This window comes from Flavobacterium sp. P1_E4 (genome assembly GCF_056405915.1).
The window spans coordinates 57,672-115,342 of the sequence record NZ_JBFUBE010000006.1; the positions used below are offsets into that span (position 1 = coordinate 57,672).

At 33.4% G+C, this 57,671-nt stretch carries 51 protein-coding genes (2 of these 51 cut by a window edge); 8 read left to right on the forward strand and 43 right to left on the reverse strand.

Going from position 1 to position 57,671, the window contains the following annotated elements; translation table 11 throughout:
* From AC1DY0_RS08020 to AC1DY0_RS08160, 29 genes are all read right to left on the reverse strand, one after another.
* Positions 1 to 735: the 5' portion of an ABC transporter ATP-binding protein gene (locus AC1DY0_RS08020; protein WP_477188107.1), read on the reverse strand. The gene continues 504 nt to the left of window position 1, outside the view; only the first 735 of its 1,239 coding nucleotides appear in the window; its start codon is at positions 733 to 735; the stop codon falls past the left edge of the window.
* 323 nt (positions 736 to 1,058) lie between these two features.
* Positions 1,059 to 1,256 (reverse strand): four helix bundle protein, encoded by a 198-nt coding sequence (locus tag AC1DY0_RS08025; RefSeq protein ID WP_477188108.1) that lies wholly within the window; start codon positions 1,254 to 1,256, stop codon positions 1,059 to 1,061.
* 77 nt (positions 1,257 to 1,333) lie between these two features.
* Positions 1,334 to 2,203, reverse strand: coding sequence for an ABC transporter permease (locus tag AC1DY0_RS08030; protein ID WP_477188109.1), 870 nt, complete (start codon positions 2,201 to 2,203; stop codon positions 1,334 to 1,336).
* 175 nt (positions 2,204 to 2,378) lie between these two features.
* Positions 2,379 to 4,328 carry a polysaccharide biosynthesis protein gene (locus AC1DY0_RS08035; protein ID WP_477188110.1) on the reverse strand — a complete coding sequence of 650 codons (1,950 nt, stop codon included), beginning with the start codon at positions 4,326 to 4,328 and terminating at the stop codon, positions 2,379 to 2,381.
* Between the two features lie 211 nt (positions 4,329 to 4,539).
* Positions 4,540 to 5,133, reverse strand: coding sequence for a sugar transferase (locus tag AC1DY0_RS08040; RefSeq protein WP_477188111.1), 594 nt, complete (start codon positions 5,131 to 5,133; stop codon positions 4,540 to 4,542).
* Between the two features lie 48 nt (positions 5,134 to 5,181).
* Complete coding sequence (locus tag AC1DY0_RS08045; protein WP_477188112.1) at positions 5,182 to 6,135, reverse strand: MraY family glycosyltransferase; 954 nt, start codon at positions 6,133 to 6,135, stop codon at positions 5,182 to 5,184.
* Between the two features lie 81 nt (positions 6,136 to 6,216).
* Positions 6,217 to 7,086, reverse strand: coding sequence for a glucose-1-phosphate thymidylyltransferase RfbA (gene rfbA, locus AC1DY0_RS08050; RefSeq protein WP_477188113.1), 870 nt, complete (start codon positions 7,084 to 7,086; stop codon positions 6,217 to 6,219).
* A 99-nt stretch (positions 7,087 to 7,185) separates the two neighbouring features.
* Positions 7,186 to 8,040 (reverse strand): dTDP-4-dehydrorhamnose reductase, encoded by an 855-nt coding sequence (gene rfbD / locus AC1DY0_RS08055; RefSeq protein WP_477188114.1) that lies wholly within the window; start codon positions 8,038 to 8,040, stop codon positions 7,186 to 7,188.
* Positions 8,040 to 8,588 (reverse strand): dTDP-4-dehydrorhamnose 3,5-epimerase, encoded by a 549-nt coding sequence (rfbC, locus tag AC1DY0_RS08060; protein WP_477188115.1) that lies wholly within the window; start codon positions 8,586 to 8,588, stop codon positions 8,040 to 8,042. Before rfbC ends, rfbD begins: the two co-directional genes overlap by 1 nt.
* Before the next feature lie 87 nt (positions 8,589 to 8,675).
* Positions 8,676 to 9,134 (reverse strand): cupin domain-containing protein, encoded by a 459-nt coding sequence (locus tag AC1DY0_RS08065; protein WP_477188116.1) that lies wholly within the window; start codon positions 9,132 to 9,134, stop codon positions 8,676 to 8,678.
* 19 nt (positions 9,135 to 9,153) lie between these two features.
* Positions 9,154 to 10,047 carry an NAD-dependent epimerase/dehydratase family protein gene (locus tag AC1DY0_RS08070; protein ID WP_477188117.1) on the reverse strand — a complete coding sequence of 298 codons (894 nt, stop codon included), beginning with the start codon at positions 10,045 to 10,047 and terminating at the stop codon, positions 9,154 to 9,156.
* A 2-nt stretch (positions 10,048 to 10,049) separates the two neighbouring features.
* The gene (locus AC1DY0_RS08075) at positions 10,050 to 11,177 is read right to left on the reverse strand and encodes a glycosyltransferase family 4 protein (RefSeq protein WP_477188118.1); all 1,128 of its coding nucleotides are present in this window, start codon (positions 11,175 to 11,177) and stop codon (positions 10,050 to 10,052) included.
* Between the two features lie 64 nt (positions 11,178 to 11,241).
* Complete coding sequence (locus AC1DY0_RS08080) at positions 11,242 to 12,405, reverse strand: glycoside hydrolase family protein (RefSeq protein WP_477188119.1); 1,164 nt, start codon at positions 12,403 to 12,405, stop codon at positions 11,242 to 11,244.
* Positions 12,402 to 13,784 (reverse strand): phenylacetate--CoA ligase family protein, encoded by a 1,383-nt coding sequence (locus AC1DY0_RS08085; RefSeq protein ID WP_477188120.1) that lies wholly within the window; start codon positions 13,782 to 13,784, stop codon positions 12,402 to 12,404. Before AC1DY0_RS08085 ends, AC1DY0_RS08080 begins: the two co-directional genes overlap by 4 nt.
* Complete coding sequence (locus AC1DY0_RS08090) at positions 13,781 to 14,593, reverse strand: glycosyltransferase family 2 protein (protein WP_477188121.1); 813 nt, start codon at positions 14,591 to 14,593, stop codon at positions 13,781 to 13,783. Before AC1DY0_RS08090 ends, AC1DY0_RS08085 begins: the two co-directional genes overlap by 4 nt.
* Before the next feature lie 10 nt (positions 14,594 to 14,603).
* Complete coding sequence (locus tag AC1DY0_RS08095) at positions 14,604 to 15,695, reverse strand: EpsG family protein (RefSeq protein ID WP_477188122.1); 1,092 nt, start codon at positions 15,693 to 15,695, stop codon at positions 14,604 to 14,606.
* A gap of 3 nt (positions 15,696 to 15,698) precedes the next feature.
* Complete coding sequence (locus AC1DY0_RS08100; protein WP_477188123.1) at positions 15,699 to 16,673, reverse strand: glycosyltransferase; 975 nt, start codon at positions 16,671 to 16,673, stop codon at positions 15,699 to 15,701.
* A gap of 1 nt (position 16,674) precedes the next feature.
* Positions 16,675 to 17,808 carry a polysaccharide pyruvyl transferase family protein gene (locus AC1DY0_RS08105; protein WP_477188124.1) on the reverse strand — a complete coding sequence of 378 codons (1,134 nt, stop codon included), beginning with the start codon at positions 17,806 to 17,808 and terminating at the stop codon, positions 16,675 to 16,677.
* 8 nt (positions 17,809 to 17,816) lie between these two features.
* On the reverse strand, positions 17,817 to 19,331 hold the full coding sequence (locus AC1DY0_RS08110) for a lipopolysaccharide biosynthesis protein (RefSeq protein WP_477188125.1): 1,515 nt from the start codon (positions 19,329 to 19,331) through the stop codon (positions 17,817 to 17,819).
* A 37-nt stretch (positions 19,332 to 19,368) separates the two neighbouring features.
* Positions 19,369 to 20,646: a nucleotide sugar dehydrogenase gene (locus AC1DY0_RS08115; RefSeq protein ID WP_477188126.1), complete on the reverse strand. Its 1,278-nt coding sequence runs from the start codon at positions 20,644 to 20,646 to the stop codon at positions 19,369 to 19,371.
* A gap of 54 nt (positions 20,647 to 20,700) precedes the next feature.
* Positions 20,701 to 21,666, reverse strand: a complete 966-nt coding sequence (locus AC1DY0_RS08120) for an SDR family oxidoreductase (RefSeq protein ID WP_477188127.1) — start codon at positions 21,664 to 21,666, stop codon at positions 20,701 to 20,703.
* A 22-nt stretch (positions 21,667 to 21,688) separates the two neighbouring features.
* Positions 21,689 to 22,117: an adenylyltransferase/cytidyltransferase family protein gene (locus AC1DY0_RS08125; RefSeq protein ID WP_477188128.1), complete on the reverse strand. Its 429-nt coding sequence runs from the start codon at positions 22,115 to 22,117 to the stop codon at positions 21,689 to 21,691.
* An 85-nt stretch (positions 22,118 to 22,202) separates the two neighbouring features.
* Complete coding sequence (locus AC1DY0_RS08130) at positions 22,203 to 23,264, reverse strand: Wzz/FepE/Etk N-terminal domain-containing protein (protein ID WP_477188129.1); 1,062 nt, start codon at positions 23,262 to 23,264, stop codon at positions 22,203 to 22,205.
* A 195-nt stretch (positions 23,265 to 23,459) separates the two neighbouring features.
* Positions 23,460 to 25,886 carry an SLBB domain-containing protein gene (locus tag AC1DY0_RS08135; RefSeq protein ID WP_477188130.1) on the reverse strand — a complete coding sequence of 809 codons (2,427 nt, stop codon included), beginning with the start codon at positions 25,884 to 25,886 and terminating at the stop codon, positions 23,460 to 23,462.
* A 314-nt stretch (positions 25,887 to 26,200) separates the two neighbouring features.
* Positions 26,201 to 26,671: a UpxY family transcription antiterminator gene (locus AC1DY0_RS08140; protein WP_477188131.1), complete on the reverse strand. Its 471-nt coding sequence runs from the start codon at positions 26,669 to 26,671 to the stop codon at positions 26,201 to 26,203.
* A gap of 127 nt (positions 26,672 to 26,798) precedes the next feature.
* The gene (rfbB, locus tag AC1DY0_RS08145; RefSeq protein ID WP_477188132.1) at positions 26,799 to 27,845 is read right to left on the reverse strand and encodes a dTDP-glucose 4,6-dehydratase; all 1,047 of its coding nucleotides are present in this window, start codon (positions 27,843 to 27,845) and stop codon (positions 26,799 to 26,801) included.
* Between the two features lie 103 nt (positions 27,846 to 27,948).
* Positions 27,949 to 29,232 carry a nucleotide sugar dehydrogenase gene (locus AC1DY0_RS08150; protein ID WP_477188133.1) on the reverse strand — a complete coding sequence of 428 codons (1,284 nt, stop codon included), beginning with the start codon at positions 29,230 to 29,232 and terminating at the stop codon, positions 27,949 to 27,951.
* 767 nt (positions 29,233 to 29,999) lie between these two features.
* On the reverse strand, positions 30,000 to 31,586 hold the full coding sequence (locus AC1DY0_RS08155; RefSeq protein ID WP_477188134.1) for a capsule assembly Wzi family protein: 1,587 nt from the start codon (positions 31,584 to 31,586) through the stop codon (positions 30,000 to 30,002).
* 429 nt (positions 31,587 to 32,015) lie between these two features.
* A complete protein-coding gene (locus tag AC1DY0_RS08160) occupies positions 32,016 to 32,237 on the reverse strand; it encodes a helix-turn-helix domain-containing protein (protein ID WP_477188135.1) in 222 nt (73 codons plus the stop codon).
* 584 nt (positions 32,238 to 32,821) lie between these two features.
* Between AC1DY0_RS08160 and AC1DY0_RS08165 the strand changes: the two genes are divergently transcribed.
* The 3 genes from AC1DY0_RS08165 to AC1DY0_RS08175 are packed head-to-tail and all read left to right on the forward strand — an operon-like array spanning position 32,822 to position 39,873.
* Positions 32,822 to 35,845, forward strand: a complete 3,024-nt coding sequence (locus AC1DY0_RS08165; protein WP_477188136.1) for a SusC/RagA family TonB-linked outer membrane protein — start codon at positions 32,822 to 32,824, stop codon at positions 35,843 to 35,845.
* A 15-nt stretch (positions 35,846 to 35,860) separates the two neighbouring features.
* Positions 35,861 to 37,222 (forward strand): RagB/SusD family nutrient uptake outer membrane protein, encoded by a 1,362-nt coding sequence (locus AC1DY0_RS08170; protein WP_477188137.1) that lies wholly within the window; start codon positions 35,861 to 35,863, stop codon positions 37,220 to 37,222.
* A complete protein-coding gene (locus AC1DY0_RS08175) occupies positions 37,222 to 39,873 on the forward strand; it encodes a S9 family peptidase (protein ID WP_477188138.1) in 2,652 nt (883 codons plus the stop codon). The genes AC1DY0_RS08170 and AC1DY0_RS08175 overlap by 1 nt, the downstream gene beginning before the upstream one ends.
* A 48-nt stretch (positions 39,874 to 39,921) precedes the next feature.
* Here AC1DY0_RS08175 and AC1DY0_RS08180 read toward each other — a convergent pair whose 3' ends face one another.
* The 4 genes from AC1DY0_RS08180 to AC1DY0_RS08195 form a co-directional block, all read right to left on the reverse strand.
* A complete protein-coding gene (locus tag AC1DY0_RS08180; RefSeq protein WP_477188139.1) occupies positions 39,922 to 40,200 on the reverse strand; it encodes a hypothetical protein in 279 nt (92 codons plus the stop codon).
* 66 nt (positions 40,201 to 40,266) lie between these two features.
* Positions 40,267 to 41,820 (reverse strand): MauE/DoxX family redox-associated membrane protein, encoded by a 1,554-nt coding sequence (locus AC1DY0_RS08185; protein ID WP_477188140.1) that lies wholly within the window; start codon positions 41,818 to 41,820, stop codon positions 40,267 to 40,269.
* A 112-nt stretch (positions 41,821 to 41,932) separates the two neighbouring features.
* Positions 41,933 to 42,853 carry a helix-turn-helix transcriptional regulator gene (locus AC1DY0_RS08190; RefSeq protein ID WP_477188141.1) on the reverse strand — a complete coding sequence of 307 codons (921 nt, stop codon included), beginning with the start codon at positions 42,851 to 42,853 and terminating at the stop codon, positions 41,933 to 41,935.
* A gap of 53 nt (positions 42,854 to 42,906) precedes the next feature.
* Positions 42,907 to 43,290: a DUF7793 family protein gene (locus AC1DY0_RS08195; RefSeq protein WP_477188142.1), complete on the reverse strand. Its 384-nt coding sequence runs from the start codon at positions 43,288 to 43,290 to the stop codon at positions 42,907 to 42,909.
* A 221-nt stretch (positions 43,291 to 43,511) separates the two neighbouring features.
* Here AC1DY0_RS08195 and AC1DY0_RS08200 point away from each other — a divergent pair, with 221 nt between their 5' ends.
* The 5 genes from AC1DY0_RS08200 to AC1DY0_RS08220 all read left to right on the forward strand — a co-directional run bounded on the left by AC1DY0_RS08200 (position 43,512) and on the right by AC1DY0_RS08220 (position 47,537).
* Positions 43,512 to 43,865 carry a hypothetical protein gene (locus AC1DY0_RS08200; protein ID WP_477188143.1) on the forward strand — a complete coding sequence of 118 codons (354 nt, stop codon included), beginning with the start codon at positions 43,512 to 43,514 and terminating at the stop codon, positions 43,863 to 43,865.
* A 31-nt stretch (positions 43,866 to 43,896) separates the two neighbouring features.
* Complete coding sequence (locus tag AC1DY0_RS08205; RefSeq protein WP_477188144.1) at positions 43,897 to 44,730, forward strand: RteC domain-containing protein; 834 nt, start codon at positions 43,897 to 43,899, stop codon at positions 44,728 to 44,730.
* A 735-nt stretch (positions 44,731 to 45,465) separates the two neighbouring features.
* Positions 45,466 to 45,756, forward strand: a complete 291-nt coding sequence (locus tag AC1DY0_RS08210) for a helix-turn-helix domain-containing protein (RefSeq protein WP_477188145.1) — start codon at positions 45,466 to 45,468, stop codon at positions 45,754 to 45,756.
* 58 nt (positions 45,757 to 45,814) lie between these two features.
* Positions 45,815 to 46,639: a transcriptional regulator gene (locus AC1DY0_RS08215; protein ID WP_477188146.1), complete on the forward strand. Its 825-nt coding sequence runs from the start codon at positions 45,815 to 45,817 to the stop codon at positions 46,637 to 46,639.
* Between the two features lie 301 nt (positions 46,640 to 46,940).
* Positions 46,941 to 47,537 carry an AAA family ATPase gene (locus AC1DY0_RS08220; protein WP_477188147.1) on the forward strand — a complete coding sequence of 199 codons (597 nt, stop codon included), beginning with the start codon at positions 46,941 to 46,943 and terminating at the stop codon, positions 47,535 to 47,537.
* 530 nt (positions 47,538 to 48,067) lie between these two features.
* Here the strand turns inward: AC1DY0_RS08220 and AC1DY0_RS08225 are convergent.
* The 10 genes from AC1DY0_RS08225 to AC1DY0_RS08270 all read right to left on the reverse strand — a co-directional run.
* On the reverse strand, positions 48,068 to 48,244 hold the full coding sequence (locus AC1DY0_RS08225) for a hypothetical protein (protein ID WP_477188148.1): 177 nt from the start codon (positions 48,242 to 48,244) through the stop codon (positions 48,068 to 48,070).
* Positions 48,231 to 48,455: a hypothetical protein gene (locus tag AC1DY0_RS08230; protein WP_477188149.1), complete on the reverse strand. Its 225-nt coding sequence runs from the start codon at positions 48,453 to 48,455 to the stop codon at positions 48,231 to 48,233. The genes AC1DY0_RS08225 and AC1DY0_RS08230 overlap by 14 nt, the downstream gene beginning before the upstream one ends.
* Positions 48,456 to 48,501: 46 nt before the next feature.
* Positions 48,502 to 48,897, reverse strand: coding sequence for a DUF5675 family protein (locus AC1DY0_RS08235; RefSeq protein ID WP_477188150.1), 396 nt, complete (start codon positions 48,895 to 48,897; stop codon positions 48,502 to 48,504).
* The gene (locus AC1DY0_RS08240; protein ID WP_477188151.1) at positions 48,898 to 49,653 is read right to left on the reverse strand and encodes a hypothetical protein; all 756 of its coding nucleotides are present in this window, start codon (positions 49,651 to 49,653) and stop codon (positions 48,898 to 48,900) included.
* 996 nt (positions 49,654 to 50,649) lie between these two features.
* Positions 50,650 to 52,041, reverse strand: a complete 1,392-nt coding sequence (locus AC1DY0_RS08245) for a UDP-glucose 6-dehydrogenase (RefSeq protein ID WP_477188152.1) — start codon at positions 52,039 to 52,041, stop codon at positions 50,650 to 50,652.
* Positions 52,042 to 52,059: 18 nt separating this feature from the next.
* Positions 52,060 to 53,055 (reverse strand): SDR family oxidoreductase, encoded by a 996-nt coding sequence (locus AC1DY0_RS08250; RefSeq protein ID WP_477188153.1) that lies wholly within the window; start codon positions 53,053 to 53,055, stop codon positions 52,060 to 52,062.
* A 28-nt stretch (positions 53,056 to 53,083) separates the two neighbouring features.
* On the reverse strand, positions 53,084 to 55,534 hold the full coding sequence (locus AC1DY0_RS08255; protein ID WP_477188154.1) for a polysaccharide biosynthesis tyrosine autokinase: 2,451 nt from the start codon (positions 55,532 to 55,534) through the stop codon (positions 53,084 to 53,086).
* A gap of 15 nt (positions 55,535 to 55,549) precedes the next feature.
* A complete protein-coding gene (locus AC1DY0_RS08260; protein ID WP_477188155.1) occupies positions 55,550 to 56,341 on the reverse strand; it encodes a polysaccharide biosynthesis/export family protein in 792 nt (263 codons plus the stop codon).
* Between the two features lie 69 nt (positions 56,342 to 56,410).
* On the reverse strand, positions 56,411 to 57,031 hold the full coding sequence (gene recR / locus AC1DY0_RS08265; protein ID WP_477188156.1) for a recombination mediator RecR: 621 nt from the start codon (positions 57,029 to 57,031) through the stop codon (positions 56,411 to 56,413).
* 288 nt (positions 57,032 to 57,319) lie between these two features.
* Positions 57,320 to 57,671 carry the 3' portion of a CoA-binding protein gene (locus AC1DY0_RS08270; protein WP_477188157.1) on the reverse strand. The gene runs 17 nt beyond the window's last position, so only the last 352 of its 369 coding nucleotides appear in the window; its start codon lies off the right edge, out of view; it ends in the stop codon at positions 57,320 to 57,322.

Sequence of the window (57,671 nt, forward strand, 5' to 3'; positions counted from 1 at the left end):
CCCATTTTCCATATAAATTCCAGTTTTGCACAAACTGGCAATAGCTCCCATATTATGGCTCACAAACAAAACCGTCCTACCTCCTTCGCGAGAAATATCTTGCATCTTACCAATCGCTTTCTTCTGGAACTCAGCATCACCCACAGCCAATACCTCATCAATCACCAATATTTCAGGCTCTAAAAAAGCGGCTACCGCAAAAGCCAACCTTACTGTCATTCCACTGCTGTACCGTTTTACAGGCGTATCGATATAACGCTCACAGCCTGAGAAATCAATAATTTCATCCAGCTTTGAGGTAATCTCTTTTTTGGTCATTCCTAGAATAGCGCCGTTCAAAAAGATGTTTTCACGGCCGGTCATTTCCCCATTAAATCCAGTACCTACTTCAAGCAAAGAGGCAATTCTCCCTCTGGACTTTATGCTTCCAGTGGTTGGAGCAGTAACTTTGGAAAGTATTTTTAATAGTGTAGATTTTCCAGCTCCGTTTTTACCTATAATACCTAAAACTTCACCACGCTCCACTTCAAAATTAATATCCTGCAAAGCCCAAACATAGTCACTCGATCCTTTGGTACTGCGGTCATTGGTATCGCCTATTTTTAAATAAGGATTTTCCTTTCCACGCACTTGATGCCACCAACGGTTTAGGTCATGGCTAAGGGTACCAGTGCCAACCTGCCCAAGGCGATATTGCTTGGAAATATTTTCGGCTTTTAATATAATGTCTTTCATAATCCGTGAGTCGTGAGTTGTTAGTCGTGAATAGAGAACAACTTCTTACTATTCACAATTCCGTTTCACTTTTCTCTTTTTTTCTATATAATATTTCCGTTTCTTTATTATTCTATAAACGTGCTAATTACTTCTCAAGATTTACTTTTTACGATGCACTTTTCATTCTTTCCATTCTTCCCATCTAAATAATTTCTAAATCCTAAAAGTAATTTTTTAACATCGTTAAATTGATTCTCAATATTTTCCTCTTTTCTAGTATAATTAATCCTAACCGCTATCGCATACTGTGTATCTTATTCTGAAAGTGAGCCCAAAGCAATTTAAAGAAAATGAATTAATTCTTTATCTCCCTTTCTGGCGGCTCCTTCTGCAATATTGGATGGAATTGAAACTGCTGCCCTTCTCATCTGGCTCGTTAAACCAAATTTTTCAACATCTGGAAATGTTTGAGTCAACTTGTAAATAGTCTCCACCAAATCCATGCTCTTTTTCCAAACGTCTAAGTCTTTATGATTCATAGCTATTATTTTTCAAATATTACTTATCACTATTCCCTCTCTCTATTCACCTCTCTCTATTCACCTCTCACTATTCACTAAACTGTGTCTATAAAACTTTTCTCTGTCTTGTTAAAAATCAATAGTCCCACAAAAAACACTACAACTGTTACCAAAAAGGTATATCCTAATCCTAAAATCGAAACTTGTCCAACATCCAATAGCATAAACCGTGCCGTTTCAATAAGATAGGCCAATGGATTGTATTCCACTAACCAACCATAGGCTGGAAGTTTTTGCTTAATTAACTCCATAGGATACATCACAGCCGATAGATACATCAACAATTGGATCCCAAAACTGATCAAATAACTAAAATCACGATACTTGGTCACCATAGACGATATCAACATCCCTAATCCCAATCCCAAAATCCCCATCAATATCACTAAAACAGGGAAAAACACAACCGATCCGTTCAAACTCAAAGGAGCTCCCTTTATATAATAGAAAAGGTAGAAGGCTACAAAAATTAAAAACTGGATACCAAACTTGATCAAATTGGAAATCACAACGGATAATGGCGTAATTATTCTAGGAAAATAAACTTTTCCAAAAATCGACGCATTGGCTTTAAACGTATCTGAAGTACCATTCAAGCATGCTGTGAAATAATTCCAAATGGTAATCCCAGCCAAATTAAACAAAAATGGAGGTACTGTACCTGTGTTAATTCCGGCAACATTATTAAAGATGATAGTGAAGGTAACTGAAGTAAACAAAGGCTGGATAAGGTACCAAAGCGGTCCCAAAACAGTTTGCTTATAAACTGTAATCACATCGCGTTTTACAAAAAGCATAAGCAAATCACGATATTGCCAAACCTCTTTTAGGTTGAGCGAGAAAAACTTATTTTTTGGCGTTATTTCAAACAACCAATCATTATTTTTGGAATTTTCAGTGTTCATGACATTGGGTCAAAAGTGATAATTGAAATTTACAATTATCATTTATTTAATAAAAGAGGGCAAATGTAATAATTTTAAAAAGAGAATTTACGAATAAAACCGTAGCAATTATAAACAAAAAAGTTTACAAGGAAATCCCTGTAAACCTTTTCTATATCTATCTTTTTTAAACTGTTTATTTATCCAAAATTTCAAAAGTGGAATTCATACTCTTAAACTCTGGAACTATAACTTTCATCTTGGCAACAATATCATCATTGTCAAAGAAATTGGCAATCCCTATCAGTTCATTAATATCAACATGCAAGTTTTCAAATTCATCTTGAATTTCTTCAGCAATCATGATTTTTTCATGGTAAGTAGGTATTGTTTTTGCAGTATCGTTTAACAACTCTTCATATAATTTTTCACCAGGTCGCAAACCTACAACTTCAATTTTTATGTCTCTATCTGGAACAAATCCAGCTAACTTGATCATTTTTTTGGCCAAATCCAAAATTCTAACTGGTTTACCCATGTCAAAAATATAAATCTCTCCTCCATTACCCATTGCACCAGCTTCTAGAACTAACTGACAGGCTTCTGGAATAGTCATAAAATAACGAATAATATCAGGATGGGTAATGGTAACTGGGCCACCGCTCGCAATTTGTTTCGTAAACAAAGGAACTACAGATCCATTTGAACCTAAAACATTACCAAAACGTGTCGTAATAAATTTAGTGGCATTGTACTTATTCTCACTTTGGTTTTTAATTTGCAAAGATTGCACATATTTTTCAGCAATTCTTTTGCTGGCTCCCATAACATTGCTTGGATTAACCGCCTTATCAGTAGAGACCATTACAAATTTTATCACTTCATATTCACAAGACAAATCTGCCAAATGTTTAGTCCCTTCTATATTGGTCAAAATCGCTTGCGATGGATTTTCCTCCATTAAGGGCACATGCTTATAAGCTGCTGCATGATATACTACTTGCGGTCTATATAATTTAAAAACCCTGGTCATTGCTTCCTTATTTCGTACATCAGCAATAACATTGTGAATCTTTGATTTTGAATGATTTTTTTCCAATTCAAGACTCAAATGATGTAAAGGGGTTTCTGCTTGATCCAAAATAATTACTCTCTTAGGATTGAATGTCAAAACCTGCCTAACTATTTCACTACCAATAGACCCTGCAGCGCCAGAAATTAAAACTGTTTTGTCTTTCAATTGTTTTGAAATAGACTTATTGTCCAAAACAATTGGTTTTCTTTCTAATAAATCTTCAATTTGAATATTCTTTACCTTTTGGGAAATCTCCTTTTGATTTTCCCAGTCGGTAATCAAAGGAACCGTATACACTCTATAATTAAATTCCAAACATTGATCCACTATAATCAGTTGCTCTTCTTTTTCCAAACTTTTATCAGCCATAATTACAGCCTCAGCCCCTACAGAACGCATAAGGGAAGGTAATTTTTTCTTTTGGACCAATATTGGCAAATCCAACATCCTTTTGGAAGCATTCTGATTGTTTCTGTCAACGAAACCCACAATTTTAAAACGAGTTGGAGTTTCAAATTTTAAGGCATTCGCAACCGAAATAGCATTTGCATCAGTTCCATATATGATAGTTCGTATTAACTTGTTTGTACTTTTCTCTGAAAGATACAATTCAAAGGTTTGCTTGACAACAACACGGTACAAAAATAACCCACAAAAAGAAAGTACTACATTAATAAATAATGCAGTCGTCAAAAATACTCTCTCATTATACAATAATTCATACGCAAAATTAAAAACCAAAAACACCACCAATACAGACATTTGAGAAAACAGAAGTTTTACCGCATCAATATAGGACGAGTGTCTAATAATTCCTGAATAAGTTCTGAACAACCAAAAAAAGAAAATATTAAATCCGAAAAAACAAAAAATAAAAAACACATCATGAGTCGTATTGATATATTTCAAACCTGTACCCCTAAAAATAAGCAAGGTAAAGAAAAAGGTAACAATCAAAACTGAAAAATCAATCATAACTATTATCCACCTAGGTAAATAACTTAAGTTACGAATGCTTAATCTTAAATTGGCTCTTGAAAAAAATCCAGAATACATGGAATTTTCATTCATATTATACGGTATTTAAATTTCTAAAAAGAAACGAAGTATAAAAACAAAAATACAAATAATAATGTTTGTAGATATGAATTATCACGATTGAATATCATCTTTTTGACAAAATACATAAAAAAGGGCATCAACTACTTATTCTTAAATAAACTAACCTTTTCTATTCAAATAATATTTTTTTTCGTTTGAAAACTAGAAACTAAATATTTATTTACAATCCAGTTTTATGTCTATTAAATAGTAACTTAAAGGTATTTCCTATAATTTTTAAATCCCCACAAAAAGTTTGATTGTAATAATACTCCAAATTCATTCTTACTTTATCGGGGAAAATAATTTTATCATTATAGTCTAAAAAAGAGGCTTGTTTACCCAATAACTCCTCTTCATTGTAATATTTCAAAGATGCCAGACTAGTTAAACCTGGTTTTAATTCAAGTATCTTTCGATTCTCACCTTCCAACAAGTCATAATAGCCTACAATATCTGGTCTTGGTCCCACGATACTCATCTCACCTTTCAAAACATTGATCATTTGTGGCAATTCGTCTAGCTTATAGTTTCTGAGGAATCTTCCAATTTTAGATATTTCAAAAGTTTCTAAATTGGAGGTTATTTGTATAGTCCTCAATTTATATATTTTGAATTTTTTACCGTATTGACCAATACGTTCTTGAGTAAAAATACCATTGGTCCCCGTATCAATAATAGCCATAACCCAAGTTATGATGAATAACCAAAAAAAAATAAAAAGCACACATCCCGAAAATAAGATATCAAAAAGCCGCTTAAAAATTGATCCCAATTGAATAGTATTTTAGGTAAAAGAATATTTTTTTACTTACAAAAAACATTAAACTTTCTCCAAATTAATTTTTTGAACGACTTTGTTTCTTCCCCATAAGTAAATCATAATTTGAAATAACAAAAATGAAACAACGATGGAAAAAGACAATATCCCTTTGTTGTTCAAATAAATCAACACTGCATTTATAAACAACTGAATACTTGAATAAAACAAAGACACTACAATATGGGAATAGCCTAATTCATTGGCTAAATACTGATACAAATGAGATCGATGGGGCTCGAGAATATTTTCTTTCTTTTTGATGCGGGTAAAAATAGTAATAACTGCATCAATACCATAAACAGACAAAAAAAGGAGATACCCTATTTGGCCGGAAATCAAAATCGTTTTGATCATAAAATAGCCCAAAAACAAGGCCATACTGATACTTCCAACATCTCCTGCAAAGGTTTTGGCTTTTTTTCTAACATTAAAAATTCCAAAGGCACAACAAGATAATCCCATTGTGATTAATAAAGGAAGACTCTCTTTATTTATATCTAAAAAAGAAAAGCTAAGGATAGAAACAAATGCATACAACACAGTTATTCCGTTGATACCATCCATAAAATTAAAAGCGTTTACCCAACCTATCAGTAAAACAAAAACAATAGGTAAAACCCAAATTGCTTGGGAAAACAAATTTAAATCATAAAAGACTAACCCAATTGCTATGGCATGTGATGCAAATCTAGGCAACTGTGATAAGGGTTTTATGTCATCTATAAAACTAATAACAGCTACTAAAACTACTGCAAACACTATTGCCAAAGAAACATATCCTAGTAAACCAGCAATTAAAATAGCTATTGGAAAAATAATTCCCCCTCCGCGCAAAGTAATTGAGGTATGCGAAGAACGACTATTGGGTTTATCAATAATATTGTAATGATCAGCAATCTTGAAATAGATTAATTCAATACCGATAAATAAAAGAAATAAAATTATATAAGTCATTTAAAAAATTATGTGTTATTTGTTTTCTGCAGTTTGCTCTCCGTTACCTATATTCTATTCTGACAACTATTAATCAACAAACTATAATTTATGTTTCAAAAGTCCCAACAGATATTCTCCATAACCTGATTTTTTTAAAGGCTCGGCCAAATCTCTCAACTGTTGCTCACTTATAAAACCTTGTCTCCAAGCAATTTCTTCGATACAACCTACTTTCAATCCTTGACGTTCTTCTAAAACTTGTACAAATTGTCCGGCTTGCATCAAGCTATTAAAAGTTCCTGTATCCAACCAAGCTGTACCTCTACTTAAAATCCCGACTTTCAGAGCGCCTTTTTCCAGATACACTTTATTTACATCTGTAATTTCATACTCACCTCTAGCACTTGGTTTAATGTTCTTCGCAATTTCCACAACTGAATTATCATAAAAGTACAATCCAGGAACTGCATAATTTGATTTTGGTTCCAAAGGCTTCTCTTCAATAGAAAGTGCTTTTAAATTTTTATCAAATTCCACCACTCCATATCTTTCTGGATCCGAAACATGATAGGCAAAAACAACTCCCCCATTAGGTTTTGTATTCGACTGCAATAGTTCATTCATATTGGCGCCAAAGAAAATATTGTCTCCTAAAACTAATGCAACTGAATCAGAACCGATAAATTCTTCTCCAATCACAAAAGCCTGTGCTAAACCATTTGGAATAGCTTGCTCGGCATAACTAAATTTACAGCCAATTGCAGCTCCGTCACCTAATAATTTTTTAAAATTTGGCAAATCATGTGGAGTCGAAATAATCAATATTTCGTTAATCCCTGCCATCATCAAGGTTGACAAAGGATAATAAATCATAGGCTTATCATAAACTGGCATCATCTGCTTACTCATCGCAAGTGTCAACGGATGCAATCGGGTACCGGATCCACCAGCTAATATAATTCCTTTCATCTTTTTTAAATATTAAATATGAGAATTGAGAACAAACCTTTTTGAACACTCAAAACTAATTATCAATTTCTATTTTTTTTATAATTAATTAAATTATATCTAGCGTAGCAACTCCATACATCTAACCAAACTCTCTTTATAATCTGGAACTACAACACCAAAAGTTTTTTCTATTTTGGTTTTATCCAATAAAGAATACTGAGGACGTTTTGCTGGTGTAGGATAAGCTGAAGATGGTATTCCGCTAATTGCGCAATTAAAACCACCTATTTCTTGAATTGCCAAAGCAAATTCGTACCAACTGATTTCTCCTTCATTCGAAAAATGATAAATTCCAGCCTGCCAATGATTGTGGGTAATAATAACCATTATGGCTTGAGCCAAATCGGCAGCATAGGTTGGACTTCCTATTTGATCATTGACAACATTCAAACTGTTTCTTTCTTGCATCAAACGAGACATCGTTTTTACAAAATTGGCACCAAAACTAGAATACACCCAGGAAGTCCTGATGATAATAGCAGATGGATTTTCAAGTTGACAGGATAGTTCACCTGATAATTTAGTTTCTCCATACACGTTGATCGGTCCTGTTGGAGCCGATTCTGTTAAGGCTGTTGCAACTTTGCCATCAAAAACATAATCTGTAGAAATGTGAATCAATTTGCAATTGTTATTCTCACTCCATTTTGCCATAACCGCAACCGATTGATTATTGAGTAAATCAGATAATTCAAACTCAGTTTCGGCTCGGTCCACAGCGGTATGCGCCGCACAATTAATTATATATTGCGGATTAATCACAGATAATTCAGAAACTAAATTTTCTAAATTACACAAATCCAACTCTTCTCTATCTGTAAAAATCCATTCGAATTGAATATAGTTTTTTGACAAAACATTCAACTCCGAACCTAATTGCCCATTGGCACCGGTCACTAATATCTTCTTCATTAAAATAAACTATTACATTCGTCAATAAATGGAAGAACTTGGTCTTTTTCAGAAACTATTGCCTCATTTAAATCCATTCCCCAATCGATGTTCAATGAAGGATCATCATATTTAATTCCACCTTCAGAAGCTTTATTATAAAATTGATCACATTTGTACATTACAGATGCCGTTTCGCTAATAACTGAAAATCCATGAGCAAATCCTTGTGGAACCAATAATTGTTTTTTATTCTCCGCAGATAATAAAACGCTAAATGCTTTCCCGTAAGTAGCAGAATCTTTTCTTAAATCTACTGCAACGTCAATGATTTCTCCTTCCAAAACGCGAACTAATTTAGTCTGTGCAAAAGGAGGATTCTGATAATGTAAGCCTCTTAAAGTTCCTTTCTTAGAAAAAGATTGATTATCTTGAACGAATTCAATATTTACGCCTAAACCTTCAAATTTTGTTTTACTATAAGACTCAAAAAAAAATCCCCTTTCATCTCCAAAAACAGTTGGCTCTACAACAACCAAATCTTTTATAAATGTTTCTTCTATTTTCATACCGTATTTTATATCTTGAAAAAGTTGAAAAGTAAAATTCCAAATCCTTAAATTCTCAACCTTTTAAACCTTGAATATTTTAAATCTTTAAGCTATGCCATCTCGGGTGCAATCGAGAGCCCACATATCACTTTCAAACCGTACATCATCTTCAGAAGTACGATCAAGTGCTAAAGTTGAAAATGAAATTAATTTAGACCCCATTTCTAGCGATTCAATGGCATTGGCGAAGCCCTCAGGAATATGAAAAATATTGCTTTCAGCAGCACTAAGTACCACACTTTCAACTTTTAAGTTTTTTGAAGGAAATTCCCAATCGTCTATTTTCACATAATGCACTTTTATAACACCTTGAATACAATAAAAATATTTATTGTCTATTTTATGACCTTGCCATGCTCTTAAAGGATTTTCATCTGAATTATTTATGATATAAAACCGTTCGATAGTATCAAATTTCATATCATTTACAAAAAAAATCTGTCCTCTATCATCAGTATGAATTCCTCCTTTTAATATTCGAGGATATTTATTTTCTTTTGACATTCAACTTAATATTATATTTTTATAATTTAAACGACTCAAATGTTCTCATTAGACCATCACTAGCAGTAACAGGCAACTGTTTACCTAAAGCATTAACGATCTTTTCATTACTTACAACATAATTCTCTGTTAGTTTTTGCAGACGCTCCGAATTAAGTGGTAGATAAATTTTATCCCCTATGGAAGCAATGAATCTAATAAATGATGCATTGATTTTCCAAATTTTTGTTCTCTTTCCTAAACTTTTCCCCAACAACAGCATTAGCTGATTAGTTGATAAAGCCTCATCGTCAGCCACTTGATAAACTCCCGAAGATATAGAAGTATTTTCTAGTAATTCTTTTATCACAAAACAAAGATTTTCGATACTCAAAAAAGAACGTCGGTTCTCAAAGCTGCCCAATGGCCAAGGCAAACCTTTTGAAACCAATTGGTATAGTAAGTTGAGATTCCCTTTATTACCGGGACCATGAATCATACAGGGTCTGATAATAAAAACTCTTTTGCCGTTTGGAACTTTTTTCTGTAAAATATATTCTTCTGCTTTTAATTTTGATTGTCCATATGGAGTCTTAGGAGAAGCGGGCATATCTTCATATAAAACATCCAAAACATTATCTGCTGCAGCTTTTACACTGCTAAAATATATAAAATCTCTAATGTCACTTACTAAAAAAGCATCGAATAGTTCTTTAGTTAGATCTGTATTTACTTTAAAATATTCTGAAGCCTCACTTGTATTTTTAGTATCATGAGCTTTTCCTGCCAAATGAATAATTGCATCTCCTCTAAAATTATCTTTCCAATCTGAATTTCTTAGTGAAATAGAATTTATTTCAAAAGAAAAGTTTGATAAATGATGAGATAGATTTTGTCCTACAAAACCTGAAGCTCCGGTTAAACAAATATTCATAATTAACTAAAATACAAATCATTATACAACTCCAAATGCTTAGCAATTACATTATTTACATCAAATTCTTTTTCTGCTTTTATTCTTGAATTTTGCCCCATCTTTTTTATAAGATCATGATCCAAAATTAATCTTTCCAATGCAAGTGCCAGTTCATTTATTGAATATACTGGAACTTTAAAACCATTAATTCCTTCATCTACACATTCTCGACATCCTATAGCATCCGTTGTTACAATTGCTCTACCGATTGCGCAGGCTTCTATTAAAGTTTTGGGCATTCCTTCTCTGTAAGATGGCAAAACTACAATATGTGAATTATTATAAACTTCAACCATGTTTTTTTGATATCCAATCCAAATAACATATTTGCCATTCTGCCATTCATTTAAATAAGACGCACATACCCCTGCTTTATTTTCTTCGTCTGCAAGACCCGATAAAATAAATTGCACTTTGTCTTTATAATTCTCTTTAAGAATATCAGAAGCCTCTTTTAATTCTTTTACTCCTTTATCCCATAACATTCTTATAGGCAATAGAATTTTTATTCGCTCAAAAGAAGGCATTTCTGAATGTGCGAATTTTTCAAGATCTGTTCCTGATCCTTTTATTCTAATAATTAAATTATCTGGACTAATAACACCTAACCTTCTAAGTTCAGCTTCATCATCTTTATTTTGAAAAATAATACTTAATTTTTTTGTGTTAAATCCATACTTCATCAATTTCAGCATTATTTTTTGAACTGAACTTTGTCTGTCTCCTGTAAAGTTATATCCAAGACCACTAATCGCATTTACAACACCTTTAATATTTAATAATTTAGCGATAACTGATCCGTATATAACTGGCTTTAAAGTAATGTGATGTACAACATCTGGCGAAATTTGCCTATAAAGTGTTCTGAATGCTAATAAGGTTTTTAGTTCGTTTGCAGGATTTGTTCCTGATCGCGAAAATCTGAAGTCAATAAAAGTTATTCCATCAACTTCAATTTCTTTTCCTCTCCCTGAATCCTCCGCTGCTACAAAAACCCTCCAGCCCTGCTTTGCAGCTTCTTGAGCTATACATAGCCTGTGGGAAATAAAAAACCAATCTACATTGGCAACCATTAGAAGTGTTTTCATGCAAATTTAAATTTGAAAACTATTTTTAATTTTTTAACTAGTTTATTAATTACCTTTTTAATTTTTAAAATAATTTAAGATTACTTTTATCCTTTATGTTCTTTTGTAAAAGTGGACTGTCTTTCAATAAAATAACATTATTGTTCTTGTCGATAATGCTAATATTTGTCATTTCAATTTTTTGAGAAAATCCATTTGTTTTACTTCTTATAATACCATAATCGTTATTAATCCATTTTGCCTTATTAATTTTCAACAAACCTTCCAGAGGTTTTGTTTCCGAGGAATATTTTTCTTTAAATCCAGCAACATTAAATGCAATTATAGAACTATAATCTACATGATTTTCAATGTAGATATTTGATTTTTTGTTTATCTTCCCTAAAAAATTAGTATAAACAATTAAAATACCATCATTATTATTAAATGTAAAAGGGTTAATTATACTAATATCCGTCAATTCGTATAAATTATTATCTGGCTCTAAACATATGGCAGTTTGAGGCAACGTTCCCATAGAATTTAAAATTGTGGGATTCACAAGTTTTAAGCCTTTAACTCCTATAATAGATATGCCATTACGCCTATTATAATCAAGATAAGCATTATAAATTTCAACATTCTCAGTATTGAGCAGCTTAACTGAATCCTTAGTTCCCTTTTTTGATTTACTAACTACTATGCCATCACCCCAGCAATTTTTTACATTTGGATTATAAATTACTATATTTCTAGACCCTCTAATATCAATTCCAAACCCCCATTCACCGGTTGTTCCTAAATGGCCCAACCTATCACCCTCTATAATAGGATTATAAACTTTAACATTTTCAATTCCATGTAACCCTATAACTTGATACCTTTCTTTATCTGTGGGCTTTAGAATTAATTTTGATTCTTTTTGAAAAATTACAGTTGAATTCGATTTTAGATAAATACCTGTAACCAGAACAGGAAAATTTGGAAAAACAACAACATTATTACTATTAATAGCATTCTGAATATAAGATGTGTAGTCAACAGAACCATCTTTTACATATTCTTGAGGCAATTCTTTAACAATTTCAAAAGCTTTATTCCTGATTTCAACCGGAACGTCGTAACATTGGTACGCTCTGCTTTTATATTCTACTGGTAATTTTTTGTATACCAAATTATTTTTAGTTTGCCCACATGAGTTTGTCGAAATAACAAAGAACAATAATATGAGCTGTATTACGATTTTCATTTGATTAAATGTTTTATATTATTTTTCACAATTCTGTATTTTCCACTTTTTTCAACAGGAATTTCTTCTACCCTTTGAAGATTTATAATCATTTTGTCACCAACACGATCTCTCCAATTCTGTAAAAATTTTGATTCAATTATAGAATCATAAAGGTTATCATCAATTACAATACTAATTAACAGCATGTCAAGCTCATCTTGAATTACTTGAAATCTTATGATACCTTTTGTATCTTTTAAGGTATTCGAAACATTACCTAAATTTATTTTGCCGTTTTCTGGAGAATAAACATAATCATCTATTCTTCCTGAAATTTCTTTTACTAAAGGATTATTATTCCCACAATTACATCTTACATTTTTATCTTCCAAAACAACTGAATCACCAATATCATAACGAACAAGTGGTGTTGCTTCCGTGGTAAATGACGTAATAATAAGTCTTCCTGATTCAGCCTCATTACCTTTATCATCCAGAACTTCAAAAACACCGCTTTGCAATTCTAAATGCAAATTGCCTTTTTCGCATTCTATAATAAAAGGAGCTCCTTCAGATGATGCATACTGATTATACATTTTAGTTTTAAAAAAAGATTCAATTATTTCCCTAAGATCAGCTGTAATCGTTTCTGCTGTAGGAAAAATAGCCTTAATCGTATCCTTAGGAAAATCGTAATTATGCTTAATTCCATATTTTGCGATTTCCAAAATCGATGAGGGAAAACCAACCATATACTCAGGTTGAAAATCAATTAAGTTCTCAACATAATATTTTAAATAATCGTCTTTTATATGAAAAGTTGAATAATACCTTACCTTATGGTATAAATCTGTTTTCCAAAATCTGTTTTTTTGGACATCAGTATTGGTTAATAAATTTTTTCCAGAAAACCAAGCAGTTTTTTTTCCTAACTCATAACCAAATCTTAATCGAAAATCATCTAACATCGCAAATCTCTCCTGCATATTAGTCCGACTAAACTTAACTTCTAATGATTTGCCTGTTGTCCCTCCTGTTTTCGAAACTTCCAATTTTTCATTTGTCTTAATAATAACATTATTAATATTTTCCCTGAGTATTTCTTTTGAAACAATTGGCAAACTCTTTATATTATTAATCTCGTCAACTTGACTAATGTTTTCGTACAATTTTTTATAAAACTCAGATTGAAGAATTATATTATTAATAAAAATTGAATATCGTTTTGCTTGTATTTCTTTAAGCTCATTAAACGTTAATTTTCTGTTTTTAGCAAAATGATTCCTAAACATTTTATAACTACCCCCATACCTAACTCTATATGCTTTAAAATTAAACAAGGTTATTAAAAATTGCTGAAAAAAATGTGGCGCATTTTTATAGATTTTTTCTTTCATATTAAATTAAATTTATATTTTTTTAATAATAACCAAGCATACTTAGGATTTTTATCTTTAATTAAATAACTAAAAAATTTTCTTATGATTATTTTTTTATAAAATTGTCTTTCATAATAAGAGATGCTTGAAATAAAATCTAAATAATAGACTATTGATTTTGAAGGATGAAAAACCTTACTTGAACTATTATTATTAGCATCCTGCAAATAATTTGAAGTTGCAACATCACTATAAGCAATATTATATTTTTTAGCCAATCGAATCCATAAATCAATATCTTCACCTCTTGATAAAACAGCATTAAACTGTCCAACTTCATAAAAAGCTGTTTTTCTAATTGCAACTGATGAAGTATGAATTACAGGTTTATTAAGTATTTTTTGAAAATAATTTTCAATAATGCCTGTCGTTAAATCAATTCGATTAACTTTCTTTTTACTGTCAGAATACTTTGCAAAAAAGTTAGTTACAAAAACATCAGCAACATCGTTATATTTATCTATTAAACTTAAAATATTTTCTAAATGATTATTCTCCCATTCATCATCCGCATCTAAGAATGCTATATAATCAAATTTAGCTTCTTCAACCCCTTTGTTTCTTGCTGATGAAACCCCTCCATTATCTTTAGAAATTACTTTCACCCGAAAATCTTCGATTTGTTTAACTTTATACACCCCTTCATCTGTAGAACCATCATCAACTACAATAATTTCGAAACTTTGAAATGTTTGATTTAAAACATTTTTAATAGTATCAACTATGTATTTTTCTTTATTGTACAAAGGAATTATTACTGAAATCATTTGAATTATTTTAAGAAGGAAAGAAAACTTTAACTGATTTAATCAAAAAAATTAATAAAAAGAAAACAGAAAGTTTTAAAAATTTAAAGCGCATTTTAAACTCTTTATCATATACAAAGGGGTATAATAATAAAATAGGAGTCAAAAATTCAGATAAATAAGCAAACCTTATTGCAAACTCTAATTTTATAGCTAATACATATAGCGAACTTAATATTAAATAGATATTTAATATTCTTACAAAAAAAGGATCTCTAAATTTTCTAATTTGATAAAAATATATGCTGGTATAAACTGGTATTGCTTTAAAAAAAAGGAAGTTCACCCAAAGTGTTAGAGTACTTACCTCTTCAGTTTGAACAGCATAATTCTCTGCTCTTGAATCTCCAAACGTGCTAAAAGCCTTTAATAACACATTGATAAATGGAACATTTAAAATACTTATCACCATTACTAATAACCATACTGCAATAAGAAATCTGGTATTCTTAAAATTCTTAGTAATGAAGAAAACTAAAAAAGGAACCGCCATTGAAGCATGAAATAGAATAGACAAAAAAAGTATTCCATAATATCTAATCTTTTTTTCTGGATTCAAATAATATAACGACAATCCAAATAAAAAAATTGAAGCTGCCAAACCATTTCTCATTACATTAATTCCAAATTGAAAAAAATTAGGAGAAATCAAAAAGATCGTCAACGCATAAACACCATATTTTCTAAAAATGTTATAAAATGCAATAGTAGCAACTCCTATATATAAAGAAGCACAAAAAGTTAGAAGTCCATTAAAACTAGAAAATCTTGAAAAAAAATAGGACAATAAGTCATAGAAAACATCCTTTCTTACTTCAAAATTAGTTTTACTGGCAAAAATATTATACGCATATAAATAAGCTGAAGTATCAACCCCAATATCTTCTGATCTTCCTCCAACATATAGAATCGTAAAAACAATAATCAGAATAGATAAAAGATAAAGAAAAAAATAATTTTTATTTCCCTCTTTTAAGTAAGTAAAAAAAGTAAAAAAATTTACTAAAAGTAAAAAAACTAGTAGAAACCGATAATAATAACCAATATAGGCTAATTCTTCCATGTTTTATATGAATTTTGACATACAAAACAAAAATTCTTTGATATTCAAAAATTTAGAAATAATTTTGAATTTAAAAGCAGAATGAGTTACTACAACAGGATATAAAGATTTACTTTTCATCAAATMTATAATTCCTTGAATTTCTTCAATTGAATAATTTTCTTTTATTAATCGCAAACAAACTGAAACAAGTAACTGTTCCTTTTTTCTAGCAACTCCATTATAAAGTAAACTATCTTTTTCTTTGTCTAGATTTAACAATCTTTTATTTAAACTTTCAACTACTGTGATAATATCTCGCAAAAGCTTTAATCGATGTTCGATTGATTTATTGTTCACGGTCGAGTTTTCTCTTTGCAAGTAAATATAAAACTTATAATTAAAGTACTGTACCCTGTTTGAATAAGATAAGGCCTGCACAATAAATTCCTCATCTTCGTGGAAAATGCCTTCTATAAGAGACAGGTTATGCTCAAAAAATATTGTTCTCTTGAAAAAATAGCGCCACATTGTTCCCGAAATCACAAATTCATTCATAAACGCTGCACCGCTCATTACCTGTCCTTCTTTGTAATTATCTCTTTTTGATGGTAAAACAAACCCTTCTTCAGAAATAGTTTCATAAAAAAAGCTAATCATATCTAAATTATTGATGTATGCCTTTTCTAAAACAAGAGATAAACAATCAGCCTTTATGGCATCATCAGAATCCAAACAAAATATATAATCTCCTTTTGCTTTTTTAAAACCTAAATTACGAGCTGAACTTTGTCCGCCGTTTTCTTTGTTAATCAATTTTATAGTAGAGAACTCTAACATTAATTTCTCAACTATTTCCTGACTTCGATCAGTAGAACCGTCATTGATAACAATAATTTCGTAGTCTTCTTGCCCAAGATTTTGACTAGTGACACTTCTGATACATTTTTCAATATATTTTTCAGTATTATAAAGTGCAATTATTATACTTAGTTTCAAATCAATCGTATTTAATTAACATATCCAATTTCTTAAAATGCTTTTCAGCATTAATCTTAACTTCATCAACGTTTACAGATTCCTGGCAAAGTTCACTAAATAATTTATTGTAATCAACTTCTTTTATTTTGTCAATTTCAACACATATTCCTTTATAATTTATATCTGTCAAAACATTTAACATTTTTTTACTGTAAATAACTGGTATTATATTTTGCTTCAAAATTAAACTTATAATCATCGCATGGAATCTTCCACAGAACATAGTTTCAACACTAGAATACTCTTTTAAGAAAAAATCAATATTTCCATCATAAAAGACTTTTTTAATACTATTTTCTTTTGGTTGCAATAAATGTTCGATTTCATTTATAATATTTTCGTCTCCTTCATGTTTACAAAAAGAAAACAATTTTATACTATAATCATCTTGAATAAACTTATTTATTAGATTTGCATAATCTTTAGCATAATCTACAATAGGATTTTTATCCGTTTGCTTTGACGGAGGAATAATAGAAAATCCAATTGATTTTTTGATTTTTTCTTCAGTTGAAAACTTTAGTCCAAAAACAATATCTGGCGCGAATCTCACTGAATCGATATTTTTAAACTCCTTATACGAATTTTCTTCTCTAAAACAAACGTCATAAGCTTTAGAAAAAATTTTTTCATATTTTTCTTTATAAGAAGAATCCGAATACGGTCCAAAATTACATCCTAGATATAGTTTCGGTTTCTCTAAAAAAAATGAATTAATACAATTGTAATATTCAATATCATAATAAGCCGGCAACAATTTCGGTTGCATAAATATTGATCCCCCAATTGAAACAAATAAATCTACTTCAGACTTTACAGACTTAATCTCCCTTAAGGCTATATTCCTAAGATGTTTTTTATATAAACTCTTAGACATCTTCCTCAAAACAAAACCTTTTGCTTTATCCAATAAATTACTTTCATTAGGTACTACAACATCTAAATTAGAATATTTTTTGAAAATAACATCTTTATAATGTTTCGACGCACTAACACAAAACAAAGTTTCTGGATACCGATCTAGAAGCATTTTTATAAATAAATCATCTCCTAGATTCTGTTTTAAATATGCTTTGATGAAAACTTTTTGCATCTTAATAATTATTTACTCTTTATTTTATTATTAATAAACTCCCTCTCTGTTTTTTCTAATCCTACAATATAAATGGCCACTATCATAATAAAATAAGTACTTGAGGTCATGATAAATTTTGAAATAAAAGCAGATTTTATAATTACAAAATGACCTAATATAATTTCGAAAAAAATGCATATTAACAGTACATAAATAATTTTAAAAATAACTTTATTTACAAAAATAATTATTGAAATCCCAATCATCCGATTAATTTCTAATAAACGTAAAAACAATGAAATTATTGAAATAATGATGCTTACGTAAATTGTTGTTTCAGGTGGAAAACCAAACTTTAATAATACATATGAAATAGGAAGGTTTAATAGTACTGTTGAACCTACAATTATTTGATATCTTTTAATATCTCCATTTGCTTGAGCTGCAATCATTAAAGGATTCGATATGCCATCTATAATAATATTAATTAGAATTAACTTAACAAAAATTGCGCTGTATTCTGGTACTTGACCTAACCACAGATGCAAAATATAATCGGTATTTAAGAAAATCGGCATACTAATGATAAGCAACAAAAAACAACTATATTTCGATGACATCAAAATAAGGCTAAACATGTATTTCTTATTATCCTCAGCATAGGATTTAATAATCTGAGGATTTATAGCCATTTGGGCGTTCAATATAAATGAATTAACAGCTCCTTGAACCTGAAAAGCAATTCCTCTAGCCGCATTTACAATTGGTCCAAAAAACACATTCAATAAGATATTTACTCCTTCATTATAAGCAACTGATGCAAAATTACCAATTAAACTCCATGAAGTATATCCTAAAATATTACCATAAAGTTCTTTATCATACAAAAAATTAAATTGACACTCATTAAATTTCTTACGACAATAATAATAATTTAAAAAAAGCATTATTAAAGCCACCAGAGCCAATAGAACTCCATAAGCAATAATTTTATCAACTGATATATATATCAAACCAATTACTGCAAACAATTTAAAGAATATTTCGAGTATACTTAATATTGCAAATACATTAAATTTTTCATTAGCAATTAAACTCGATCTGTATGGAACTTGGACTATGCCAATCAAAAAAGTTACAATTGTAAGTTGATACAATACATTTACGGCAACAGCTCTGTCAATAGGAAAATTTAATTTATTATTCACAAACCATAATCCTATTGTTTCCGAAAAAAACAAAATAATTAATGCGATAAAAAGATGAATAGATAAACTTGCACTAAAAGTTCTTTTTAATTTATCAAAATCTTTTCTGCCAAGCTCAAAAGAAAAAAATCTTTGAGATGCATTAGTCATAGCACTGTTAAAAAAACCAAACATAGACACTACCCCACCAATAATACTATAGATACCATAATCTTCAACTCCCATCACTTGGAGTACTACCCTTGAGGTATAAAGATTAACCACAAGTGCAAAAAGCATCCTAATGTATAAATAAGCAGAATTTTTAGCTATTCTTTTGTTATTTTCAATCACAAATTTAAACTTAGAATTTAATTATTTTATATAAATTTTATAGCCTCCCATCAACATTTTCAGCAGATAGTATTCCTTTAACATCATATAAAATTGCTTTATTATTCATTAATTGTTTAAAATCTATATCCAAAAATTCCTTATGTGCAACGCCTAAAACAATTGCATCAAATTTTTCATTTGGTAAATTATCTTTTGTTGTAAGTTTATATTCATGATAAACCTCATCAGGATTAGCACATGGGTCGTAAATAGTAATATGAATGCCGTAATCTTTTAATGCGCTTACTACATCAACAATTTTAGTATTTCTAACATCTGGGCAATTTTCTTTAAACGTAATTCCCAACATTAAAAGGTTTGCCCCATTTACGGCAACTCCCTTTTTAATCATGAGCTTTACTACTTGTGAAGCTACATATTCACCCATCGAGTCATTTAAACGACGTCCTGACAAAATAATTTCAGGATGATATCCAAATTCTTGTGCTTTTTGAGCTAAATAATAGGGATCCACACCTATACAATGCCCACCTACTAAACCTGGCTTAAAAGGTAAGAAATTCCACTTTGTACCTGCTGCTTCCAAAACGGCATGGGTATCAATATTCATTAAATTAAATATTTTTGCTAATTCGTTTACAAAAGCAATATTAATATCACGTTGTGAATTTTCAATCACTTTAGCTGCTTCAGCAACTTTAATAGTTGGTGCTAAATGCGTTCCGGCTGTAATGACACTTTTATATAAATTATCTACTTCTATTCCAATTTTGGGTGTTGAACCAGAGGTAACTTTAAGTATTTTTTCAACCGTATGTTCCTTATCACCTGGATTTATACGTTCAGGGGAATAGCCTGCATAAAAATCAATATTGAATTTTAATCCCGACACTTTTTCTAATACGGGCACACATTCCTCTTCAGTAACACCTGGATATACTGTTGACTCATAAATAACTATATCACCTTTTTTTAACACCTTCCCTACTGTTTCACTAGCTTTATACAAAGGTGTTAAATCCGGCCTGTTATTTTTATCAACCGGAGTAGGAACTGTTATGATGAAAATATTACATGAAGCCAATTTTTCTAGATCATTAGAACAGAACAACCCATTATTATTAGAAAAATCATCTAACAATACACTTTTCAATATTATTGATTCTACCTCAAGAGTAGCATCATAACCCGTATTTAATTCATCTATTCTTTTTTTATTAATATCAAATCCAAGAACAGGGTATTTAGTAGCAAATAATCTCGCCAAAGGAAGTCCAACATAACCTAAGCCAATAATAGCTATTTTTTTCATCTTTTATATATTATCCTTTTTACCTCTAAAGAAGTAATAAAGTCTGTTAAATAATTATTTTAAATTTTTAAAGTACCAAGCTACGGCCTCTTTTAAACCTTGTTGTATTGAAAATTGAGGATTATAATTTAATAATCTTTTTGCTTTATCAATACTAGCTAATGAATGAGGGATATCTCCCATCCTATTCGGTCCGTGAATTACTTTTACATCTTTTATTTTAGGGTCAAACTCTGTTAAATTCTCCTGCAATAAACCTACTAACTGGGTAAGTGTTGTGCGATCACCAAATGCAGTGTTGTAAACGGTGTTAACTGCTTCGGGATTTTGTGTAGTCATAGCAAGTTCATTCATTTGAATTACATTATCAATGTAAGTAAAATCTCTTGAATAATTCCCATCTCCGTTTATAACAGGACTATCATACATCATAAATTGCAGAACAAACTTCGGGATTACCGCAGCATAGGCTCCATTAGGATCCTGTTTCCTTCCAAAAACATTAAAATATCTTAAACCTATAGTTTCAAGACCATAAGTTTTACTGAATATTTCAGCATAAAGCTCATTAACATACTTTGTTATAGCATAAGGAGAAAGAGGCTTACCTATCACATCCTCAACTTTTGGAAGGCCTTGGGAATCACCATAAGTAGATGAACTGGCTGCATAAACAAATCGCTTTATCTTTGCATCTCTGGATGCTACAAGCATATTTAAAAATCCTGAAACATTTACATCATTAGTTGTAATAGGATCGTTGATAGATCTTGGCACAGAACCTAATGCCGCTTGATGCAAAACGTAATCAACTCCATCTACCGCTTTTTGGCAATCCGATAAATTACGAATATCACCTTCAATTAAAGTAAAGTTATAATTTTCCAAAAAGGATGATATATTATGTCTATGCCCAGTGGAAAAATTATCCAAGCAAACCACTTTATATCCCTTATTTAAAAAGTATTCTGATAAATTGGAACCAATAAATCCAGCTCCTCCTGTAATAAGTATTTTCATGTTCTACAAAATATTGTAATCTTTAAACTTTATTTTTATTCATCTCCTTCTGATGCACTTCTCTCCTCAAACCTGAACTTGAAAACCGATGATCTCGTGTATTAAAATACAATTCAATTCCTTTAGCCTCACAATATGTTCTCCCTGTAAAATCTTGTTCCCGATATTCATCACCCACAATTCTCACATCAATTTTAAAAGAACGCAATATGTCTTCTAAATCCTGCTCGGTTGCATAAGGTACAATCTCGTCAACAAACTTGCAACCCCTCAATTGAATATAACGTTCCACCACAGTTTGTGTGGGTTGATTTTTCTCGGGGCGGTCAAGGGTAGGGTCGGTTTGCAAACCTACAACTAAATAATCACAATGCCGTTTCGCTTCTTCTAGCATTTTCACATGTCCGGCATGAAAAAGATCAAAAGCACTGAAAGTAATTCCTATTTTCATTTTTATTTAATTATATCTCATCCGTTTTCTTCCACGGAAAACTTTAAGCAATATTAAACATTAAACAATTTAAATAATATCAATGCTAAAGCTCTCTCAAAAACCTCCTCACAACCAACCACAATACCATTAAAAAACCTGCTAAACAACCACCCAACATTATTCCTTTCGCTTTACCAAATAATTCTTTAGGCAATGGTAAAATAGGTCTGTCGATCACTTGTATCAATGGAGTTTCTTTTCGTAGGGTAACTTTAGCCAATTCGGTTTGTTTAACCAACTCTGTTAATATAGCAGTATTGGCTTGCACATCAACTTGTCTACGGGCAGATGGAGCACGGCGTATATTGAGCGCAGGATTCAGCATAAAAGTATTATCTGTAGCTACAGCAACACCTGTAATAGCACTATTCAGCTCCGCGCGTATAGAATCAGTTTGTCGATTCAATATCTGCATATTCAAACGAGCTTTCTTACTCTTGGTCTCCACATAAAACATTCCGACTTGTCTAGCTAAAGATTCACAAAAATAAATTGAAAACAATTCATCTGTCGAAGCGACATCAATTGAAATAATCGCAATATCTTTGTCTTTTTGATCTACAGATAAAGATTTTTTAGACAAATCTTTATAGATTTCACCCAAAATACTATCGTGTACTCTCGTGAAATACTTGCGTTTAGTGTTGGGCAAAAATTGTATACTCTTAAATTTAGGATCGTCATTCCAATCATCACGCCATTCATTATTTTGAATATACATTTCGGCCAAAGAAATTACTTTTCCATTTACTTTAACAGGTGTCATCAAAGTCTTTTCGACCATCGTTCGAGACTTAAACAACTCAGCCAAATTAGATCCCGCAAATATACTACCTCCTCCTCCTCCAAGGTCAATACCAAAAGAACTTGCCAATCCAAGGGCACCACCTAATCCTCCACCCGATTTTTCATCTTCTAAAGCAAATGTTAATGTTGCTTTATAAACTGGTTTTTTTATAAAAGAATAACTTAGCCCCAAAGCGGATCCCACAATCCCTGCCAAGAAGATTATTTTCCATTGCGTTAGCAAATAAGCCGACCATTCTTTAACTTTTTCCAGCAATTCTTTTAAAGAAATTTCATCATTAGATATTTGTTCATTCATTATATTCGTTGTAATTAATTTTATCACTTCTAGTGATTTTATAAAATTATATCAAGAAATTAGTTATCTATTTTAACTATGCCATTTGTTGTATTTTATATACTTTTATGCTAAAATGACAACACCATTTCAAAACTATTCTATCATTATACTTAAATTAAACACATAACAGAAAGCCTATAACTGTAACTCTATTTAAGGTTTTATGGCTGTTACCAACAGCACCCCCATACTCACTAATACCGAAGCAATACTCACCCATTGTGCTGCATTCATCTTTTGCGTTTCTGGTTTTTCGGGAACAATTATTTGTGAACCAGGTACAACTTTTGGGGTAGATCTAAAGAAAAGTAAAACGTTATGCGATACTGCAGCTTGACCGTTGGGATAGATAATATAGGCATTTTTCCTCCAACCTTTGGCATCCAAACCACCAACAGCACCAAAATAATAATTAAATCCTTTTCCTTTAACATACGGAATCTCCGAAGTAAGTAACACATTCCCTGCTACTTTAACCGTTTCATTATAAGCAGAAATTTCAATTTCGTCCCCCGGTAATAAAGTTACATTTGCATTCCCATTTTTATTCTTACTCACCTCAATCCAATCTACTGGGATGGTTGAATATTTCACATCTATTTTTAATTTTTTTTCCAATTTATTTTGGATGCTGTCCTTTTTACCCAAATTCAGATCTACATTTTCCAAATCTTCTATTTGATCTCTTTTTATGGGTCTTTTTATTTTTACCCCATTCAAACTAGCCATTGATGTTAATCCTCCCGCTCTTTGGATAACATCGTATATTTTTTCTTTTTTATTAGCCAAAACATACTTCCCAGGATAGACAACCGATCCTGATATTACAACCATTTCAGGTTTTTCGATAACTGCCATCCTTCTGATATTGACCACATCAAAAGGTTTCAACTCAAAATTGGTTAATTGTTCATTCGAATCAGGAGTGATTTCAATATTAAACAATTCTACTTTATTAGGATTGGTATCGTCAATGTTTTCGGATTTAATCATTCTGGCAATTTCAACACGCTTGGAAGCAGAACCCGTTAAGCCTCCCGCTGCAATAATTAAATCATTTAAGGTTAAATTGTCCTGATAATCATAGACATTGGGTTTCTTTACTTCACCTTCAATCGTTACTTTGTATTCTTCCTTGAAATCCAAGACGGAGTACACAGTCATTACATCTTCTTTCTTTAAGCCTAAATCTGCATCAAAATCATCCGACATGGCTTTAGCCAAATCAACATTGACAATCTCGGTTGTTAAATCTTCTTTTAATCGAATGATTCTGGCTCTTTTAAGATAGGCATCTTCTTTTAATCCTTCGGCTTGTCTAATCAAATCCGAAACACGCATCCCTGTATAGAATGAATAAGTATCCGGTCTGAACACTGCTCCATTAATAATGATTCGGTTTTCAAATCGATTTAAAATTTTAGAAACACGAAACACATCGCCATTCAAAGGGATATAGCTGCCATATTGTACTGCTTGTATATCGGCAACCTTAAATTCTTTTCCTGTTTTTTGTAAAACATTTACCGATGCCGTATACGCAAATTCATTAAATCCAGATGCAAAATTCAATAAATCGGAAAACTTCTCGCCTTTTTTTATCTCAAAAATACCAGGGCGTTTTACCTGTCCATCAACAGTAACCCTATTCGTGTATGCCGGAATACGGATGACATCATTGTCTTTTAATCCCACATTGTCGGATTGATCACCGCTAACCAAAAAATGATAAATATCTATATTTTTATAAACTTTATTATTTCGAATTAGCTCAATATTTCTATAACTGCCATTTTTACTGGGTCCACCCCCCATGAAAAGAGCATTATAAACTGTTGCCAACGAAGATATAGAGTAATTACCAGGTTGCCTGCTCCCTATGATGGTTACCTTAATGGTGCGGATACGGCTTAAACTAACTCCAACTTGCGATTGCCCGGAACGAACTGTGCTATACACCCGGGAGATAGCCCCTTTTATTTTTTGGGTAGCCGCTTCGATGGTCATTCCTGACACCGAAATCTGGCCTACATATTGAATATTGATTTTCCCTTCAACAGAAACAGGAACATTATCACTAAACTCCTGAACTCCACTCACACTGATTTGCAGTTCATCACCAGGTCCCAAAACATAATTAACAGGGGTTGCCAATTTCAAATTGGGTTGAAAATTTAAAGTGGGGTTGTCAAACAATTCAGAACCAAAAACAAGCGAATTCAAACTGTCTTTAACTTTATTGTTTTCAATTTTTTCTTGCTTCCGAATATCATCCTGATCACCATCCAAAGTTGTTTTTTTATCTACTGTAACTTTAGCTGTTTCAAGAAGTGCCAAACGATTTTTTAATTTAGTAAATTCTGTAGCATTCATACCTTTAGACAACGCCATAGACTCCGCTTGGTCTATGGTCATTTTATTACTTTCTAACTGTGCTTTAATTTTGGCAATATCTCCGTCTGATAAATAATCAACTCTTACGGTACTTAAATCATTCCCTTTTAAAATATCTTGAGCCATCAAAGAAAAACTCTGAAAAAGGGCAACAAAAAGGATAATTATTGTAATTATTTTTCTCATACGATAAGTTATATTTGATTTTAATGGAATACTTCTATTTTTGATTTGAATTAAAACTAAGAATTTTACTCTTTTATCTTATAAAAAGTTAACAAGTATACAAAGCTTCGCTTTAGTGAGTCCCATTTTGGTTCACTAAATGTTAAGAGTTTGCAAATTTAAATTAAAAAAAATGATTTTACTTTCTTTTTAAGGCACTGTTTGGTCGTATTTATACAAAAACCTAAGATCAACACAAAACCAATAAAACAGATTGATTACCAATTAATTAAACTTGAAAAATTTAATTTTTATCTGTTTATTCATAAAAAAAATCATTTTGTTTTATTTTTGACTTTAAGAATACATCCTAAAGACTCTAAAACGAGTACATAATGATTGTGTTTAATCTCCATCACTATAGCTGATTGCTCTACAAATGGTCCCGATTCTAACACTATTTTATCTCCTTTTTGCCATTTATCCACCATTACCTCAAATGTATCCGGCATAATCAACCAATTTTGGATAGCTTCAATTTCATTCTCTTTTACAACCGCAGGTTTTCCTAGCCAAAATAAGTACCGTATAGCTCCTGGAACTTCAAAAATCAAATTCCTTTCCTTTTCACTGATTTGAACAAAAACATAGGAATTAAACAATGGCACCTGAATTTTCTTTTTACGATCTGACCATTGACTGACTTTGGTTATCAAAGGACAATAGGCTGTAATCCCAACTTCAGTTAACCGTTCCGCAACTTTCTTTTCCCATTTGGGTTTAGTATAAACTACGTACCAGTTCATATTTTTTCTTTTTCCGATTAGGTATAGTTACAACAATATGAGCTCAATCTAAAAATTCACTCCGCAACATTAGCCTCACTACTCACCATTCACTACTCACTACTCACTACTCACCATTCACTACTCATTAAGAATACTGCTTCTCATAATAAGAAACATAAGCGCCAGAAGTCACATTATTCAACCAATCTTGGTTATTCAAATACCAATCAATAGTAATTTCCAATCCTTCTTCAAAAGTCACAGATGGCTTCCACCCCAATTGGGTGTTTATTTTCGAGGCATCAATAGCATAACGCAAATCATGGCCAGGCCTGTCTTTAACATATGTAATTAATTGAGTAGATTCTCCTGTAGCTCTTTCCAACTTCCGATCCATGATTTGACATAAGATTTTAACCAAATCAATATTTTTCCATTCATTAAATCCTCCAATATTATAGGTCTCATGATTATTACCATCATGAAAAACCAAATCGATAGCCACTGCATGATCTTTTACAAACAGCCAATCTCTGGTGTAATTCCCATCTCCATAAACTGGCAAAGGCTTATTATTGATGATATTATTAATAAACAACGGAATTAATTTTTCTGGAAAATGATTGGGGCCATAATTATTGGAACAATTGGTAATCACATAAGGCAATCCGTATGTTTCTCCATAAGCTCTCACAAAGTGATCTGAACTTGCTTTGGATGCCGAATATGGTGAATTCGGATCATAAGCTGTAGTTTCGGTAAATAAGCCCTCAGCGCCTAGTGAACCATAAACTTCATCAGTGCTCACATGGTAAAAACGCTTCCCTTCAAAGTTTTCTAACCATTGTTTTTTGGCTGCATTCAGTAAATTCATCGTTCCAATCACATTGGTCTTAACAAAAGCCAAAGGATCTTCGATAGAGCGATCCACATGTGATTCGGCAGCTAAATGAATGACTCCATCAAACTGTTGTTCTTCAAACAACTCATTTATGAAGCTTTCATCGGTAATATCTCCTTTTACAAAAGTATAATTTGATTCTTTTTCAATATCCTTGATATTTTCTAAATTCCCAGCATATGTTAAGGCATCCAAATTAAAAATTTGGTAATCTGGGTAATTTTTCACAAATCGTCTTACGACATGTGAGCCAATAAATCCCGCTCCTCCTGTAATAAGTATCTTTTTCATATTTTCTATTTCCAGTTTTCTATAGTATCTGCTCCCTTTTTTGTTCGCTGTTTACTGTTTTCTTTTTTCTGTATCCCAAAAACCGAAAACCAACAACTCTTTTTTACAATTTCCCATCCACACCATCAGCCAAAACTCCTTTGACATCGTACAATATACTACGTTTTTTTCTTAATAAATTGATGTCAAGGTTTATAAATTCTGTGTGAGCTACACCCAAAACTACAGCATCAAAAGTTGCATTTGGTTTTTCATTCACCATTGTTATACCATATTCATGGTGAACCTCCACAGGATTTGCCCAAGGATCAAAAATAGTCACTTGAATTCCATAATCTTCTAGTGCCTTTATCACATCTACGATTTTGGTATTTCTAACATCAGGACAATTTTCTTTGAAAGTAACACCTAACATCAATAAACTTGCTCCATTGATGGTAACTCCCTTTTTAATCATTAGCTTCACTACTTGTGAAGCTACATATTCGCCCATACTATCATTCAAACGACGCCCTGCTAAAATTATTTCAGGATGATACCCTTTTTCTTGTGCTTTTTGAGCTAAATAATAGGGATCAACTCCAATACAGTGCCCACCAACTAAACCCGGCTTAAAAGGCAAAAAATTCCATTTGGTACCAGCTGCTTTAAGCACCTCAGTGGTATCAATATCTAAAAGATTAAAGATTTTAGCTAATTCATTAACAAAAGCAATATTAATATCTCTTTGAGAATTTTCAATTACTTTGGCTGCTTCTGCTACTTTTATGGACGGAGCAAGATGAGTTCCGGCTATAATAACCGATTGGTACAATTTGTTTACTTTTTGCCCGATTTCAGGTGTAGATCCTGAAGTTATTTTTAAAATTTTTTCTACTGTATGTTCTTTATCACCTGGATTGATTCGTTCTGGAGAATAGCCCGCAAAAAAATCGACATTAAATTTCAGTCCCGAAACTTTTTCTAGAACGGGCACACATTCCTCTTCAGTAACACCTGGATAAACAGTCGACTCATAAATAACGATATCTCCTTTTTTCAAAACTGAACCAACAGTTTCACTGGACTTGTATAATGGTGTTAAATCTGGACGATTATTTTTGTCCACCGGAGTAGGAACTGTAACAATATAATAAGTACAATCAGCTATGTCGTCAATTTGCGAAGTACAATACAACCCTTTTTGGTCACTAATTTTCTGAACTAACACTTTTTGCAAAGTTTCGTCATCAACTTCAAGGGTACTATCTGTTCCAGACTGCAATGCTTCAACCCTTGATACATTGATATCAAATCCTACAACAGAAAATTGGGTAGCAAACAATCGAGCCAAAGGCAAACCGACATAACCCAAACCTATTACTGCAATTTTTATGTCTTTATTCAATTTGTTAAACTATTGTTGGTTATAAAAACCTATTTATAAAATATAATTCAGAATCTTAACATTTTCAGCATTAACCCTAAACTAAATTTAGAGGCCAAAGGTATTAAAAATAAGAATCCAATTTTAGCAAAAAAAACTTTGACCTACCAAAAAAAGATTTTAACAAACCAAAAAGACAAACAACTCATTATCAGCAAAAAAATTCTTTACAAAATACTGACTTTTTGGTGATGCTCTTTTATATTATCCTATGTTTACTTTTTTGACAAAAAAGCAATACAAATAACGCTTTCAGTTATCAAGTCAAGCGCAGTCGAGATCTGACAAAGTATCTTGATTGCGCTCGAAGTGACAGAGAAACGTCATTGATGGATATACACACTAGCAAAAGCGATCTGCCGTTACAATCCCCACAAGCTGCTCGACAATCCTTGTAAAACTCATTAGCTGTAATAAGCTAATGCCCCCGCCCTTATAGTTACCATATCAAAAAAACACAGTTGGAGTTTGTGTGCCAGCCGCAGGGAATGCCCCCCCGAGCGAGTGCCCAGTATGAGCGGCTGGCATCACGATAAAAAAAATCCGTTGGATAATTTTAGACTGCCCCAAAATAGTGACTAACTTTTTGAGGGGGCAGTCTAAACTATTTTAATCGGTATGATCCGTGACTAAAATTCCATACAATATTACCCTCCTAATAAAAGAAGTATCTCATGAGAGAACCAATTCAAACAACTTTAAACTTTTAACTCTCAACCCCCTAAACTTCACAACCGATATTGCAATGACAATTGAAATTGCATATTTATTTTTCTATTCTCATATTGATATTGGTAGTTGTTGCTTACTGATGTATTTAATTTAGCTTGAATGTCTAGATTGCCAATTTTTTGATATGCGTATGTATTAAACATCAAATCAACCCATTTGTTAGTATAGCCTTTATAGGCATCATAAAAGAAGTCCATATTGTGCGCATATCGTTCTACTTGGAATCCCCACACTTTGTCTTTTTGCCATAGGCTAAAATCTAGAGTTTGTAAGTTACCTCCAGGACCGATGCCTGCTCCAATAACTTCTCCTTTATTTGTATATCCCTGTAAAATGTAAGAGTGTCGATACCAAGATCCAGCTGGTCTAACTATTCGATCTGCACTTTGTTCTAAATGGGTAGTCTCAAAATTAACTTTTAAATATTTATTTTTGACTTTGTTAAGCATAAAAAGTTTATTGAAACCAAATAGATAAGCTCTGGAATGTTCAGGGGAATGAAATAAATCTGTTATATCTTGGGAATGATCATTCCAGCCACTTTCTCCATAAAATTCAAATTTAGATTCTTTCATAGCCCATCTAAAAAAGAGAGAAGCCAGTTGATCTCTATTTTTAGCATCTTCTCCATCTAGCTTTTTTTTCTGGAAAGGAGCAAATATTGGCATAAAATCAGAAAATCCATGTCCTAAATCATCGTGATATACTTGAATGGTACGGTTCAAACCTAAAAATAAACCAGGAATCCACTTGGGATGATAGTTTATGGAAAGGCCGTTGATATAGCGCCAATCGCTGCTTTTAGGTAATTCGTAATCCACACCATCAATTATAAATTGTGATTTTGGACTTGTCAAACCAGATCCCTCTAACTTACCAGATATGATTTGTCCTTCAAAACTTCCTATAAAAGTTTCTACAGGCTGTCTAGTATTCAAAGTAAAATGTAAAAATCCTGTTGCGTTATTGCTCATGACCAATGAATTTCTAGTTCCGGGTCCCCACCACAAGTTTTCGGTAGATAGTCCAATAGAAAATTTATTGATGTTGAGCTTAATGTTACTTTGACCCCAGTTTAATTTGCTGTAAGGATGGTCTCCATAAGGTGCAGGTAAATCAATATGGTTTAAATGATGAGCGTTTATTAGACGTACAGGATTTGTTTCAGTTAAAGGAAAAATATCAAAATCTGGATTAGCAGCATATACATTTTCTGGTTTCAATTGCACACTCAAAATTCCATACTCGACAAACAAACCTGCGCTTAGTACTGATTGATAGCCTTTGGCAGGAATCATTGAACCGTCATTCCAACCATAAGGCGCATACGTATTGTATTGTTGTATTAGGGATATTGGAAGGACTTTTATGTTTACTTTTCCTTTGGGATTTGTTTGGGTTGTGTCAATTAGATCTAAGGCTAGTGGGCGTAAAGTATAGGAGATAAGAGGATTTCCATTGCCTAATAATTGTTCATTTCTGCTTCTTTGCTCTATCATGTCAATAGATCCTACAGGGATGTTCTGTGCCTTTAAAGATAGGCCTGTTAAAATAGTAATTACTAATGTGAAATGTACTTTCATGATTTTTTTGCAGAAAATGTTTTTTAATAAAGTATTTTGGAATAAATTAATTTCAAAAAATGCAAATATACTTCATTATAGTGGTTATTTATTTACAAAATTTTGATGCAATTGGAGAAATTAATAAAAAACTTGATTAAGCCTCAATAATACTAATACCTGCAATATTGCGCCCTGACGAATCCACAATATACAACACAACAAACCCTGTTATTTCATACCATTCCATCTCTCAAAGATAAAATGGCTATTTTGGTAACAAGCTACCCTAAATTCTAATACTCCCGAATTGACAACTTTTACTCCCAAATTGACAAGTTTTAATCCCGAATTGACAAGTACGTTATAAAGTAAAAAAAGATGCCTATTAAGCATCTTTTTCATAGTGGTATTTGATTAAGATCAAATTTTATTTTTTGTCATTTATCTTTAACTATCTATCAATTTAAAAAACTCTGAAAGTTTTATATTTTTCGCCTCACAAATTTTATTTAAAGTATAAAGAGTTATTGTGTAGTCTTTATCATTAGAGATTCTTCGAGCGGTTTTTTCGTCAATATTATGATTTAAAGCAAACTCCGTTTTAGGTTGAATTTCTCCAATCCATTCATTTGCTATATATTCACATATTTTCCTATTTAAATCACTCATAGCAACAAATTAACTGACTAACTATTAAATTTAATCGGACAGTTGTCCGAATACGAAAAACTTTTCTTATATTTGTTTTGAATTTTTATATTTGCGATTCTTCATATTAAAATATTTGAAGCATTCGCTTAGAATCTAGCTCTTGAAAACTGGTGATTTTTGCAACTAGATGATAAGTATGATGCTCACGCCCCATGGCGTGGGCTCACTTATTGTTGCATGGTATACCAGTACCTCAAGGGCAATAAGCTGAGTTCCATGCCATTTTTTATGCCTATATTTTAGCTAAAACTCAACTTCAATTCTTAGCACTGTTTCCTTTTTTAAGTTTCGCATTATCATTATTCATAATGAATTAGTTGGGAAAGGCACTGCCACCGTCTGGCTGCAACAGGCAACGGCAGTATGCTTTCCTATTTAAAAACCTTTAAATGAAATGCCTATGAATTAAAAAAACAAAACAAAACCCTTTGCGCCTTAGCGTCTTCGCGGTGCAACAAAAAAAAGGCCCTCTATCTCGTCGCCAAACTACCTAGAGGACCGTAGCTAATAAAACTAACATTTTACTAAACCAACCCAATATTATGAATAATTTTTCATTTTACAGGAGTGGAAAGGCTTTTTGTTTCCTGTTTTTAATGGGTAGCATCCTGTCTTTTTCCCCTATACAAGCCAACAATTATCTTCGGCATAATTTTACCAATACTCAACAATTTCAAATTCAAGGAACTGTCACTGATGGTGGCAATCATTTAGCCGGAGTGAGCATTTCGATAAAAGGAAAATCAAATGCTACCGTAACAGATTACAATGGTCATTACACCCTTTCTGCCTCCCCACAAGACATTTTAATTTTTTCGTACATAGGATACAGAACGCAGCAGGTTCCTATACAGGGCCGTACAACAATCAACATCAGCCTACAGGAAAGTGCCACCAAACTACAAGAGGTCAAGATCAATGCGGGCTATTATTCCGTAAAGAATAGTGAACGAACTGGAAGTATTGCAAAAATCACCTCAAAAGATATAGAGAAACAACCAGTTTCAAATATACTCGCCACTATACAAGGGAGAATGGCTGGAGTTGAAATTGTGCAGGAAAGCGGATCTCCCGGGGGTAATTTCCAGATAAAAATCAGGGGAATAAACAGCTTAAGAGCAGATGGAAATGATCCGTTGTATATTATTGATGGAGTACCGTTCTCATCAGAAACCATTGGATTTAGTCAAACTTCGGGTACTACACCATCATTAACAAACCCAATAAACAGTATTAACCCATCTGAAATAGAAAGTCTGGAAGTACTTAAAGATGCAGATGCTACAGCAATCTACGGCTCTCGGGGTGCTAACGGCGTCGTGTTAATTACCACCAAAAAAGGAAAAGCAGGCAAAACTATTTTTACAGCCAATGCATCAACAGCAGTTGGAAAAGTAACACGAATGCTTGACCTGATGAACACGGAACAATACCTAGCTATGCGCAGAAAGGCATTCGTCAATGACGGATATACGGAATATCCTCCTTATGCCTATGATGTCAATGGTACATGGGATTCAAACAGATACACAGATTGGCAAAAAGTTTTAATTGGAGGCACAGCCTTAATTACTAATTTCCAAGCTTCGGTATCTGGCGGTAATAGTGCAACACAATACCTTTTGAGTGGCAATTACAGAAAAGAAGGTACTGTCGTCCCTGGTGATTTTGAATACGGTAAAGGATCTGTCCATTTTAGTATGAACCACACAAGTGATGACCAGAAGTTTAAATTGTTGTTTTCTGCCGGTTATGATGCGCAAAAAAACAATCAACCGGGTGTTGATCTTACCGCCACATCACGTTTATTGGCACCTAATGCTCCCGCACTATATACAGAAAACGGGGAGCTTAACTGGGAAAACAGTACTTGGGCCAATCCTCTTGCGGACTTGAAATCAGAATTTCTCTCGCGAATCAATAGTTTAAATGCTAATGCCGTGCTATCATACAATTTCCTGCCGGAATTGCAATTTAAAACCAACTTCGGGTTTACTGACCTTACCAATAACGAAAGTCGCACAAGACCATCCACGATGTATGATCCTTCTTATGGAGTTGGAAGCCAATATTCATCGCTGAACACTAATGCTACATCTCGCCAATCTTGGATTACAGAACCGCAATTGAACTGGTCTAAAACGATAAGAAAAGGAAAACTGGCAGCACTGGTGGGAAGCACTTTTCAAAGCCAGCGTACCGACCGACTTTTCCAGTTTGGAGCCAACTTTTCCAGTAACAACCTCATCCATAATCTTGCCTCCGCATCAATAAGAACAGTATCGCGCAGCGACGAAACGGTTTACAAATACCAAGCACTTTTTGCACGGATAAATTATAACTGGAACAGCAAATATATAATCAATATTACTGGCAGAAGAGATGGGTCAAGTCGTTTTGGACCAGGCAAGCAGTTCGCCTACTTTGGCGCTGTGGGAGCTGCATGGTTATTTACTAATGAACCTCCTTTAAATGATAGTACTGTACTAAGTTTTGGAAAACTGCGCGCTAGTTATGGAACTACTGGCAACGACCAAATAGGAGATTACCAATTTTTAGACACCTATACTTCATCGGGGAATACATATCAGGGTACTGTTGGGTTACAACCTTCAAGGCTTTACAACCCTGCCTTCGGATGGGAAACTAACAATAAATTAGAGATTGCACTTGAGACAGGATTTTTAAAAGATCGTATATTTTTGACTGCCGCTTGGTACCAAAACCGTTCTTCCGACCAATTAGTGGGAGTACCATTGCCAGCGACTACCGGTTTCAATTCACTTACAGCCAATCTGGATGCAACAGTCCAGAACACTGGACTTGAATTTACATTACGGACAGTAAATTTTCAAGGCGCGGATTTTTCATGGACAACCAATCTCAATCTTTCTGCTAACAAGAATAAGCTTATTGCATTTCCGAGGCTTGAAAGTTCGACATATGCAAATCGTTATGTAATTGGTGAGTCCATAAATATTTTTAGACTGTACCATTTTACAGGTATGAATCCTCAAACTGGTGTATATGAATTTGAGGACGTTAACGGTGACAACCAGATTACCTATGCAGATGACCGTAATGTGGTGGCAGATCTTACTCCAAAATACTTTGGCGGGTTACAAAACCAACTGACCTATAAAAAACTTCAGCTTGATTTTCTATTTCAATTCGTAAAACAAAAAAACTTTAGTTACAGACCCGGTGTGCCGGGTGATTTCATCAATCAGCTTTCCAGCGTTTCCGACAGTTGGCAGCAGCCGGGCGACCAATCACCCAATCAACCGTATACAACGGGAACAAACGCAGAGGTCGTTAATGCCTATTACCAATATAGTGATAGTGATGCTGCTATCATTGATGCTTCATATATCAGACTGAAAAATATTTCTCTGACGTACGACCTTCCTTTGCAACTTCCCAAAGATGTAGGCTGCAAGTTGTTTTTTCAAGGGCAGAACCTTTTGACTTTTACTTCCTTTAATAATGGTGATCCAGAACTGGCATACTCATCGTATTTGCCACCACTTAAAGTGTATTCTGCTGGTATCCAAATAACCTTTTAACTTAAAAGTACAAACATGAAATCGATAACGACTTTGTTAATTATTTTTCTATCCTGCCTGACCGGATGCGATAGTTTTGTTGATGTAGATACGCCCAATTCACAGTTAACGGGGAATAGTGTTTTTGAAGACCGGAACACCACAAACGCTGCAATGGCAGATATTTATGCAAAACTCAGGGATAGTGGCGTACTAAGCGGACAGACACTTGGCACGTCCTATACTTTGGGTTTGTACGCTGATGAACTTATCTATTACAGTTCAGTCACTAATCCTGAATTTACCAATACAATGCTTGGATCGAGTCCAGTATCTGCCTCCGTATGGAATGAAAGCTACAAGCAAATCTACGGCGCGAATGCCATTATAGAAGGAGTGAATAATGCAGTGTCTTTAGCTGTGAATGATCGCAACCAGTTCAGGGGCGAGGGGCTTTTTGTGCGTGCCTTAGTTCATTTTTATCTTACTAATATGTATGGTGATATTCCTTTTGTAACTACCACAGATTACAATGTGAATAAACTTGTTTCACGCATGCCCGTAGAGGAAGTTTACCAGCATATTATTAGTGACCTCAAGGAAGCCATTGCTTTACTCCCCGAAGAATATGTTAGTGCTGAACGTGTGCGGGCAAACAAAGCCACCGCACATGCATTACTTGCCAGAGTTTATTTATATCACGGTGACTGGGCTGAAGCTTCAAATGAGGCCTCGGCAGTGATCAACAATCCCCTATATATTTGGGAAACGGATCTGGACAATATCTTTTTGAAATCAAGCACGACCACCATCTGGCAATTTATGCCGAAACTCGAAGGTAATAATGCAGATGAAGGCTCACTTTTTATTTTTCTAACTGGACCGCCGCCGCTGATAGCACTCACCAACGATTTTGTAACTTCATTTGAGACTGGTGACCAAAGGAAAGAACACTGGATAGCCACCGTTACTAATGGCACCGAAAAATGGTTTCATTCATATAAATACAAGCAAAATTCAAATACAGGATCTTCTTTGGAATATTCCGTAGTATTCAGGCTGGCTGAACAGTATCTAATAAGGGCTGAAGCTCGCACAATGCAGGGTGAGCTTAGTATTGCAAAGGAGGATTTAAACAAAATTCGGCATTTGGCAGGATTGGGAGATACTGATGCTTCTACTGCTGCAGAAATTATAATTGCGGTACTAAATGAACGCCGTCATGAACTTTTCACAGAATATGGGCATAGATTTTTTGATCTAAAAAGAACAAACAACCTAGACAATGTACTTTCTCTTTCTAAAATAGGCTGGGATCACAATGATATGTTGTGGCCTATTCCTAATACTGAATTGTTGGCCAATCCAAACCTACATCCACAAAACCTGGGTTATTAATGTTATTTTCTAAAACCCATTTAAGATTCGTCTACGGTTTCATTACCGTTTTCGTTTTTGGATTAGTTTCCTGTCCCTTAGCGGGACAGGTGCTACCCAAGATAGTGACTGAAAGCGATTACCACTTATGGAGCACACTGCAATTGGAATCCATTTCAAACAAAGGCAACTGGATAAGTTATACTAGAACTTACAAAACCAAAAAAGACACACTGTTTATAAAGAATAGCACTAACAACTTGGAATATGCATTTCCGGCTAGTAACAACGGGCAATTTAGTAGTGAGGATACATTTGCGTCTTTATCAAAAGACAGTCTGAACTTAATCAATCTTACCGATGGAAACAGAAGCGTTATTCCTAATGTACTGCAATACGAATTCACATACTCTGGTGTATTTTTGGTTACTTCTGAATCATCCTCTAATGATCTTTTAAAAGTCAGTATATATGACAAAAATGGAATCCTTAAGAAAAAAATCAGTGAAGTTGTTGATTATAGATGGAATAGTCAAAAAACCAAAGTCCTTTACAGTACTTTGGTTAATGGAAAATATGCTGTTCAACTTTTGAGTTTTAAACAGGATATTGAACAGGAGTTAATTTTAGCCAATATTGATTATCCCTTAAGTAATCTCACATGGAATAGAACTGGAACGGCAGTGGCTTTTTATGGTGTTCCAACCAATTCGAAGGACGTAGGAGATATTCTTTATACATACCAGATTCCGACACATCAATTATATACCCTCAATCCTCTTTCGCAAAATACTGCTGTTAAAATTGATTCCAATCCAAATCTCCAATTGTCAATATCCGATGATGGAAGAAAAGTTTTTTTTGGTATCTATAGTCCAACAGCAATTGATAAATCAGTATTTGATACAAATGTAGAAATCTGGCATGGAGACGATAAAAGATTATATACGCACCGAAAACAGCTTGCCTCACTTGACCATGTTCAGTTACTAGCGGTATGGTGGCCCTATACAAATAAAATTTTCCCTATTACTTCCAATGAGTTGTCGTGGGTGATACTTTCTGGTAATCAGGATTACGCGATTACAGCTAATCCACTTACATATGAGCCACAATATAAAAGGTTTGCCGACATGGACTATTATCTTAATGACTTAAGAACAGGAAAAAAGTGGTTATTTCTTCAAAAACACAATGGTCAAAGTGGTTCTATAACCGCTTCACCTGATGGAAAATATATCACTTACTATCATGATAATAATTGGTGGGTTTACAATATTGCACAAGCAACTTATGTTAATGTTACTAAAGATATACAGGGAGATTGGGACAATAGAAAGAAAGATCCTGGTGATGAGTTACGTTTTTGGGGTAATGCGGGATGGACAACTGATCATAAATGGGCATTGTATTATGACTACAACGACATTTGGGCGATTTCCCCCGATGGAAAATCAAAGCGTAGGTTAACGAAAGGCAAGGAAAAAGGAATACAATTCAGATTTGCAGAATCGTCCGATAATACCAAAATTAGGGTGAATTATTCCGGTTTGACATCAGCCAGTTATAATACTTCGGAAAAGATATTAATTAGTGCTGTTAACCTTAATGATGCCAGTTCAGCATATTATTTACTGGACTTTAAAAAAGGGGAAAGACTTTTAACACATACAAATGGAGCCGTAAATAATTTACTGAAGGCACAGGAAAGAAATGCCTTTATTTACGAACAGCAAACCTATGATCAATCTCCCAGCATAAAGTATATGACATCCGAAACTGCAAAAGTAGCCACCTTGGTTACAAGCAACACGCATCAGAAAAATTTCAAATGGGGTCACTCCGAAATGATTCATTTTAAAAATAAATATGGGAGTCCCTTGAATGGTGCGTTATTTTATCCTGCGGGATATAGTAATGAGAAAAAATACCCAATGATCGTTTATATTTATGCAACAGTATCGGGTGAACTTAATCACTATGTGAACCCATCTAATGAAAATAGTATAGGTTTCAACATTTCTAATTTTACCACCCAAGACTATTTTGTGTTGCTGCCTGATATCTCATATGACAGTGGTAATCCCGGAATTTCGGCAACTGATTGTATCAGTTCCGCAGTCAAGAAGGTAATTGACATGAATGTAATTGATTCCTTAAAAATTGGATTGATTGGACATTCATTTGGAGGTTATGAAGCAAACTTTATCATATCGCAGACCAATATTTTTACAGCCGCTGTCAGCGGTTCTGCAGTATCTGATATTGTAAGCCATTATTTGACAATTAATAGCAGCAATAAATTACCGGAGGCTTGGCGTTATGAAAATCAGCAATATAGAATGGCTAAATCATTCTATGAAGATAAAGAAGCATATTACAGAAATTCTCCTATTGCTCAAGCTTTAAACATTCAAACTCCAATATTAACATGGGTTGGACTTAATGATACAAATGTACAAAGTAAACAAGGGATGGAATTTTACATTGCTTTGCGAAGGTTGCAAAAGAAAAATATAATGCTTGCTTATCCAGATGAGGGGCACATTCTTTCGAATCAAAAGAACCAAATAGATTTAACCACTCGTATCCAGGATTGGTTTGGATACTATCTAAAAGAGGAGCCAATAAAACCTTGGATGGCTGATACTAACACGGCTGCACAAAAGTAAAAAATATGCAGTTTCCGAAATATGGAAACTGCATAATTAATAATTGAACTATTGGATTCTCCAAAGTTCGACCACGCAGGCATTTGAAGCATCTTTTAGAAAGGCTCGTTTTGCAGGGATTTCAATAGACATACAATTCACATGTGTGTTGGTCTCTGAACAATTTGCAGTCACTGGCGTACAAGAAGTAGATGATGGATTCTGTACAAATGCAGCGATAGGTGGTTTTTTACCATCAGCTTTTTTAGGAGCATTGGTGCTTACGGCCCCTGCGCTTGCGAGTGCAAATGCTGCCACTGGTAGCATTACTTTAATGAATGATTTCATAATAATAAAATTTAAATTAAAAAAAAATACGATCTACTCTCTTACAGGTTTTCGATCTCACCCCTGCTACCGGCCGGTAATTTTATTTCCATTGATAAGATTTCTGTTTAATACATAGTGGTGTAAATAATTGCCAACCAAAACATAAAGATTGGAACCAATTATAGTAAAATCATTTGCTCTTAATTTTTCAACGTTGTAGAGATAGATGCTAGAAAGATAGATCCCTTTATTAACATCGTAAATATCGACTACAGTTGCTTTTTTCCACATGGCTCTACTTTCATATCGACCAATTAATTTGGAGTTTATAAAAAGTAAGTTTCCAGAAATCGCGCTTAAATTATTTACTACTTTAGGAGTCGAAGCAAACTTTCTTTCACCAGTACTTTTTATGAACGCTATTTTAATATCCGCGTGCGTAGTGGTGTCAATCGTCTTTCCACGATATAATAATTTTAGGGTATTGTCGGCAACTATGAATTGGTTGCGATAAAAATAGGTGTATACAAATTTTTTGGACTCTTTATCATAATGCATAGTGCCGTCAGTGTCAAAAAAACCATCAATCTGTTTTTCTAACAATGATGTTGTTGGTTTAACAATTAAACTATTCCTGAAGTTAAATGTCCCAAGAATATTGTCAAGTGTTATTTGTTGACGAGCTCGAAATGCAATAGTGGATGAATCGATTATCACAGCCTTGGAAAAATAGAAAGAGTTGTTGTCCATTATTATTGATGCTTTCCAATCCGAAATATTTCCCTTAAAAATTACCGGTACAGTTCCATCGGTTACATAAAAATAGGGTGGTGCAATCCTGACTTGTACGGAGCGAAAGGGAAAATTTTCACGTTCTAATTTAATTTTATAATGATGTGTCTGACGTAAGAGAGAATCATATTCTAAAATGTGTAATGGCGCCAGATTATCTCCAATAAAAATTTTGTTGTTCTTTGACCCAGCAAAGTATAACGAAGTACTTTTTACATCCTTCTCTTCCATTTTGATAGAGGCACCCTGAATGAATCTGCGAATAAATGGGTTTTCATTATGCATCAGGTCATCGGAAGAAATGTAAAGACCCGCAATAAATGTAAAACAGATGAAAGTAAGTACTCCCAAAAGTATTGTAGCACTCTTAGTATCTAATGAGTATTTAGATTTTATTTTATTTCCACTACTTCCATTTTCATTTCTAATATTAATAGTGCTCACAATTGCTATAACTGGGAGAACAACAAAACAAATGTTGAAAATTAAGTGTTCATTCCAATCCATATTTTCCAAAATTCCCCCGCAGGAACAAGGAACGTAGGAACTATAATTGGTAATAATAATGATATAAGCCGTAAACATTACCATTAAGCAAAACGATGAAAACAATCCGATTAAACGGAATCGGGGTATAGACAATAATCCTGAAATAATGATTTCTATTATTATCACTGTATATGAGACAAATCCTGTATAAGCGCTAAGTAAAGGAGATTGACCAAGTTGCGCCTGAAAATTGTCAAAATCTATTAATTTGCTAACAGCGGCATATACAAACAATAGTATATATAGCAAACAAATAAACTCTAAAAATAAATTCTGTATTTTGATATTCAACCTCATAGCTTCATTGATTTTAGTTTAACGAAGTAAAATTCTGAATTTCAAAACAATAACACTTGTCTTATCGGGAGCAAAACTTAACCAAAACGGATTAAGTTTGAATGACTATAATTTAATCTTCTTTTAAAGAAGTAGAGCCGACTTCATCGCGCTTCATTTCGTTTGGCGAAAAACCAAATCGCTTTTTAAAAGATTTTGAAAAATTAGGATAATTATTAAAACCATTCATTACAGAAATATTTTTTAAAGGAATGGCTGTATGCTGAATCATAAAATAAGCTCTTTTCAAACGTTCGTCATTATAAAACTGATAAATGCTAGTCTTAAAAAAATGACGAAAGCCATCTTTCAATTTATATTCATTAGTACCAAATTGCCGAGAGAGCACTTTTAACGATGGAAGTGGTTCTTCAAGATTAGCTAAGATATAATCATAGAGTTTTTGAATCAAAAGAGCAGATACTTTTCTAGTTTTCGCTTGTTTCTCATATTCATTTTCATAAGCCATGGGATTATAGGAATCTTGGCGAACAGGAGTAACAAGATTTAATATAATTTCCGATCGATTAATTAATTTTCCAATACTGCAGGAAATAGAAATAGGCAAATGTTCTTTAGGAGTAAAATCTAATGCAATAGTTGTTGGTAATGCAATACCTTCATCAAGTACTTTATGAAGTTGTTTCAAACAAGTTGACGTAATAATGCCAGCCAGAGGCTGGTTTATCAATTCAGATTCCGAATAACCTAAAAAACAAGTGACTTCTGGGGTAAAACTTTTAATAGAAAAATCTGCGTCCAAAACAAAAGTGGTTTGAGTTATAAATGGACGTGTACTATGGGTATTGACGTAACCAACATGAAAAATAGACTCTTTCATTTCTTCAGCAACCATATTAATTAAAACGACAAGGGTTTCCAACTCGTCATCATACGGGCTTAATGGAATACTGCTGTTAAAATTGCCACGTGCCATTTCAAACAGCATTTGATGCATCGTAACAATTCGTTTTTGGTTATGTGGTTTCTCCATAATAACTCTAAATGTTATCTTTTATCAGTATTCAATTTTCTATACTCTTTTCGCTAAATAAACTGCTTCAAGTATGCCAATGCTTCATCTTGGTTATTGAAAATTTTTGTAGGTACAGTGGGTTTGCTAATCTCCAAATAAAAAGTACTAATGGTCAAGGAAACTTTTTCGTGCACAATAAGCCCCACAGCTTTTGCTAATATGGAACCAGATTGAGCTAAATAATCTCTTCCAGCTTTCTCCGTTGAAATAACACCTCGAATATCACACAAAACAGGAAAAGACCTTTCGTTTTGAAAATGAATTCTATCAATAACGACACACTGGGCTACCTTTAGATCAATAATGATATTGGGTTTATATTCAAAAAAGAGAATACCATCGGCAACCCAAAATCGCGCATAGTCATTCTCATAAAAATCATGGGCTGCAATCATGTTTTATGATTTAAGAGATTATAATTTAACAAAAATAGAAACAATTGGAAATATAAAAGTTGCCAATTTGGGATTATTTGTTGCAATTTGTAGTATTTGTTGTCTATTCGGGAATTTGACTTGTCAATTTGGGAGTATTTAAAAAATAGATGAAAATACTTTCATTTATTATAATCAATTTTGACTCTCTATTTTATTAACCAACCAAAAAAAGCATCAAAATGACAAAAATCAAACACAACAATTTTATAGACACTTTTAATGAAGTTTTATCAAGCGTAAAAAATAAAGAAGCTTTATATTTCAATAATCATACTTATGTCCTGAAATTAATAGGCATGGATTATAAATGGGCAAAAGAATACGAACTCTACAGGCAATTGTTATTTCAGACAATAAAAAGAGCTAATGAGTTGCAGTTTCAAAAAATAGACTTTGGGTTGTCTGCTTCCTTTGAAAAAAGAAAATTAGGAGCTAGAGTAATTCCAAAAGTAGCCTATGTTCAGACAAGAGATAATTACACAATGGAACTTATGAATACTTTGCAAAATGATTACAAATCAATTGTAAAATAACAAAGTATACTGACAACTAATATTTAAAATAATGTTTAAAAAAACAATTGAAGCATTTAATGGTACTTGCAATGAAATTTTAGAAGCAAACGAAACGATGCAAAATAAATCTAGCAATGGAATAGTATTATGCAATAAAACATTAACGAATTTAAAAGAGATAGTGGATAAAAAAGATTTCAATACAGTTCCGGAGGAGATTGATTTTTTCAAAAATATCAAACCCATTCCCATGAGTTTATTGATTTATTTTACCGAAGTGCGTTCCTGTGAACTAAGAATGCCTAAAGCCGGTAACTCCTATAAAATCCAGTTTCTTCAAAAAGAATTGCGAAAAATCAATAAGTTCTTTTATAAAAATGCCGATTTTGTGCATTACATGGAACAAGGATACAGTTATCTGGATCATCAATTTTTCACCAGAAACCATCGAGATAATTTCCCATTTACACCAATGACTGATCACTATCAATTTCCTGAATTTTCAACATCACAAGACATGCTTTGGGCAAAAGTAAAAGCGATGTACCGATTCATTCATTACATCCGGCAAGCGCTCAAAAGACTGCAAGTGGATGATTCAGAAATATTTGAAGAAAAAAAACACAAAGTATTGGTTTGGACAGGACCAAAAACAGCTTTGACAGAACTGATCTATGCCTTATTTTCGAATGGGACAATCAATCATGGTGCTGCAGACATTAATACGATATCGGCATCCTTTGAAGATTTTTTCAACATCAAACTAGATAACATCTATAAAACCTACACCGAAATCAAAGCTCGTAAAAGCAGTAAAACAAAATTCCTCGAAGAACTAACACTTAATCTACAGCAAAAAATGGCGAGAGAAGACCAAGACTAAAAACGTTACTACGAAAGCTAGAAGCAGTAACTCCTTAAAAAGGGAGCTACTGTTTTTTTTATGATTCATCATGACCATTCACTCGTTGACCACAATTCCGCACAATATTGTCATCCCGAAGAATGAGGGATCTCCGCTAGTAGCTCCACAACCCAAGTCAAAATCAGCAATGCAATAAACTCATGAAAACGTCCACTTCCCACCCTTATAGTTGCCAAGTCTAAATCACGGTAAGGATTTGCGCTCTGGCCGTTGGAAGTGCCCCCCGAGCGAAGCGGCTGGGGTCACGATATAAAAAAGCCGTCAGATGATTTTTGATGTAAAAATATTCAGGCTTGAAATCGAAGATTCATGAATACCAAAAAACAATAATAACCCATGAATATTTTTTTGTTACTTTTTTCATCAAGGAAAAAAGTAAAATCCTCTTCAAAAACAATAATTAGCTTAATCGTAACTACGAAACCTCACCACCAGTAAATCCTGATTTAAAACAGAGCTACAATTTGTCTTTATCACAAAATCACCTAATGAATAGAGTTCAAAAAGAGAATGTATTTGACCAGAAGTAATGAGGCAATTTTTTTTAAGAATAGTTTCTCAATAAAACCAAGACTTTACAATCTTTAAATGTTAAATTTTTTCGGTACTCCGAAAGCCATTGGGATAAAATCCAGCAAAAGCTATTGAATTTTGTAAAAGCTTATCAAACAGTATTAATCTAAAACAAAAATCATGGCAGCATCCATTATTACAACCGAAGACCTTTACGAATTCAAAATCGATCTATTACAGGAAATTCAAAAAATGCTTCAATCAGCCGAACCAAACAATAACAAGAAATGGCTCAAATCCAAAGAAATCATCAAACTCCTTAACATTTCCCCAGGAACACTCAAAAACCTCCGTATCAACGGCACACTATCTTACACCAAAATCGGAGGCACTATTTACTATGAAAATCAAGAGATAGATAAACTACTGGAGAAGAACAAAGTCAACTCTATTTCCAATTTATGTAAATAATTCCACAACAACGGCCACAAAAAAATACAATTAGGAATCCCTTAGCAACTTATAAAAAATGAACTACATCAAACACCTTACAGGATTCTTCGATAGAATAATCGAAGACCCAAGCCTCAATCCAACCCACATTAGTTTATACATGGCACTATTCCAATTTTGGAATGTCAACCGTTTTAAAAATCCCATAAGCATAACCCGGGAAGAAGTGATGCATATCAGCAAGATTTGTTCAAAGGCAACTTATCACAAATGCATGAGAGAATTGAATGAAAAAAAATACATCAAATACATGCCTTCGTTCAATCCTTTTAAGGGCAGCATGGTAGTGCTCTTCAATTTTTCAGATGACCCAAAACCAGTTCAAAAAAGAGTAAGCAATACCCAGAATAAAGAACAAAAAACTGAACAGCTTCTGAACAGGCAAGAAACAAGTAGTGAAACAGCCAGTGAACAAGCACTGGTATCTTCTATAAACTATATAAACAAAACAAACAATTTAAACATTTCAAACTTGGACGCACCATCGCAAAATTTCAAAATGCATATGGCTTTCTCCAACTACGAAAAAGACAAAATAGAAAAAAATTCGCATATCGATAATTATAATAGTGCCGAAAAAAAAGAAAAAATCAATCCTACTTTTGATGAAATCAAAACCTACTTTGAGCAAAAAAACTTTCCAGAACTCGAAGCCCAAAAATTTTTTAATTACTACTCCAGCAACGGCTGGCTAGTTGGTGGCAAAACCCCAATGGTCGACTGGATAGCGGCAGCACAAAACTGGATACTAAACACAGACAAATTCAAAACCACTGAAAAACCAAACAGAGCAAAACACCTCAGCACAAAAAACAGCAAAAATTACTCCGAACCCCTTTAACTAACCCCAAACTCTCTCAAAATCCCTCTCAATCGAGGAGGGATTTAAGAGTGCAAAAATCTGTGTTGATTTTTTTAATCTGTGACCATCATGTATTCTCTTCACTTTTCACTCTTGACTCTTCACTCTTCACTCTTCACTCTTCACTCTTGATTCTTGACTCTTCACTCTTCACTCTTCACTCTTGATTCTTGATTCTTCACTCTTGATTCTTCACTCTTGACTCTTCACTTTTCACTTTTCACTCTTGACTCTTCACTCTTGATTCTTCACTCTTGACTCTTATAAAACTAAATTTATTATGAATGAAACGTATAATTATTCAGCAGTGATTATCTGGCTTGAAAAGAAGGGTAATGAACGTTACGGCAATCATTTCAAAATCCTCGAAAGCGATTATCCCATTATTTTTAAACTAATTGCATACTTCCTCAAAGACAAACAAATGTGTTTACAATATGGAATCAACCTCGATAAAGGAATACTGCTTTCTGGTCCTGTTGGCTGTGGCAAAACAACACTGATGAATTTAATGAAAGACCTTACATCTCCAGCACACAAATTTTCCATTAAACCATGCCGTGACATCAGTTTTGAATTCATTAAAGACGGTTATGAAATCATTCACAAATACAGTAAGTCCGCTCCCAAAACAATTTGTTTCGATGATCTAGGAACCGAAAACAATCTCAAATACTTCGGCAACGAATGCAATGTCATGGCCGAAATTCTTTTAAGTCGTTACGACCAATTCATAGCCAAAAAAATAATAACCCACATCACCACCAACCTATCCGCTTCCGAAATCGAAACCACCTACGGAAACCGCGTCCGTTCCCGATTGCGCTCCACACTAAACCTCGTCGCTTTCGATAAAGATGTCAAAGACAAACGATAACATTCCACACAATGTTGTTAATCCTGACGAAGGAAGGATCTCACCGGTAGCTCCACAATCCTAGTAAAATTGGCAACAGCAACTATAAACTCATGAAAACCTCCTTTCCCCCGCCCTTATATTTTTAAAGACAAAATAACGATAAAGATTTGCGCGTTGGCCGCAGGGAGTGACCCCCGAGTCGAGTGTGAAACACGAGTGGCTGGGGTCACTATAGGGAAATCCGTCCGATGATTTTTTGTTTAAAAATATTCAGGTTTGAAATCGAAGATTCATGAATACCAAAAAACAATAATAACCCATGAATATTTTTTTGTTACTTTTTTCATCAAGGAAAAAAGTAAAATGCTCTTCATAAATAAAAAAATTCAATAATTAAAAGATTAACCATCCCAACAATTAAACAATTACCCCCCTCAACAATTAAACGATTCAACAATTAAACGATTCAACAATTCAACAAAAAAAGCCCATTCCTTTCGGTTTGGGCTTTCTCTAACATTACACTAAGTCAAATGACTTAACAAAAACTACTTCCTATACTTCTTAACGATAAATTTAAGCATCATAGACAATATAAAACTGACAACAGCTCCAAGTGCAGCCAATAAAACAGTTTTAAAAACATCTTCCGAATGTAAATTCGGTAACACACTCAAAAACGTACCGCCAGCTGTACCAATTAATGTGGGATTACTGGACGGCATTCAAATCATCGTTTAGGGTCGTAAGCTGACTAACMGCAGATAATACACCACCTGCAACAGCCAAATAACCACCAATAGAACTAACCACTAGAGGCAAAGCAATTGGTGCGGYCAAAACWGTTCCRCCAACAGTWGCCAATGCCAATCCGATATTTCGAAGCACTTTAAAAAATTTTGRCACGGGAGCTTTCGCTCTTTTTACTATATTCATAACATTATTTTTTTTATACCCTGTCATCCTGAGCGGAGTCGAAGGATTAAGATTTAACAATTAATAAAACAGTTTCCTCTCGCTCCACGCTTTTATAAACTAAACTTTTCAATTTGATGAAAGCTTGTCGCGATTCAAGCCCCAAACCGGGGCCTGAAAGTTTCGTCACTGGAGCRATACAGCCATTCAATTCTCTTAAGGCATTATTGGCGGGATGAAACAAAATAAAACTTCTGTTTTCCACATCAACTACCTCAATATGCCATCGAAACTTCTTACTGTATCGCTTTCTTAATACATATTCMCCTTCTGGAATACAGGAAACTCGTTTGGCATTATCGTGCCAGGGCAATTCAATAGTATAGCAAATGAATCTGCCCTTACATTCGAGTTTTCCATTAGTTCCGTCAGAGAAATAAGTTCTGGATAATACTAAATCCATCTACAATCCACTTACCTGCACCAATGATGCTGGATTAAATGCACCGTTCTTTAAAGGATACATACGACCATTTACACCTTGATAGAACTCTATACCTACCACAAGAAATAAGGGCTTGGTACTATTGGCCGTCACAGTATTCAAATGGTTGATGGCCACCGTTGGGTTACTGTCCCAAGGCAAAATTGCCGTTTCAGAATTGGCTGTCACAAATGTTTCTGCTTCAAAATCAATTTCAGCCCCAGCCGATATGATTTTAAAATGGGTAGTCCCTCCAGGTGCGGCTATCATATTTGCAGGTATGAAGGATTCCAAGTCGACTGTGATGGCACCGGTAACGCGATCAATACCTCCGGTAAATGGAGCAAATAATGTTGTGCCTAATTTTCCGGTAATGTTAAAATCAAAACCCCTAAGCAATTCTGCCTCACCATCAATGACGTTTCGAAGCCCACGTTCATTGGTCGCATCCGCCTGAATTACYTTCATCATYARTTGSGTAAGTCGRCTGACCATTCTGCTGTCTGAMGAATTCAGTAGCAAAGTACGCAGAGCCAAGCGCAATGTTTTCCCCGCTTTTCCTGCCCTACCAAACTCAGCTCCATTCTCACGAGTACGCTGAAAAGCAGGATCATTGGCAATTCGGTTCGCATCAATGCCTCCTTTTTCACGGGCAATGTACCCATCTTTTGATTTGTAAAAAGTAATATCCCCGATAGTACCTTTCAATTTAATTATGCCTTTTTGTTTTGCCATAATAGTTTAAAATTTAAGTTTAAGTTTAAAAATGATTGATCTACTCTTTCGTCCTGAATATTCGTTGCAACTAAATCGGGATTGATCTCAGCAAATATTCCATCATTTAAATCAAATTTCAAAAGGCAATGGTAAAAAACGGTAGTAAAAAGCCTATAATAACCTATTTAAGTTATTCAAAAGTGAAGTAATTTTCTTAAATTTGTTCCAGTTAGGAAAAGGTACTCAAAGCCCTATCCTAAGTATAGATAATGTATTAAAAGTGGTAGTGTGATAGGAGCAAACATCAGGGTGTGTATTTATCCCAAAGATGTACAACGTATTACCGGTAAAACATACAGACAGGCAAGGTTGTATTTAATCAAAATTAAAGTCAGCCTGAGCAAAGAACCGCATCAATTAATTTCCATAGAGGAATTTTGTTTGTATTCGGGCTTGCAGCTAGAGCATGTTTTACGTTGTATAATCGGATAGGATGCAAAAAGCCAAAAGGGCTGTCACTCTTCTCAATTACAATCAAACATGTTTAATAAGCAGTCTATAAAAAAACATAATCATCTAATAATAAACAAGTAAAACCATTAAAAGTGCATCATTACAAGAAAAGAATCTATTTACTTACCTAAAAACTACAGAGTTTTAAATAGCGACTAAAAACTATTCCTCACTCCCGTTCTCAAAACGGAACACCCAGGTCAAGGTATTAAATTAAGCCACATTTTTTCACCTAAAGACTCTAAGTCAAAAATAGTAAAACCTTTTTTGTGTCTCCACATCTTGCGAGAAATCAATTCAGCATCTTCTATTATTGAAGACCATTAATTTTTCACGCAAAAGCATAAAAAAAGGACTAATTTTAAAAAAATAGCCCTTTTTTTTATAAAAATTTTGTTCGCTAAATGTTACTCAATCTTTTAAACAGTAATTTGATCTTCAATATAACCAAAACCAAGCTATAACCCTATTTACAATCCATCATTCACCATAACAAAACAATCAAGAACCGATAGCCTGATACACAAAACCAATCTCCTCTAATTCTTTTTTATTCAAGATATTTCTTCCATCAAAAACAAAAGCTGGTTTCTGCATACTATCATATATTTTTTTCCAATCATATTGTACAAATTCATCCCATTCAGTAAGTACTGCAATAGCATGTGCTTTTTCGCAAGTCAAATATGGATTATCAAACGTAATGACATTATTTGCATTTTCCTCTGTAGTTCTCGTCTCTAAATAATCCAAGTCAGAAAGCATTTTTTTACGAGATACTTTCGGGTCATATACTGCAATTTTTGCTTGTTCATTAATCAAATCATTTGCCACATATATCGCTGCTGACTCTCTTGTATCATTGGTATCTTTCTTGAAAGCCCAACCCAAAAATGCAATCTTTTTATCGGCAACAGTATTGTAAAGAGTTTGCACTATATTGTTTGAAAAGCGGCGCTTTTGATGGTCATTCATAATAATCACCTGTTCCCAATAATCCGCTACTTCATTCAATCCATATGATTTTGCGATATAAACCAAATTCAAAATATCTTTTTGAAAACAGGAACCTCCAAATCCAACCGAAGCTTTTAAGAATTTGGGACCAATTCGACTATCCATACCTATAGCTTTAGCTACTTCGTTAACGTCGGCACCTGTTTTTTCACATAGCTCAGACATAGCATTGATTGACGAGATTCTTTGGGCCAAAAATGCATTTGCAGTCAATTTTGACAACTCTGAGGACCAAACATTAGTCGTCAATATTTTCTCTGGACTCACCCAATTCGAATAGACATCTACCAAGGCTTGAATCGCTTTTTGTCCTTCTACAGAAGTATCGCCCCCAATCAATATTCGGTCTGGACTCAATAAATCTTGAACTGCTGTACCCTCAGCAAGAAATTCCGGATTCGACAATATCTGAAACTGAACACCATTTCCAGTCATGTCAAGAATACTTTTTATAGCCTCAGCAGTACGTACTGGCAAAGTAGATTTCTCAACAACAATTTTATTGCTTTTAGAAACTCTAGCTATTTGCCTAGCGCACAATTCAATATACTTCAAATCAGCTGCCATTCCTTTTCCTTTTCCGTATGTCTTCGTAGGTGTGTTTACGGAAATAAAAATAATTTGGGCTTCATCTATTGCTTTATCTACTTCTGTAGAAAAAAACAAGTTTCTTCCTCTAGCTTCAGCAACAATAGCGTCTAGACCAGGTTCATAAATTGGAATATTATCAGTATTTTCATCATTCCATGCCAAAATTCTTTCTGTATTCAAATCAACAACTGTAACTTGAATGTGAGGGCATTTTTGTGCTATAACAGCCATAGTTGGCCCACCAACATATCCCGCCCCGATGCAACAAATTTTTGTAATTTCCATATCGTTATTCTATTTTCTCTATTCTGATTTTTTTTTAAGATTTTCCAAATACCATCCCACAGCTTCTTTCAGCCCTTCTTGTAAAGAATATACTGGATTATATCCCAGCATTCTTTTAGCCTTATCAATACTGGCCAATGAATGAGGAATATCCCCAGCTCTATTCGGCCCATATTCAATTACTACATGTTCAATCTTTGGATCGTATTCTCCCAAAAAAGTTTTTAAGTAGCCTACCAAATCATTTAATGTATTACGATCTCCATAAGCGGTATTATAAACTGTATTCACTGCTTCTGGATTTTTAGTCATCATTGCCAACTCATTCATCTGAATAACATTATCGATATACGTGAAATCCCTTGAATAATTACCGTCTCCATTTATTCTTGGACTCTCATGTTGCATTAATTGCAACACAAACTTTGGAATGACAGCCGCATAAGCTCCATTGGGATCTTGTTTCCGCCCAAATACATTAAAATAACGCAATCCAATAGTTTCCAACCCATAAGTTCTACTGAAAATTTCAGCATATAACTCATTTACATATTTTGTAATTGCGTAAGGAGAAAGTGGTTTCCCAATGACATCTTCTATTTTTGGCAATCCCTCAGAATCGCCATAAGTTGAAGAACTAGCTGCATATACAAATCGTTTTACATTGGCATCTCTTGAAGCTACTAACATGTTCAAAAAACCAGAAACATTGACATCATTGGTTGTAATTGGGTCATTTATCGATCTGGGTACTGAACCTAATGCCGCTTGATGCAATACATAATCAACCCCTTGTACTGCTTGTTGACATGTTTCTAAATTCCTTATATCTCCTTCTATCAAACTAAAATTATCATCCTCAATAAAATCTTTTAAGTTATGACGATAACCTGTCGCAAAATTATCCAAACAAACTACTTTATATTCTTTCGATAAAAAATACTCACATAGATTTGATCCAATAAATCCAGCTCCTCCCGTAATTAGTATTTTCATTTTACTGTTTTCTGCCATTTTTAAATTATTTTTAAAACAGATGTAATTATTTTTTCTTTCTTACTAATTTTTCAATTAAACTTTTTTTCTTTTCAACCTCATGATATCCATTTGAGTAATTACCGTTTCCATAACCATAGCCATAACCATAACCTCCTCCATATTTAGCTTTATTCTCAAAACCATTCAAAATAATACTGGTATTATGAAGCTCGTCTCGATTTACTCTATTATTCAATAATGTTATCATTTCTTTTTTAGTGAAATTTTGTCTAACAATATATAAGGTAACATCACAATATTGTGCCAACTCTAATGAATCTGCTACCAAACCAACTGGAGGCGTGTCCAAGATAATATAATCATACTTAGTTTTTAGCTCGTCTATTAAATCTTTCATGCCATCACTCATTATTAATTCTGATGGATTGGGCGGTATGGGACCCGAAAATATTACATCAAGGAAAGGGACTGAAGTATGATTTACAATCTCCTCCAGACTTTTGTCCTTAATCAAATAATTAACTACTCCAACTGTATTGGCCAAATTAAATTCATCAAACAATCTAGGTTTTCTTAAATCCAACCCTACAATTACAGTCTTTTTTTCGCTTAAAGCAAATACTGTGGCAATATTTATGGAACAAAATGTTTTTCCTTCACCACTTACAGAGGACGTTATCATCAATGTTTTTGCTCCGGCGACATTACTCTTTTTATATAAAAATTGAAGAGAGGAACGAATAGCCCTAAAGGATTCTGACAATGCGGATTTTGGCTTTTCAAATACTGCCAAATTATTATGATCACTATTTATTCCAACAATCCCAATTAACGGAATCTTTGTTAATTTACTGATATCATCTGGATTTTGAATGGTATTATTAATAAAAAAAAGAACAACAATAACCAACAAAGGCAACAACAACCCTAGAAATAAAGCTAATATATAATTCACTCCTGTCTTGGGTCCAATAAGACCTCCTCCTATATCTTTTGCGGAATCTATAAAATGAATATCAGAAAGATTGGCTGCTTTTACAATATCAGCTTCACTTCTTTTTTGAAGAAATGTACTGTATATATTATCGTTTAAGTCATATTTCCTTTTGATTTTTATTAATTCTTGTTGATCGTCCGGGAGACGCTTTATCTTACTTTCTGCTTGATTAATTTTACTCTCCACAATTGCCAAATCATATTCCAAAGAACTTTTTGCAGTAGTAATATTTTCTAATAAAACGTTTTTAACCGCTTCCATTTGATTATCAAAGTCCCTAAATATTTTTTCGCTTTTTACGGCATAAGCCATCTCTGATCTTTCGGTTGAAAGTGCTATTAATTTAGATACATTGACCACAATATTAGGATCCTCAATTCCAGCCACAGAAGGCGCAGGTAGTTTCGAATAATCAACACTGTTTCTCAAATAAGATTTTAAAGAATTATAATAGGCTATTTTTCGGTTTACAGCGTCTCTTTCAACATCAAAATCGAGGATCTTATCTGAAAATTTAGCCCCGCCACCTTCTTCAACCTCATAAATATTTTTATCTTTTCTAAATGACTTCAGCTCGTCACCCGTCAGTTTGAGTTGAGATTCCATCGCAACAAGTGTGCTGTCAATAAAATTGATGGTGTTTGTAGCAAATTGATTTTTACTATCTAACTGCCTTTTTATCAACATATTTACGGTCGAATTCAGATAGTCTACCATTCGGGCTTTATTGGTACCCTGCATCCCCAAAGTGATTATAGAACTTCCTTTATCATCAGTTTTAACATTTATGTTTCTATAATTCGAAACTGTACCGTCAAAATCATTGAATCTTACAAAGTATTCATTCCCTTTATATATACCTGGATTGTCATTAATTTGCAATTCCCAATTCAAAAAAGGCAAAGATACTTTTTGACCAACTTTGTACCTTTTAATAAATTCTCCCTCAACAACTGATGTATTGCTGTGACTATTATCAGAATAATGAATCAGTGATACAGATGTTCCTTCAAAGGGAATTCTCAATTCATATTCATTTTCACTAATAAATTTAATACCTATTAAATTCCCAGCTAATTGCCCCTGTTTTTTATCAATCTCCAGATGAAATGGAACGGCTCCATAAGCGTCTACAAGATTATATTCTCCTTGTACCAAATAATCAATATAAAATTGTAATTTATCTACCACCAATTCATTGTGTGAGCGGGACTGTAAAGTCGTGGAGATTGTCTGCATTTGATCCGAAGCGCCACCCCAATTAAAAACCAAGTTGGTACTGGATGTAAAAAGTGGATTGGTTTCTTCTTTAACCGAAATTAGGGTTTCGATTTCGTAAATTTTCTCTTTGCGTATATTAACCTGATACGCAATCATTAATGCAAAAAATACTGATAGTAAAAACCATTTCCAATAACTTAATATCTTTATTAAAAACCCCTTAAAATCAAAACTGGGCTGATTTTCAAAAACCGAAAAATCTTTAATATCTAACATATTGGAAAATTGATTTTATTTTTTAAGTAACAAATAAGTGGTGCTAACTAAAGACAATAATGTAATAAGGGTTGTCAAAGATTGAATTCCAGTACTACCGGTTCCCCACGTTTTTTGCTTAAGCGGTTTTACATAAATATAGTCGTTAGGCTGCAAAAAGTAATACGGTGAATTCATTACATTAATGTTGGTTAAATCCAAGTCCTTCATCTCGGTTCCATTTGGAGTTTGTCTGATAATAGTTACTGCTTTTCTGTTTCCGGTTGTGGTTATATCCCCAGCATTGGCAATAGCTTCCATTATATTTACTTTTTCCTGAAACAAAGTTTTGGTACCTGTACTGTTTACTTCCCCATTAATGGTATATCGAAAACCAGCTAATTTAACCACTACAAAAATACTGGCATTATCTTTAAAATAATCAGCTAACAATCTTTTTTCAACACTAACACGTACTTCCTCTAAAGTAAATCCCATAACATTCATCTCTCCCAAAACAGGGATTCTGATATTGCCATGATCATCAACAGTAAAACCGTCAAAATATAATCCAGATTCTGTTAGTTTTATTTCAGCACCATCCGCAGTTGGATTAAAAATAGCTACCAATTTTGGATCTGAGGCTTTGATAGTGATTTGTAATACATCATGAGTTTGTAAACGATAGGGTTTTGATTCTACCATTACGACTGGTCCTTCATTGGAGGAATTATCCTTTTTTTGAAGATAAACCAAATCCTTTACTGGAATACAGGATGCAAATAACATACTGATAAATAAAAAAATAAAGACAAAACGTTTGTTCATTCGTGTTAATTTAGTAACAAATATAGTTTTTCAATTAGTATTTAAAAAGTATCATACTTAATAAACAAGCTAATTAGTTTTTAATGACTTTTCAAAAGGGACTCTTTGTAGTATACTTCGACCTAGAGTAACTTCATCTGCGTATTCTAATTCATCTCCAACGGCAATTCCCCTAGCTATTGTTGACACTATTACAGACAAATCGGCAATTTGTTTATAGATATAAAAATTGGTGGTATCTCCCTCCATTGTTGAGCTTAAAGCAAATATTATCTCTTTGACTTGACCTAACTTGACTTTCTCTACCAACTTAGAAATAGTAAGCTGACTAGGCCCTACTCCATCAATTGGTGAAATTTTACCTCCTAAAACATGATAGATTCCTCTGAATTGGCCTGTATTTTCGATTGCCATTACATCTCGAATATCCTCAACAACACAAATAATTTGATGATTTCTACTTGGATTGGCACAAATCTCACAAACCTCACTATCTGATATATTATGACAGCTATTGCAATATTTTATTTCCTCACGCATTGTTACTAATGCTTGAGCTAAAAAAGCAGCCTGTTCTTTGGGTTGCTTTAAAATATGCAGAACTAATCGCAATGCGGTTCTTTTACCAATTCCTGGCAATTGAGCCATTTCATTAACTGCTTTCTCTATTAGTTTTGAAGAAAATTCCATGGATACAAAAGTAAGCAATTTGGCAAACTGCCATTTAGAAAATCGAATCTATTTTAAAAGACAATACCTCTGTTTTTAAATAAACAAAGACATCTCTTTTTAGACTAAACAAATGCCGGATATTTCCAAAAAAATCAAATTATTTCAATTAAAATTCTTGATTGTTATGGCTTATCCCAGATGGAGGCGGCATCCTTTTTTTTTCTTTTTTTTCAAAAGAGAAAAAAAGATATAGTGGACAGCTGGACACGAGCCAAGCGAACTGACGAAGTAAATAGATCTAAAAAATTAATATTTATTTAATGTCAACAAAACCAATGTACAGGCTTCCTCGTACTTTATATTATTCAATTCCAGCAATTGATAAAATTCTGGATTCTCGGTTCCCGGACTAAACAAAACACGTTTGGGCTTAGCATCGACAATATAATTATAATAATCCCTTTGACGTGACGGATTTATGTATAGCGAAATGGTATCAATATTTTTAACTGGAATCGCTTTGGTATTTATTTTAATTCCCGCTACTTCTCCCGTATTTTGTCCCAAAGCAAGCACCGAATGCCCTTTGGCAACTAACATTTCAATAGCTTTGAAAGCTGCTTTTTCTGGTTTTGCAGTTGCTCCAAGAACTAAGGTT

Coding starts and splice junctions, on each gene's coding strand:
- AC1DY0_RS08025 (WP_477188108.1), bottom strand. CDS start 1,256: ATGAATCATAAAGACTTAGACGTTTGGAAAAAGAGCATGGATTTGGTG.
- AC1DY0_RS08030 (WP_477188109.1), bottom strand. CDS start 2,203: ATGAACACTGAAAATTCCAAAAATAATGATTGGTTGTTTGAAATAACG.
- AC1DY0_RS08035 (WP_477188110.1), bottom strand. CDS start 4,328: ATGAATGAAAATTCCATGTATTCTGGATTTTTTTCAAGAGCCAATTTA.
- AC1DY0_RS08045 (WP_477188112.1), bottom strand. CDS start 6,135: ATGACTTATATAATTTTATTTCTTTTATTTATCGGTATTGAATTAATC.
- rfbA (WP_477188113.1), bottom strand. CDS start 7,086: ATGAAAGGAATTATATTAGCTGGTGGATCCGGTACCCGATTGCATCCG.
- rfbD (WP_477188114.1), bottom strand. CDS start 8,040: ATGAAGAAGATATTAGTGACCGGTGCCAATGGGCAATTAGGTTCGGAG.
- rfbC (WP_477188115.1), bottom strand. CDS start 8,588: ATGAAAATAGAAGAAACATTTATAAAAGATTTGGTTGTTGTAGAGCCA.
- AC1DY0_RS08065 (WP_477188116.1), bottom strand. CDS start 9,134: ATGTCAAAAGAAAATAAATATCCTCGAATATTAAAAGGAGGAATTCAT.
- AC1DY0_RS08070 (WP_477188117.1), bottom strand. CDS start 10,047: ATGAATATTTGTTTAACCGGAGCTTCAGGTTTTGTAGGACAAAATCTA.
- AC1DY0_RS08075 (WP_477188118.1), bottom strand. CDS start 11,177: ATGAAAACACTTCTAATGGTTGCCAATGTAGATTGGTTTTTTATTTCC.
- AC1DY0_RS08080 (WP_477188119.1), bottom strand. CDS start 12,405: ATGAAAATCGTAATACAGCTCATATTATTGTTCTTTGTTATTTCGACA.
- AC1DY0_RS08085 (WP_477188120.1), bottom strand. CDS start 13,784: ATGAAAGAAAAAATCTATAAAAATGCGCCACATTTTTTTCAGCAATTT.
- AC1DY0_RS08090 (WP_477188121.1), bottom strand. CDS start 14,593: ATGATTTCAGTAATAATTCCTTTGTACAATAAAGAAAAATACATAGTT.
- AC1DY0_RS08095 (WP_477188122.1), bottom strand. CDS start 15,695: ATGGAAGAATTAGCCTATATTGGTTATTATTATCGGTTTCTACTAGTT.
- AC1DY0_RS08105 (WP_477188124.1), bottom strand. CDS start 17,808: ATGCAAAAAGTTTTCATCAAAGCATATTTAAAACAGAATCTAGGAGAT.
- AC1DY0_RS08115 (WP_477188126.1), bottom strand. CDS start 20,646: ATGAAAAAAATAGCTATTATTGGCTTAGGTTATGTTGGACTTCCTTTG.
- AC1DY0_RS08120 (WP_477188127.1), bottom strand. CDS start 21,666: ATGAAAATACTTATTACAGGAGGAGCTGGATTTATTGGTTCCAATTTA.
- AC1DY0_RS08125 (WP_477188128.1), bottom strand. CDS start 22,117: ATGAAAATAGGAATTACTTTCAGTGCTTTTGATCTTTTTCATGCCGGA.
- AC1DY0_RS08130 (WP_477188129.1), bottom strand. CDS start 23,264: ATGAATGAACAAATATCTAATGATGAAATTTCTTTAAAAGAATTGCTG.
- AC1DY0_RS08135 (WP_477188130.1), bottom strand. CDS start 25,886: ATGAGAAAAATAATTACAATAATTATCCTTTTTGTTGCCCTTTTTCAG.
- AC1DY0_RS08140 (WP_477188131.1), bottom strand. CDS start 26,671: ATGAACTGGTACGTAGTTTATACTAAACCCAAATGGGAAAAGAAAGTT.
- rfbB (WP_477188132.1), bottom strand. CDS start 27,845: ATGAAAAAGATACTTATTACAGGAGGAGCGGGATTTATTGGCTCACAT.
- AC1DY0_RS08155 (WP_477188134.1), bottom strand. CDS start 31,586: ATGAAAGTACATTTCACATTAGTAATTACTATTTTAACAGGCCTATCT.
- AC1DY0_RS08160 (WP_477188135.1), bottom strand. CDS start 32,237: ATGAGTGATTTAAATAGGAAAATATGTGAATATATAGCAAATGAATGG.
- AC1DY0_RS08165 (WP_477188136.1), top strand. CDS start 32,822: ATGAATAATTTTTCATTTTACAGGAGTGGAAAGGCTTTTTGTTTCCTG.
- AC1DY0_RS08170 (WP_477188137.1), top strand. CDS start 35,861: ATGAAATCGATAACGACTTTGTTAATTATTTTTCTATCCTGCCTGACC.
- AC1DY0_RS08175 (WP_477188138.1), top strand. CDS start 37,222: ATGTTATTTTCTAAAACCCATTTAAGATTCGTCTACGGTTTCATTACC.
- AC1DY0_RS08180 (WP_477188139.1), bottom strand. CDS start 40,200: ATGAAATCATTCATTAAAGTAATGCTACCAGTGGCAGCATTTGCACTC.
- AC1DY0_RS08185 (WP_477188140.1), bottom strand. CDS start 41,820: ATGAGGTTGAATATCAAAATACAGAATTTATTTTTAGAGTTTATTTGT.
- AC1DY0_RS08190 (WP_477188141.1), bottom strand. CDS start 42,853: ATGGAGAAACCACATAACCAAAAACGAATTGTTACGATGCATCAAATG.
- AC1DY0_RS08195 (WP_477188142.1), bottom strand. CDS start 43,290: ATGATTGCAGCCCATGATTTTTATGAGAATGACTATGCGCGATTTTGG.
- AC1DY0_RS08200 (WP_477188143.1), top strand. CDS start 43,512: ATGACAAAAATCAAACACAACAATTTTATAGACACTTTTAATGAAGTT.
- AC1DY0_RS08205 (WP_477188144.1), top strand. CDS start 43,897: ATGTTTAAAAAAACAATTGAAGCATTTAATGGTACTTGCAATGAAATT.
- AC1DY0_RS08210 (WP_477188145.1), top strand. CDS start 45,466: ATGGCAGCATCCATTATTACAACCGAAGACCTTTACGAATTCAAAATC.
- AC1DY0_RS08215 (WP_477188146.1), top strand. CDS start 45,815: ATGAACTACATCAAACACCTTACAGGATTCTTCGATAGAATAATCGAA.
- AC1DY0_RS08220 (WP_477188147.1), top strand. CDS start 46,941: ATGAATGAAACGTATAATTATTCAGCAGTGATTATCTGGCTTGAAAAG.
- AC1DY0_RS08225 (WP_477188148.1), bottom strand. CDS start 48,244: ATGCCGTCCAGTAATCCCACATTAATTGGTACAGCTGGCGGTACGTTT.
- AC1DY0_RS08245 (WP_477188152.1), bottom strand. CDS start 52,041: ATGGAAATTACAAAAATTTGTTGCATCGGGGCGGGATATGTTGGTGGG.
- AC1DY0_RS08250 (WP_477188153.1), bottom strand. CDS start 53,055: ATGGCAGAAAACAGTAAAATGAAAATACTAATTACGGGAGGAGCTGGA.
- AC1DY0_RS08255 (WP_477188154.1), bottom strand. CDS start 55,534: ATGTTAGATATTAAAGATTTTTCGGTTTTTGAAAATCAGCCCAGTTTT.
- AC1DY0_RS08260 (WP_477188155.1), bottom strand. CDS start 56,341: ATGAACAAACGTTTTGTCTTTATTTTTTTATTTATCAGTATGTTATTT.
- recR (WP_477188156.1), bottom strand. CDS start 57,031: ATGGAATTTTCTTCAAAACTAATAGAGAAAGCAGTTAATGAAATGGCT.